This is a genomic window from Streptomyces sp. NPDC025721 (assembly GCF_055558595.1).
On the sequence record NZ_JBVHMF010000039.1, the window covers coordinates 1 to 45,148 of the forward strand.

Annotated in this window: 45 protein-coding genes and 4 pseudogenes; 23 read left to right on the plus strand and 26 right to left on the minus strand. The window is 71.1% G+C overall.

From position 1 onward, the window contains the following. Positions 1-159: acyl-CoA carboxylase biotin carboxyl carrier protein subunit (locus tag ACZ4EF_RS34235; protein WP_467508115.1), on the plus strand; the 159-nt coding region annotated here is incomplete at its 5' end. A gap of 25 nt (positions 160-184) precedes the next feature. On the opposite strand, the gene corA is transcribed toward ACZ4EF_RS34235, so the two are convergent. Beyond that, on the minus strand, positions 185-1,168 hold the full coding sequence (gene corA, locus ACZ4EF_RS34240) for a magnesium/cobalt transporter CorA (protein ID WP_355347640.1): 984 nt from the start codon (positions 1,166-1,168) through the stop codon (positions 185-187). Between the two features lie 193 nt (positions 1,169-1,361). Here corA and ACZ4EF_RS34245 point away from each other — a divergent pair, with 193 nt between their 5' ends. From ACZ4EF_RS34245 to ACZ4EF_RS34255, 3 genes are all read left to right on the plus strand, one after another. Beyond that, positions 1,362-2,576 carry an AAA family ATPase gene (locus tag ACZ4EF_RS34245; RefSeq protein WP_467508069.1) on the plus strand — a complete coding sequence of 405 codons (1,215 nt, stop codon included), beginning with the start codon at positions 1,362-1,364 and terminating at the stop codon, positions 2,574-2,576. Between the two features lie 118 nt (positions 2,577-2,694). Continuing rightward, on the plus strand, positions 2,695-3,336 hold the full coding sequence (locus ACZ4EF_RS34250) for an HAD family hydrolase (protein WP_355347634.1): 642 nt from the start codon (positions 2,695-2,697) through the stop codon (positions 3,334-3,336). Between the two features lie 144 nt (positions 3,337-3,480). Beyond that, positions 3,481-3,822 carry a PH domain-containing protein gene (locus ACZ4EF_RS34255; RefSeq protein ID WP_391164284.1) on the plus strand — a complete coding sequence of 114 codons (342 nt, stop codon included), beginning with the start codon at positions 3,481-3,483 and terminating at the stop codon, positions 3,820-3,822. 66 nt (positions 3,823-3,888) lie between these two features. On the opposite strand, the gene ACZ4EF_RS34260 is transcribed toward ACZ4EF_RS34255, so the two are convergent. Beyond that, positions 3,889-4,515 (minus strand): TetR/AcrR family transcriptional regulator, encoded by a 627-nt coding sequence (locus ACZ4EF_RS34260; RefSeq protein WP_467508071.1) that lies wholly within the window; start codon positions 4,513-4,515, stop codon positions 3,889-3,891. 113 nt (positions 4,516-4,628) lie between these two features. Continuing rightward, entirely contained in the window at positions 4,629-4,880 is a 252-nt protein-coding gene (locus ACZ4EF_RS34265; protein WP_355347625.1) for a hypothetical protein, read from the minus strand. A 213-nt stretch (positions 4,881-5,093) separates the two neighbouring features. On the opposite strand from ACZ4EF_RS34265, the gene ACZ4EF_RS34270 reads away from it, so the two are divergent. Then, positions 5,094-5,687 carry a hypothetical protein gene (locus tag ACZ4EF_RS34270; protein ID WP_467508073.1) on the plus strand — a complete coding sequence of 198 codons (594 nt, stop codon included), beginning with the start codon at positions 5,094-5,096 and terminating at the stop codon, positions 5,685-5,687. A gap of 133 nt (positions 5,688-5,820) precedes the next feature. Here the strand turns inward: ACZ4EF_RS34270 and tkt are convergent, their stop codons facing one another. The 6 genes from tkt to ACZ4EF_RS34300 all read right to left on the minus strand — a co-directional run bounded on the left by tkt (position 5,821) and on the right by ACZ4EF_RS34300 (position 12,420). Next, on the minus strand, positions 5,821-7,935 hold the full coding sequence (gene tkt / locus ACZ4EF_RS34275; protein WP_467508075.1) for a transketolase: 2,115 nt from the start codon (positions 7,933-7,935) through the stop codon (positions 5,821-5,823). Positions 7,936-7,987: 52 nt separating this feature from the next. Continuing rightward, positions 7,988-8,755: an SDR family NAD(P)-dependent oxidoreductase gene (locus tag ACZ4EF_RS34280; protein ID WP_355347616.1), complete on the minus strand. Its 768-nt coding sequence runs from the start codon at positions 8,753-8,755 to the stop codon at positions 7,988-7,990. After that, a complete protein-coding gene (locus ACZ4EF_RS34285; protein WP_355347614.1) occupies positions 8,752-9,462 on the minus strand; it encodes a nucleoside/nucleotide kinase family protein in 711 nt (236 codons plus the stop codon). The genes ACZ4EF_RS34280 and ACZ4EF_RS34285 overlap by 4 nt, the downstream gene beginning before the upstream one ends. Next, the gene (locus tag ACZ4EF_RS34290; protein ID WP_391128062.1) at positions 9,459-10,244 is read right to left on the minus strand and encodes an ATP-binding cassette domain-containing protein; all 786 of its coding nucleotides are present in this window, start codon (positions 10,242-10,244) and stop codon (positions 9,459-9,461) included. Before ACZ4EF_RS34290 ends, ACZ4EF_RS34285 begins: the two co-directional genes overlap by 4 nt. A gap of 137 nt (positions 10,245-10,381) precedes the next feature. Then, entirely contained in the window at positions 10,382-11,395 is a 1,014-nt protein-coding gene (locus ACZ4EF_RS34295) for an ABC transporter permease (protein WP_355347608.1), read from the minus strand. After that, positions 11,392-12,420: a substrate-binding domain-containing protein gene (locus ACZ4EF_RS34300; RefSeq protein WP_355347605.1), complete on the minus strand. Its 1,029-nt coding sequence runs from the start codon at positions 12,418-12,420 to the stop codon at positions 11,392-11,394. The genes ACZ4EF_RS34295 and ACZ4EF_RS34300 overlap by 4 nt, the downstream gene beginning before the upstream one ends. Before the next feature lie 178 nt (positions 12,421-12,598). On the opposite strand from ACZ4EF_RS34300, the gene ACZ4EF_RS34305 reads away from it, so the two are divergent. Further along, positions 12,599-13,831 carry an ROK family transcriptional regulator gene (locus tag ACZ4EF_RS34305; protein ID WP_355347602.1) on the plus strand — a complete coding sequence of 411 codons (1,233 nt, stop codon included), beginning with the start codon at positions 12,599-12,601 and terminating at the stop codon, positions 13,829-13,831. Between the two features lie 16 nt (positions 13,832-13,847). Here the strand turns inward: ACZ4EF_RS34305 and ACZ4EF_RS34310 are convergent, their stop codons facing one another. Then, positions 13,848-14,402 carry a TetR/AcrR family transcriptional regulator gene (locus ACZ4EF_RS34310; RefSeq protein ID WP_355347598.1) on the minus strand — a complete coding sequence of 185 codons (555 nt, stop codon included), beginning with the start codon at positions 14,400-14,402 and terminating at the stop codon, positions 13,848-13,850. 75 nt (positions 14,403-14,477) lie between these two features. Here ACZ4EF_RS34310 and ACZ4EF_RS34315 point away from each other — a divergent pair, with 75 nt between their 5' ends. Further along, on the plus strand, positions 14,478-15,776 hold the full coding sequence (locus ACZ4EF_RS34315) for an MFS transporter (RefSeq protein ID WP_355347595.1): 1,299 nt from the start codon (positions 14,478-14,480) through the stop codon (positions 15,774-15,776). Positions 15,777-15,843: 67 nt separating this feature from the next. Here ACZ4EF_RS34315 and ACZ4EF_RS34320 read toward each other — a convergent pair whose 3' ends face one another. Genes ACZ4EF_RS34320 through ACZ4EF_RS34335 form a run of 4 tightly spaced genes read right to left on the minus strand, consistent with a single transcriptional unit; the run spans position 15,844 to position 20,560 of the window. Beyond that, complete coding sequence (locus ACZ4EF_RS34320; RefSeq protein ID WP_467508079.1) at positions 15,844-17,448, minus strand: glycoside hydrolase family 3 N-terminal domain-containing protein; 1,605 nt, start codon at positions 17,446-17,448, stop codon at positions 15,844-15,846. Between the two features lie 7 nt (positions 17,449-17,455). After that, positions 17,456-18,292, minus strand: a complete 837-nt coding sequence (locus ACZ4EF_RS34325) for a carbohydrate ABC transporter permease (RefSeq protein ID WP_467508080.1) — start codon at positions 18,290-18,292, stop codon at positions 17,456-17,458. After that, positions 18,289-19,269, minus strand: a complete 981-nt coding sequence (locus ACZ4EF_RS34330; RefSeq protein WP_391127999.1) for a carbohydrate ABC transporter permease — start codon at positions 19,267-19,269, stop codon at positions 18,289-18,291. Before ACZ4EF_RS34330 ends, ACZ4EF_RS34325 begins: the two co-directional genes overlap by 4 nt. A gap of 1 nt (position 19,270) precedes the next feature. Beyond that, complete coding sequence (locus tag ACZ4EF_RS34335; protein ID WP_355347582.1) at positions 19,271-20,560, minus strand: sugar ABC transporter substrate-binding protein; 1,290 nt, start codon at positions 20,558-20,560, stop codon at positions 19,271-19,273. 264 nt (positions 20,561-20,824) lie between these two features. Between ACZ4EF_RS34335 and ACZ4EF_RS34340 the strand changes: the two genes are divergently transcribed. After that, positions 20,825-21,847: a MurR/RpiR family transcriptional regulator gene (locus tag ACZ4EF_RS34340; RefSeq protein WP_467508082.1), complete on the plus strand. Its 1,023-nt coding sequence runs from the start codon at positions 20,825-20,827 to the stop codon at positions 21,845-21,847. 186 nt (positions 21,848-22,033) lie between these two features. Here the strand turns inward: ACZ4EF_RS34340 and ACZ4EF_RS34345 are convergent, their stop codons facing one another. Both ACZ4EF_RS34345 and ACZ4EF_RS34350 read right to left on the minus strand, forming a co-directional pair. Next, positions 22,034-22,501, minus strand: coding sequence for a MarR family winged helix-turn-helix transcriptional regulator (locus ACZ4EF_RS34345; protein WP_391052476.1), 468 nt, complete (start codon positions 22,499-22,501; stop codon positions 22,034-22,036). A 142-nt stretch (positions 22,502-22,643) separates the two neighbouring features. Further along, entirely contained in the window at positions 22,644-23,657 is a 1,014-nt protein-coding gene (locus ACZ4EF_RS34350) for an AraC family transcriptional regulator (protein WP_467508085.1), read from the minus strand. Positions 23,658-23,716: 59 nt separating this feature from the next. On the opposite strand from ACZ4EF_RS34350, the gene ACZ4EF_RS34355 reads away from it, so the two are divergent. Beyond that, positions 23,717-24,469 (plus strand): SDR family NAD(P)-dependent oxidoreductase, encoded by a 753-nt coding sequence (locus ACZ4EF_RS34355; protein WP_467508087.1) that lies wholly within the window; start codon positions 23,717-23,719, stop codon positions 24,467-24,469. A 413-nt stretch (positions 24,470-24,882) separates the two neighbouring features. Here the strand turns inward: ACZ4EF_RS34355 and ACZ4EF_RS34360 are convergent, their stop codons facing one another. Next, the gene (locus tag ACZ4EF_RS34360; protein ID WP_391164274.1) at positions 24,883-25,563 is read right to left on the minus strand and encodes a TetR/AcrR family transcriptional regulator; all 681 of its coding nucleotides are present in this window, start codon (positions 25,561-25,563) and stop codon (positions 24,883-24,885) included. Positions 25,564-25,686: 123 nt separating this feature from the next. Here ACZ4EF_RS34360 and ACZ4EF_RS34365 point away from each other — a divergent pair, with 123 nt between their 5' ends. The 5 genes from ACZ4EF_RS34365 (at position 25,687) to ACZ4EF_RS34385 (ending at position 31,013) form a co-directional block, all read left to right on the plus strand. Then, entirely contained in the window at positions 25,687-26,610 is a 924-nt protein-coding gene (locus ACZ4EF_RS34365; protein WP_467508090.1) for a zinc-binding dehydrogenase, read from the plus strand. Between the two features lie 826 nt (positions 26,611-27,436). Further along, complete coding sequence (locus tag ACZ4EF_RS34370) at positions 27,437-28,507, plus strand: LLM class flavin-dependent oxidoreductase (RefSeq protein ID WP_391052521.1); 1,071 nt, start codon at positions 27,437-27,439, stop codon at positions 28,505-28,507. Further along, positions 28,504-29,163 (plus strand): NADPH-dependent F420 reductase, encoded by a 660-nt coding sequence (locus ACZ4EF_RS34375; protein WP_401720612.1) that lies wholly within the window; start codon positions 28,504-28,506, stop codon positions 29,161-29,163. Before ACZ4EF_RS34370 ends, ACZ4EF_RS34375 begins: the two co-directional genes overlap by 4 nt. Before the next feature lie 135 nt (positions 29,164-29,298). Then, positions 29,299-30,084: an STAS domain-containing protein gene (locus ACZ4EF_RS34380; RefSeq protein WP_402712644.1), complete on the plus strand. Its 786-nt coding sequence runs from the start codon at positions 29,299-29,301 to the stop codon at positions 30,082-30,084. An 86-nt stretch (positions 30,085-30,170) separates the two neighbouring features. Beyond that, positions 30,171-31,013: an alpha/beta fold hydrolase gene (locus ACZ4EF_RS34385; protein WP_355347567.1), complete on the plus strand. Its 843-nt coding sequence runs from the start codon at positions 30,171-30,173 to the stop codon at positions 31,011-31,013. Positions 31,014-31,120: 107 nt separating this feature from the next. Here the strand turns inward: ACZ4EF_RS34385 and ACZ4EF_RS34390 are convergent. After that, positions 31,121-31,396 (minus strand): annotated as a pseudogene (locus ACZ4EF_RS34390) (MarR family winged helix-turn-helix transcriptional regulator); the annotation flags it as partial. Here ACZ4EF_RS34390 and ACZ4EF_RS34395 point away from each other — a divergent pair. Then, positions 31,361-31,714 (plus strand): VOC family protein, encoded by a 354-nt coding sequence (locus ACZ4EF_RS34395; RefSeq protein ID WP_467508118.1) that lies wholly within the window; start codon positions 31,361-31,363, stop codon positions 31,712-31,714. The pseudogene ACZ4EF_RS34390 and the gene ACZ4EF_RS34395 sit on opposite strands and share 36 nt — an antisense overlap. A 100-nt stretch (positions 31,715-31,814) precedes the next feature. Here the strand turns inward: ACZ4EF_RS34395 and ACZ4EF_RS34400 are convergent, their stop codons facing one another. Continuing rightward, positions 31,815-33,014 carry an anhydro-N-acetylmuramic acid kinase gene (locus ACZ4EF_RS34400; RefSeq protein WP_355347564.1) on the minus strand — a complete coding sequence of 400 codons (1,200 nt, stop codon included), beginning with the start codon at positions 33,012-33,014 and terminating at the stop codon, positions 31,815-31,817. 239 nt (positions 33,015-33,253) lie between these two features. On the opposite strand from ACZ4EF_RS34400, the pseudogene ACZ4EF_RS34405 reads away from it, so the two are divergent. Further along, positions 33,254-33,460 (plus strand): annotated as a pseudogene (locus ACZ4EF_RS34405) (response regulator); the annotation flags it as partial. 78 nt (positions 33,461-33,538) lie between these two features. On the opposite strand, the gene ACZ4EF_RS34410 reads toward ACZ4EF_RS34405, so the two are convergent. The 3 genes from ACZ4EF_RS34410 to ACZ4EF_RS34420 all read right to left on the minus strand — a co-directional run bounded on the left by ACZ4EF_RS34410 (position 33,539) and on the right by ACZ4EF_RS34420 (position 36,567). Then, on the minus strand, positions 33,539-34,444 hold the full coding sequence (locus ACZ4EF_RS34410; RefSeq protein ID WP_467508120.1) for an aminoglycoside phosphotransferase family protein: 906 nt from the start codon (positions 34,442-34,444) through the stop codon (positions 33,539-33,541). Between the two features lie 145 nt (positions 34,445-34,589). Beyond that, positions 34,590-35,450: a Vgb family protein gene (locus tag ACZ4EF_RS34415; RefSeq protein ID WP_467508122.1), complete on the minus strand. Its 861-nt coding sequence runs from the start codon at positions 35,448-35,450 to the stop codon at positions 34,590-34,592. Positions 35,451-35,700: 250 nt separating this feature from the next. Further along, entirely contained in the window at positions 35,701-36,567 is an 867-nt protein-coding gene (locus ACZ4EF_RS34420; RefSeq protein WP_401720630.1) for a haloalkane dehalogenase, read from the minus strand. Between the two features lie 91 nt (positions 36,568-36,658). Here ACZ4EF_RS34420 and ACZ4EF_RS34425 point away from each other — a divergent pair, with 91 nt between their 5' ends. Then, a complete protein-coding gene (locus ACZ4EF_RS34425; RefSeq protein WP_467508094.1) occupies positions 36,659-37,153 on the plus strand; it encodes a MarR family winged helix-turn-helix transcriptional regulator in 495 nt (164 codons plus the stop codon). A 36-nt stretch (positions 37,154-37,189) separates the two neighbouring features. On the opposite strand, the gene ACZ4EF_RS34430 is transcribed toward ACZ4EF_RS34425, so the two are convergent. Next, the gene (locus ACZ4EF_RS34430; protein WP_355347552.1) at positions 37,190-37,720 is read right to left on the minus strand and encodes a GNAT family N-acetyltransferase; all 531 of its coding nucleotides are present in this window, start codon (positions 37,718-37,720) and stop codon (positions 37,190-37,192) included. A 182-nt stretch (positions 37,721-37,902) separates the two neighbouring features. Here ACZ4EF_RS34430 and ACZ4EF_RS34435 point away from each other — a divergent pair, with 182 nt between their 5' ends. Then, positions 37,903-38,346 (plus strand): glutaredoxin domain-containing protein, encoded by a 444-nt coding sequence (locus ACZ4EF_RS34435; protein ID WP_355347549.1) that lies wholly within the window; start codon positions 37,903-37,905, stop codon positions 38,344-38,346. On the opposite strand, the gene ACZ4EF_RS34440 is transcribed toward ACZ4EF_RS34435, so the two are convergent. Continuing rightward, the gene (locus ACZ4EF_RS34440) at positions 38,336-38,821 is read right to left on the minus strand and encodes a GNAT family N-acetyltransferase (protein ID WP_355347546.1); all 486 of its coding nucleotides are present in this window, start codon (positions 38,819-38,821) and stop codon (positions 38,336-38,338) included. The two genes, ACZ4EF_RS34435 and ACZ4EF_RS34440, sit on opposite strands and share 11 nt — an antisense overlap. 258 nt (positions 38,822-39,079) lie before the next feature. Between ACZ4EF_RS34440 and ACZ4EF_RS34445 the strand changes: the two are divergent. Further along, positions 39,080-39,208, plus strand: a pseudogene (locus tag ACZ4EF_RS34445) (TetR/AcrR family transcriptional regulator); the annotation flags it as partial. Positions 39,209-39,272: 64 nt separating this feature from the next. Here the strand turns inward: ACZ4EF_RS34445 and ACZ4EF_RS34450 are convergent. After that, positions 39,273-40,196 (minus strand): NmrA/HSCARG family protein, encoded by a 924-nt coding sequence (locus ACZ4EF_RS34450; RefSeq protein ID WP_467508097.1) that lies wholly within the window; start codon positions 40,194-40,196, stop codon positions 39,273-39,275. Positions 40,197-40,305: 109 nt separating this feature from the next. On the opposite strand from ACZ4EF_RS34450, the gene ACZ4EF_RS34455 reads away from it, so the two are divergent. Next, positions 40,306-40,872, plus strand: a complete 567-nt coding sequence (locus tag ACZ4EF_RS34455) for a TetR/AcrR family transcriptional regulator (protein ID WP_467508099.1) — start codon at positions 40,306-40,308, stop codon at positions 40,870-40,872. A gap of 34 nt (positions 40,873-40,906) precedes the next feature. On the opposite strand, the gene ACZ4EF_RS34460 is transcribed toward ACZ4EF_RS34455, so the two are convergent. Continuing rightward, the gene (locus tag ACZ4EF_RS34460; RefSeq protein WP_402712651.1) at positions 40,907-41,329 is read right to left on the minus strand and encodes a winged helix-turn-helix transcriptional regulator; all 423 of its coding nucleotides are present in this window, start codon (positions 41,327-41,329) and stop codon (positions 40,907-40,909) included. A 101-nt stretch (positions 41,330-41,430) separates the two neighbouring features. On the opposite strand from ACZ4EF_RS34460, the gene ACZ4EF_RS34465 reads away from it, so the two are divergent. From ACZ4EF_RS34465 to ACZ4EF_RS34475, 3 genes and pseudogenes are all read left to right on the plus strand, one after another. Continuing rightward, on the plus strand, positions 41,431-42,282 hold the full coding sequence (locus ACZ4EF_RS34465) for an alpha/beta fold hydrolase (protein ID WP_391052428.1): 852 nt from the start codon (positions 41,431-41,433) through the stop codon (positions 42,280-42,282). A gap of 352 nt (positions 42,283-42,634) precedes the next feature. After that, positions 42,635-43,003, plus strand: a pseudogene (locus ACZ4EF_RS34470) (hypothetical protein); the annotation flags it as partial. Between the two features lie 135 nt (positions 43,004-43,138). Next, on the plus strand, positions 43,139-45,016 hold the full coding sequence (locus tag ACZ4EF_RS34475) for an FN3 associated domain-containing protein (RefSeq protein WP_467508124.1): 1,878 nt from the start codon (positions 43,139-43,141) through the stop codon (positions 45,014-45,016). The last annotated feature ends 132 nt before the right edge of the window (positions 45,017-45,148 follow it).

A 45,148-nucleotide genomic window follows, 5' to 3' on the forward strand; every position in this document is an offset into this window, starting at 1 on the left:
GGCCAGCAGGTCACCGCGGGTGATCTGATCGTGGTCCTGGAGGCCATGAAGATGGAACAGCCCCTGAACGCCCACCGGTCGGGCACCGTCATCGGTCTCAAGGCCGAAGTCGGCACCTCCGTCTCCTCCGGCGCCGTCATCTGCGAAATCAAGGAGTGAACGGGACCGCCCGACCCGCACCGGCTCAGAGCCAGCCGCGCCGCTTGAACAGGAAGTACAGGAAGGTCACCACCGACGCCATCAGGCCGAGCACCGCCGGATAGCCCCAGACCTGGCGCAGCTCCGGCATGTGGTCGAAGTTCATGCCGTAGATCCCGGCGATCATCGTCGGGGCCGCCGCCATGGCCGCCCACGCGGAGATCTTGCGCATGTCGTCGTTCTGCCGCACACCCACCTGCGTCAGATGCGCCGCCAGGATGTCGGACAGCAGCCGGTCGAGCCCTTCCTCCGCCTCGTTGACGCGCGCCAGGTGGTCGGCGACATCGCGGAAGAACGGCTTGGTGCGCGCGTCCACGAAGGGCGCGTTGCCGCCGGCCAGCCGGGCCATCGGCTCCGAGAGCGGACTGATGGCCCGGCGGAATTCCAGCACCTGGCGCTTGAAGGAGTAGATGACGCCCGCCACCCGCGAGGAGTCGCCGCCGGTGGGGGAGAAGACCTGCTCCTCCAACTCCTCCAGATCCACTTGCAGCTCCGCGGCGATGTCCAGATAGTCGTCCACGACCGCGTCGCAGATCGCGTAGAGCACGGCCACCGGACCGTGCCGCAGCACCTCGGGGGACTTCTCCAAACGGGAACGGGCGTCGGCGGCCGTCTTCGCGTGCCCGTGCCGCACCGTCACCACGAAGGAGTCGCCGATGAAGATCATCAGCTCGTCGGCCGTGACGCGGCTCTTCTCGTCGTCGTAGCGCAACGGCCGCACGACCGTGAACAGCGCCCCGTCGTACGCTTCCATCTTCGGCCGCTGACGGGCCTTGAGTGCGTCCTCGACGGCCAGCGGATGCAGGTCGAACTCGGTGGCGACCCGGTCGAACTCGCTCGTCGTCGGCTCGTGCATGCCGATCCAGACGAAGCAGTTCCCCGACGCGCGGGCCTCGGCGAGCGCGTCGGACAGGTCGTCCGGCGTCTTCTCGCGACGACCGTCCCGGTAGATGGCGCAATCCACGATCACGCGGTGATCCCTTCGGTGAACGTCCGCGGCCGTACCACCCACGCCCGCGCGGCTCCCGGGCCCGTCCGGCCCTGGCCCGCTCCTGCCCGGAACGCGCCGCTTCATGGCCGGATCGCGCCTCCGCCGCGCCACGCCACCGCGCGACCCGCCCGGTCGGCGCGGATCCCGGCGGCGCGGCTGACAGACTGGCCGCATGCAGGACACCTCCTTCTCGCTGACCCGTGTCCGGCTGCGGCAGTACCGCAGCATCCCGGAAGCCGACGTGGCGCTCGGCCCGCTCGTCTTCCTGATCGGGCCCAACGGCTCGGGGAAGAGCAACTTCCTCGACGCCCTGCGCCTGGTCTCCGAGGGACTGCGGACCTCCCTCGACGAAGCGCTCGACCGGCGCGGCGGCGTCGCGCAGGTCCGCCGCAGGTCGGCGGGACACCCGACCCGCTTCAGCGTCGACCTCGACTTCCGCGGCCCGCACGGCCACGGCGGCTACGGAATCCAGGTCGCGGCCGAACGCGGCGGCGGCTTCCGTATCGTGCGCGAGCACTGCACCGTACGGGCCGCCGCCGCCCGCGACGGCGCGGGCACCGCACCGGCCGAGGCCGCCTACCGGGTGGACGACGGGGTGCTGACCTCCAGCACCGAGTCCGGTATGCCCGCGGCCGACCGTCACCGCCTGCTGCTCGCCGACCTCGCCACCCGCAAGCCCTTCAAGCACGTCCACGACGGCCTCGCCGACATCGGCGTGTTCACCCTCAACCCGGAGGCCATGCGCGAGCCGCGGACGCCCGGATCCGGTCAACTCCTCCAGCGCGACGGCTCCGACATCGCCGCGGTACTGCACCGGCTGGGCCGGAGCGCGCGCGGCCGGGAGGACAAGGCGCGGATCGAGAGCTATCTGCGGCAGATCGTGCCGGGCATCCACGGCGTGACCCGGCGCACGCGCGGGGGCCGCGAGATCCTGGAGTTCACCCAGGACGTGCCCGGCGCCAAGGCGCCCTGGCGGTTCGGCGCGCCCTCCGTCTCCGACGGCACCCTGCGCGCACTCGGCGTCCTCACCTCGCTGTTCACCCCCGCGGGCGGCGCCTACAGCACGGTGGCCGTCGAGGAGCCCGAGACCGCCCTGCACCCCACGGCGACCGGCGCGCTGCTGGCCGCGCTGCGGGACGCCAGCGACCGCCGCCAGGTCATCGCGACCAGCCACAGCCCCGACCTCCTCGACACCGACGAGATCGACCCGGCGGAGCTGCTCGCCGTCCGCGCGCCCGGCGGCCGTACCGTCATCGCCCCGCTCGACGCGCCCGCCACCTTCGCGCTCCGCGCCCAGCTCCACACCCCCGGCCAACTGCTGCGCGCCGACCAGCTCCTGCCGCACCCGTCCCCGCCCGCGGGGGAAGAGCGCGCGCGTGTGAGGTGAGATGGGCCGCCGTCCGCCCGCCCCGCGCGTCCACCGGTGAGCCGACGGCCGCCACGACGGAGTGAAGGACCGGTCGTGGCGCGCCGGGCGGCGCGGCGGCTGCCCTAGGGTGACGACGATGACTACCACGATCGTGTTCGACATCGGCGAGACCCTGATTTCCGACGCGCGGCACTGGGCGGGCTGGGCCGACTGGCTCGGCGTCCCGTCACACACCGTCTCGGCCCTGGTGGGAGCGGTCGTCGCCGAAGGGCGCGACGACGGCGACGCGCTGCGGCTGATCACCCCCGGCCTCGACATCCCCGCCGCCTACGCCGCCAGGGAGGCGGCCGGGCGGGGCGAGCACCTGGACGAGACGGATCTGTACCCGGACGTCCGCCCCGCGCTGGCCCGGCTGCGGGAGGCCGGCATCAAGGTGCTCGCCGCCGGCAACCAGACCGCCCGGGTCGGGGAGCTGCTGCGCGGCCTCGACCTGCCGCTCGACCTGGTCGCCACCTCCGCGGAATGGGCCGTCGCCAAACCGAGCCCCGGCTTCTACGCGAAGGTCGTCGAGGTCGCGGGGGCCGAACCCGAAGAGATCCTCTACGTCGGCGACCACCCCGGCAACGACGTCTTCCCCGCGAAGCGCGCGGGACTGCGCGTCGCCCACCTGCGCCGCGGGCCCTGGGGCCACCTGTGGGCCGACGACCCCGACGTGGCCGCCGCCGCGGACTGGCGGATCAACTCCCTGACCGAACTCGTCGCCATCGCGTCCCGCTGACCGGCACCGGCACCGGCACCGGAACCGGCCTGGGCACCGGCATCGGAAGCCGTACCGCGCGCGGACCGCGACGGGATTGATCATCCGTTCTGTGGGGAGGCGGAGGAATGAGGAGGCGGAGGAATGAGGAGAGAGGGCGGGGACATGAGCACGAGCTACCAGGACGGCTGGATCGAGTGCACACCTGACGCGCTCCGGATCCGCGGCTACTACTTCCCCTGGGGCACGAAGACGATTCCGTACGCGTCGATCCGCACGGTCACCCGCGTGAAGATGGGCGTGTTCAGCGGGCAGGGCCGCATCTGGGGCACCGCGAACCCCCGTTACTGGGCGAGCCTCGATCCGCGGCGGCTGTCCAAGACGGAAGGTCTCGTCCTGGACACCGGGAAATTCGTCCGGCCCTTCATCACCCCGGACGATCCGGCGGCCGTCGAGAGCATCCTGCGCGAGCGCTCCGGCGCCGGACCGGACGACCGGGCTTCCTAGGGCCTGTAGGGCCTGACCGATCCCGTACGCCTGTCCCCTGCGGGGGCCCCGGTCGTACGGAGGGCGTCAGCCGAGCGCGCTCGCCACCGTCACGGCGGGCCCGGTCCGGCCGACGTCACCGGTCCCCGCCGCGATCAGCGCCGAGGCGGCGGCCCGGGCGGCGACGGCCGCCGAGGGGTCGCGGTCCATCCGGGCGGAGATCCCGGCGCCGTCGTAGAGCAGATGGAGCTGGCGGCCCAGCGACCGCGGGTCGGCGGCGCCCGCCTCACCGGCGAGGCGGGTGAACAACTCCCGCAGCCAGGCACGGTAGTTGTCCGCGGCCTCCTCCACGAGACTGCCGGGACCGGCCTCCGCGCCGGCCCGGACGAAGGCGCAGCCGTGGAAGTCCGGTTCCTCGAAGAGCGCGCCCTGCGCCTCGAAGACCGCCAGCAGCCGCTCGCGCGGAGTGTCGCGGCTGTCGACCGCGTCGGTGATCCGCTGGGTGATGCCCGCGTGGCGGCTGTCGAGGTAGGCCCGGATGAGCTGTTCCTTGCCGCCGAAGGTGTTGTACAGCGACGCCTTGGCCACGCCCGCGTGCTCGATGACCCGGTCGATGCCGACGCTCCGCACGCCCTCGGCGTAGAACAGCTCGTCCGCGGCGGCGAGCAGTCGCTCACGCGCCGACGGCTTCGTGGTGGTCCGGGAAGTCGCCATGGCCGTCACCTTTCGGACAGATCTGTCTGCATTATGCCCCGGCGGCGGGACAAGCCCGGGGGCGGCGAGCCGGGACGGTCGGGGGGCGGTCGCGCCCGGCCCGGGGTCCGAGGTCACACGGCCGGCCGGGGGGACTGCTCGGAGGCGGCCCAGGTCAGTTGCTTGAGCTCCATCCGGGCGGCCGGAGCCGTTCCGGGCAGCGACGCCCAGTAGGGATGGGTGGAGATCCGGACGGAGAGCCTTTGCAGGCGGCGCCGGAGCACGGTGGTCTGCGTACCGGCGGGAGCGTCGGCGAGCAGGCGGTAGGTGATGTACCAGTCGCGCTGCGCCTCGATGAGATCAGCGGGGAAGTCGTGCTGCTTCATGGGGGCAATCCTGGCACGTGTTCGAATATTTGTGCGAGTCCATCTCGTCATGTTCGTACGACAGCCGCCCCTCCGCCGCCGGTGGCCGGGGACACGGCCGGGTGGAGAGGCGGTGGAGGGGCGGAGAATGGGGGAGAGGGGGACAATCGGGGTGTTCGCCCGCGTGTCGCGGCTCACGCGCCGCGGCTCGCCCTCGGTGGAGGAGGTCCGGACATGAACGAGGCAACGCGACGGCAGGGCGCGACCGTGTGGGACCCGGCGACGGACGGCGGCACCGCGGGCCATGGCATGGGGGACCGGCCCAAGGGTCCGCACAACATCCAGAACCACTCCCAGGAGTTCGACCAGTCGGTCCGGGACGCGGAGACCGAGGCGGCCACCGCCGACCGGGCCCGCTTCCACGGCGTGTCCGTCCGGCTGCTGGAGTCGGGCACGGCGGTGCACGACTTGATCCAGGCGCTGTTCAACAGGGAGACGACCGCCCCGGCCGATCTGCGGCCGGTGGCCGACGCCTTCCGTCGGCACTGCGCCGCCAAGGACGCCACGGCGGGGCGCGCGCTGGAGTCCCACCCGCCGGTCGCCGAGGCGGTCAGGCGCGACCGCGAGGAGGGCGCGTACCTCCTCGCCCTCCTCGACGGCTCCATCGCGTCGCCGGGTCCGGCCGGAACGCGCGCCCAGACCGTCAACGGTGTGCTGGCCGACATCGACCAGTTCCTCGGCCACGAACAGCGCGACTTCATCCCGCTGATCGAGCGCGAACTCCCGGTCTCGCAGAGCAACCGCCTGGCCGCCTCCTTCGACGGCTGACGGCTGACTACTGACGGCTGACTACTGACGGCCGGAGGACGACGCGTACGCCTGACGCCTGCGACGCCTGCGCCTCACACCTGCGCGTACGCCCGAACCCCGCCCTCCGACCGGCGGCCCCGCTGCCGCCTCACTACCTGCCCATCAGCTCCCGCGCCGCCGACGCGACCGCGTCCGCCGTCAGCCCGAAGTGCTCGTAGAGTTCGGCGGCCGACGCCGACGCGCCGAACTCCTGGACGCCGATCGACCGGCCGTCGAGGCCGATCAGGTCGTACCAGCCCTGACCGACGCCCGCCTCGACCGCGATCCGGCGGCGTACAGTCGGCGGGATGACGCTGTCGCGGTACGCCGCGTCCTGCGCGTCGAACCACTCACGGCACGGCATCGACACGACGCGCGCCCGTATCCCGTCCGCGGCCAGCGCCCGCGCCGCGGCGACGGCGAGCTGCACCTCGGACCCGGTGGCGATGACCACGACGTCCGGGTCGGCCGGACCGGCCGACGGGTCCGCGACGGGCGCCTCGTACCGTACGTAACCGCCCCTGACCGCCTCGGCGGCCGAGCCGAACCCGTCCGTGCCGTCGGGGAAGACCGGCAGGTCCTGACGGCTGAGGCTGAAACCGGTCGGCCCGGCGGACCCGGCCGCGCCGAGCACCTTCCACAGGGCGACGGCCGTCTCGTTGGCGTCACCGGGCCGCACGATGTCCAGGCCCGGAATCGCGCGCAGGGACGCCAGGTGCTCGACCGGCTGGTGGGTCGGGCCGTCTTCGCCGAGGCCGATGGAGTCGTGCGTCCACACGTAGAGCGTCGGCAGCTTCATCAGCGCGGCGAGCCGTACCGCCGGGCGCATGTAGTCGCTGAAGACGAGGAAGGTGCCGCCGTAGGGACGGCTGAGGCCCGACAGCGCGATGCCGTTCATCGCGGCGGCCATGAAGTGCTCGCGGATTCCCCAGTGGACGGTGCGTCCCGCCGGGTCGGCGCCGGGCTGCGCGCTCGACGCCGGAAGGAAGGACGAACTGCCCTCCACCGTCGTGTTGTTGGAGTCGCCGAGGTCGGACGAGCCGCCCCACAGCTCGGGCAGTTCCGCCGCCGCCGCGTTCAACGCCCGCCCGAACGCCTTCCGCGTGGCCACCTGGGTGTCCGCCGCGAAGACCGGACGCGCGTCCTCGAAGGCGGCGGGGAGCCCCTTGGCCGTCAGCCGGTCGAGCAGCGCCCGCCCGTCCGGATTCCCGCGCGCCCACGCGTCGAACGCCGCGTCCCACTCCCGGTGGGCCGCCGATCCCGCCGCGCGCGCCGCCGACGTCAGCCGCTCGTGGAGATCGGCCGATACGTCGAAGGCGGTGTCCGGGTTCACGCCGAGGACGGACTTCGCCGCGCGGACCGCGTCCGCCCCGAGAGCGGAGCCGTGCGACTTCGCGGTGTTCTGCGCGCCGGGCACCGGCCAGGAGATGATGCTGCGCATCAAGACGATCGACGGCCGCGTCGTCTCGGCGGCGGCCTCCTCCAGCGCCCGCGACAGGGCGGACACGTCGATGTCGCCGTCGGCCGCGAGGCCGACCCGCTGCACGTGCCATCCGTACGCCTCGTAGCGGGCGCCGACGTCCTCGCTCGTGGCCAGGTCCGTGCTGCCCTCGATGGAGATCCGGTTGTCGTCGTAGACGACGACGAGGTTGCCCAGGCGCTGGTGCCCCGCGAAGGAACCGGCCTCGGCGCTGATGCCCTCCTGGATGTCGCCGTCGGAGCACAGGACGAACACCCGGTGGTCGAAGGGGCTTGTCCCCTCGGGCGCGTCGGGGTCGAGCAGGCCGCGCTCGCGGCGGGCGCCCATCGCCATCCCGACCGCGGTGGCGATGCCCTGGCCGAGCGGCCCGGTCGTGGTCTCCACACCCGGCGTGTGCCCCCACTCGGGGTGCGCAGGGGTGAGGCTGCCGCGCTTCCGGTAGGCGCGCAGGTCGTCCAGCGTGAGCGGATATCCGGCGAGGTAGAGCTGGATGTACAGCGTGAGGCTGGAGTGACCGCAGGACAGGACGAACCGGTCCCGCCCGCGCCACCGGGGGTCGGCGGGGTCGTGGCGCAGGAAGCGCCGGAATATCAGATGGGCGGCGGGCGCCAGGCTGACGGCGGTGCCGGGGTGACCGTGGCCCGCCTCCTGCACGGCGTCCATGGCCAGGACGCGGGCGGTGGTCACGGCCCGCTGGTCGTCCTCGGTCCAGGGTATGTGGGCATGCTGAACGTACGTGCTCGTCACGAGCGCTCCTTCGACACGAAAAGAGGGTGCGGGCGGGGCGGGGCCCGCCGGCTCACCAGAGGGTGTAGCCGCCGTCGATGACGAGGATCTCGCCGGTGACGAAGGACGAGGCGGGGCTGGCCAGGTAGAGCGCGGCCGGGGCGATCTCCGACGCCTGCGCGTACCGCTGCATGGGCACTTCGTCGATCCAGTAGTGCTTGTACTCGGGCAGGTCGATGTCCGAGATCTCGGTCTTCGTGTAACCGGGCGCGATCGCGTTGACCCGTACCGACCTCGGCGCCCACTCGGCGGCCAGGGACTTGGTCAGGTGGTGGACCCCGGCCTTGGACACGGCGTAAGGGGCGTGCCACTGCGGGCGGTTGATGATCATGCCGGACATGGAGCCGACGTTGACGATCGATCCGGTGCCGCGCTCGACCATCGACTCGCCGACGACCTGGCTGACCTTCCAGACCGCGTCGAGGTTGGTGGCCATCACACGGTCCCAACTGTCGTCGTCGATGGTCAGGGACTCGCCGTGGATGCCGATGCCCGCGTTGTTGATCAGGACGTCGACCGGGCCGAGCTCCGCGGTGACCCGCTCGTTCATGGCCACGATGTCCGCGCGGCTGGTGACGTCGGTCCTCGTCGAGATCGCGGTGGCGCCCAGCGCGGTGAGTTCGGCGACGGCCTCGGCGTTGCGCGCCTCGTCCCGGCCCGCGATGGCGACGGACGCGCCCGCTTCCGCCAGCGCGGTGGCGATGGCCTTGCCGATACCGCGGTTTCCGCCGGTGACGACGGCGACCTTGCCGTTCAGCCGGAACTGGTCCAGGACACTCATGCCGATTGCTCCTCGGTTGACGTCGGCGCTGACTGCGCGTCGGGCACCCGGACGATCCGGTCCGCGCGGGTGCGGGTTGCGTGAATGAGTTCTGCGTTGCGCTGGTCGGAGCCGTGCGACCGCTCGTACGCCTCCGCCGCCGACCGGCCGTACCGCATGTGCCGGGCGATCAGCCGTTCCATGCGCACGTCCTCGTCGGGGTCGACGTACCAGCACGCGTCGAGCAGCGGCTGTACGGCTCCCCACCGGGGCCCGTCGACCAGCAGGTAGTTGCCCTCGGTGACGACCAGCGGGACGTCACGGGGGACGGGCACCGCGCAGGCTATGGACTCCTCGATGGCGCGGTCGAAGAACGAGGCGTAGACGACCTCTTCGTCGCGGGCGCGCAGCCGGCGCAGGAGGTTGATGTAACCGGCCGCGTCGAAGGTGTCGGCGGCCCCCTTGGAGGCGTGGCGGCCGAGCCGGTGCAGTTCGGCGTTGGCCAGGTGGAAGCCGTCGAGGCTGACGAGCACCGCCTGGTCACCGAGCGCGTTCACCAGGGCTTCGGCGAGAGTGGACTTCCCGGAACCGGGCGCGCCCGTGATTCCGAGGATCCGGCGCTGCCCGGAAGTGATCAGCGCCCGGGCCGAGTCGATGAGGGCGTCGTAGTCCGCGCCGTCGGCCCCGGGATTGTGCTGGGGGTCGGCGGCCGGTCCTGGGGGGTTCAATTTTCGCCTTTCGAGAGATCCGTCGGTGCCGCGTGCGCGCCCTGCGGGGCGGAGTCCCCGGCGGGTGCTTCCACGCCCACGAGGGTGTCCGGCGCCTTGGCGCCGGTCATGACGGCGACGGCTTCTTCCATGCTGGTGTCGTTCTTGTCGACCAGGGCGATACGCCGCCCCAGCCGGTGGATGTGGATCCGGTCCGCGACCTCGAAGACGTTCGGCATGTTGTGGCTGATGAGCACCACCGGCAGGCCGTTGTCGCGGACGCGCAGGATCAGGTCGAGGACCTGGTTCGTCTCGCGCACGCCGAGCGCGGCGGTCGGTTCGTCCATCACCACGACGCGGGTCGCCCACGCGGCGACGCGCGCCACCGCGACGGCCTGCCGCTGCCCGCCGGACAGCGTCTCGACCTTCTGCCGGATGGACTGGACGCGGATGCCCAGGTCGGCCATCTGCTGGGCCGAGCCGCGGCGCATGGCGCCCTTGTCCAACTGCCGGAAGACCGTGCCGAGTACGCCGCGACGGCGCTGCTCCCGGCCGAGGTAGAGATTCTGCGAGATGTCCAGGGCCGGGGCCACGCCCAGCTCCTGGTACACCGTCTCGATGCCCGCCCTGCGCGCGTCGAGCGGGCTGCGGAACTGCACTTCCTCGCCGTTCAGACGCAGGGTGCCGGAGCCGGGGACGACCGCGCCGGTCAGCGATTTGATCAGCGTCGACTTGCCCGCGCCGTTGTCCCCGATGACGGCCAGGATCTCGCCGGGCCGCAGGTCGAAGTCGGTGTTGTCCATGGCCACGACGTGGCCGTAGTGCTTGGTGAGGCCGCGGCCCTCCAGCACCTTCGTATGGGACCCGGACTCGGCGGGCTGGGACCCGGTGGGGGTGTACCTGCCGGGAGCGGACCCGTCGGGCAGGGATGCGGAGTGCGTCATCGCGACTGCCTCCTTCGTACGAGTTGGTCGACGCCGACCGCGACGACCACCAGGACGCCGGTGGCGACCTGCTGGTAGAGCGAGTCGATACCGGCCTGGGTGAGGCCGTTCTGCAGCACGGTCACGATCAGCGCGCCGATGAACGTTCCGATGACGCCGCCGCGACCGCCGAACAGGCTGGTGCCGCCGATGACGACCGCGGTGATGCTGTCGAGGTTGGCGGTCGAGTAACCGCTCGGGTCGGCGGTCGGGGTACGGCCGAGCGCCTGCCAGGCGGCGAAGACGTAGACGACCGCGGCGACCATGTACACCCCGAGGAGCAGGCGCTTGACCTTGATCCCGGCGAGTTCGGCGGCCTTGTGGTTGTCACCGAGGGCGTAGACCCGCGTGCCCCAGGAGGTCTGTCCGAGGGCGTAGGCCAGGACGGCGGTGAGGCCGATCCAGAGCATCACGCCGTAGGTGATCGTCACCCCGCCGACCGTCACACCGTTGTTGAGGCAGGTCAGCAGGCTGGAGTTGATCGGGTACGTCTGCGACGAGGTGTAGAGCCTGGCCGCCGCGGCCACCACGGACATCACGCCGAGGGTGACGATGAACGGTGGCAGTCTCAGCAGCGAGACCAGCGCGCCGTTGACCGAGCCGACCGCCACGCACACCACCAGGCCGACCAGCAGCGCCAGGGCCGGGTTGTTGTGGACGGCGATCTTGCCGATCACGACAGAACCGAGCACCATGATCGCGCCGTTGGCCAGGTCGATCCCCGACGTCAGGATGATCAGGGTCTGTCCGAGGGCGAGGGTGCCGACCACGACGGACTGCTGGGCGATCAGCGACAGATTCTCCGAGTTGAAGAACGTGCTGGTCGACAGCGTGAAGACGATCACCGCGACGATCAGGGCGGCGAGCGGTCCGGCGATCTGGTTGCCGGCGAAGGCGCGGAGCAGGCTGCCGCGCGAGATCCCCGTCTCCAGCGCCTCCGCGTCCGCGTCATGCGTCGTCGTTCCTGTCACTTCGGACCCCAGCAGTGGTCGAGGCCCCAGGCGGAGGTCTCGGAGGCGATGCCCTTGACCGGCTTGTCGGTGATCAGGACGGTGCCCGAGTCGGTGACGCCGGCCTTCGGCTTGGTGCCGTCCTTGATGTAGGCGGCGGCGGCCTCGACGGCCATCTCACCCATCTTGCTGGGGAACTGCATGGCGGTGGCGCCGATGACGCCGTTCTTCACGTCCTGGACGCCGGAGCACGCGCCGTCGACCGAGACCAGCGTGGTCTTGCCCGCGAGGCCCTTGTTCTTGATGGCGGTGTAAGCGCCGTGCGCGGTCGGCTCGTTGATCGTGTAGACGACGTTGATGTCGGGGTGGGCCGACAGCAGGTTCTCCATCGCGGACTGCCCGGTGTCGATCGTGCCCTGGGTGAGCGCGGTGCCCGCCACCTGCGGCGACTTGGCGGTGATGCCGTAGCCCTCGAGGAAGCCGTCGTGGCGTCCCTTGGCCGGACCGTCGGACAGGTCGAAGTCGAGCATCGCGATGTGCGGGTCCTGCGGCGAGGACGCCTTGGCCCACTGGCCGATGAGCTTTCCCGCGGCGACGTTGTCGGTCGCGTAGGTGGCGTCCGCGGCGCTCTCCGGCGACAGCGGCGAGTTGACGGTCATCACGAGGATGCCCTTGTCCCTCGCCTGCTTCACCACGCCGTTGAGCGCGGTCGCGTTGGCCGGGGTGAGCACGATGGCCTTGACCTTGTTGGCGATCATGTTCTCGATGGCGGTCACCTGGGTGGCGGAGTCACCGGGCACCTTGGCCTCGGCCTTCATGACCTTCCAGCCCTTGGCCTTGGCGGCGGCCTCGGTCGCCTTCTCCAGGGTGCCGAAGAACGGGTTGCTCAGGTTCAGCTCGACGATGCCGATCGTGACCGCTCCGCCGGAACTGCCGGTGGTGCTGCCGCTGCTCGAACTGCACCCCGCGACGGCGAGGGCACAGGTTCCGGCCAGGGCCATGACTCCGAGCTGTGCCGGTCTGCTGGCCCATCGGGTGATCTTCATGGGGTTCCTCCTGGATGCGGGGCCGTTAACTCGGCCAGTCGGCAGAGCACGGGGCGATGACAGAGATATTTCGCAATGTTTCACTGGCTGTCAAGCAGAAATATTTATCTTTTGTCTTTCCACCGACAAAAGAACGTGCTTCACTAAGCTCTGGCCGACGTCCGAGACCGGGAGTGAGATGACTGCGACGACCAGTACGACGACAGGCGGCCCGTCACCGTGGCGGGCCGACGAGGGGCCTGGAAGAATCCTGGAACTCATCACCACGGGCCAGGCCCGCACGCGGTCCGCCCTCACCCAGGTCACGGGCCTGTCCCGGTCCACGGTCGGCCAGCGGCTCGACGCGCTGTTCGCCGCCGACCTGATCCGCGAGGGCGCGGAGAACGTGCCCTCGCGCGGCCGGCCGTCCAAGACGCTCCAGCTCAACCACGCGGCGATGCTGATGATCGGCGTGGACATCGGCGAGGAGCGGACCCGTATCGCGGTCACCGACCTCAACACCAACATCCTGGTCGACCGGGTCGAACGACTCGCCCTCGGCGAGGGCCCCGACGTCCTGCTCGACAAGATCACCGAGACCGTGCGCGACATGATCGTCCAGGCCGGACTGGGCGACATACCGGTGGCGGGCATCGGCCTCGGCCTGCCCGCGCCCGTGGACTACGACGCGGGCAAGGTGCTCGGCTGGTCGATCATGTCCGGCTGGGACGGCTACGACATCCGCGGCCACCTGCGCAGGACCTGGCAGGTCCCGATCCTGATCGACAACGACGTCAATCTGCTCACCCTTGCCGAACACCGGCGGTTCTGGCGCGACGAGCCGCACCTGCTCTACATCAAGGCCGGTACGGGGGTCGGCAGCGGCATGGTGATCGGCGGCCAGATCAACCGCGGCGCCCAGGGCGCGGCGGGCGACATCGGCCACGCGCACATCGGCGGCTTCGGCGACCCCCAGTGCCGCTGCGGGAACCTCGGCTGCCTGGAAGCCCTGATCGGCGGCTGGGCCCTCGCCCGCGACCTGCGCAGCCGCCAGCACAGCGACAGCCACGACGCGCGCTATGTCGTCACCCAGGTCAAGCGCGGCGACACCGAGGCCGTCGCCAGCCTGCGGGCCGCGGGCCGCGTCCTCGGCGAGATGGTCGCCTACGCCACCAGCCTGCTCAACCCCGACGTCATCGTCCTCGGCGGCATGCTCGGCACCACCGGCGACCACCTGCTGGCAGGCGTGCGCGAGGTGATCTACCAGCGCTCACTCCCGCTGGCCACCCGGCAGTTGCGCATCGTGCCCACCCGCTACAAGTCCCGCGCCGGGATCGCGGGCGCGGGCTATCTCGTCCGCGACCACGTCCTGAATCCCGCGACCCTCGACATCACCCTGGCCGCCGGAGGCTCCCCGATCGCGGTGACGTGACCCCCGGCCCCCGCGGCTACGTGGTCGCCAAGAGCGTGGCGACCAGGCCGCGCGCCCATGCGCTGGAAGCGGGCCGGGCACTGAAGATCGCGCGGTAGTACAGCGGGCCGAGCAGCGTGTCGACCGCTCGCTCCAAGGACGGGACCTTGCCGCCGCGCGCCTGCTCGCGCTCGATGATCGCGCGGAGCTGGTCGTGCCGGTCGGCCGTGCACGCGCAGCCGCCCTCCGGGCCCGAGCCGATCGTCGCGCGCATCAGGGCCAGCACGTCGGGGTCGGCGAGGTCGGTGGCGACGTCGCCCATCCACCGCTCCAGGTCACCGGCCAGCGAGCCGGAGTCGGGTACGACGATGTCGCCGCTGAATCTGCTGGTCGCGACGTCGGCCAGGAGCTGCGCCACCGAACCCCAGCGCCGGTAGACGGTGGTGGGGTGCACCCCGGCGCGCGCGGCGACGGCGGGAATGGTGAGCGCGTCGCCCGGTTCCGTGGCGAGCGATTCCTCGACGGCTCGGTGCACTGCGGCCCGTACGCGTGCGGAACGGCCACCGGGACGGGTCTGGACTGCTTCGGTCATGCGGAAATTATCGCACCAATCGCTGCGTTAGCATGAACGTCGCTAACGCAACGATCACTGCAATCGGAGAGTCGTATGACCGGAGCGCTGACGCCCCAAGAGAAGAGCCCCGCGTCCCCGGGTGTCACGTCCCGGGGCGCCGAGCCCGTGGCGATACCGGGCGCGGGGAACGGCTCCCGGCGGCGCGGCCTGAGCCGTCCCGTCGCCTTCGCCGCCATCGCCGCGATCTTCATCCTGTTCATGGCGGCGTCGAGCGCGCCGTCCCCGCTCTACGTCGTCTACCAGCACGAATGGAACTTCTCCGCGTCCATGCTGACCACCGTCTTCGCGGTGTACGTCGTCGGCATGATCGGCGCGCTGCTGGTGCTCGGGGCGCTGTCGGACCACATCGGCCGTCGCCCCGTCCTCGTCTCGGCCATCGCGCTCGAAGCCGTGGCGATGCTGCTGTTCATCGTCGCGGGAGACGTCTCCGTGCTGCTGGTGGCCCGCTTCGTCCAGGGCATCGCCACCGGCGCGGCCATGACGACACTCGGCGCGACCCTGGTCGACCTCAACCCGCCGCACGCACCGCACCGCGCCGGAGTCATCAGCGGCGCGGCCCCCACCTTCGGCCTCGGCGTGGGCGCGCTCGGCTGCGGCTTCCTCGTGCAGTACGGCCCGCACCCGACCCGCCTGGTCTACGTACTCCTGCTCGCCGGTCTGGTGCTCGCGGGCCTGCTCGTCTCCCTGCTGCCCGAGACCTCGCAGCGGCGGCCCGGCGCGGCGCGCTCGCTGCAACCGCGCCTCGGCGTCGCCCCCCGGCTCCGCGCCGACCTCGTCGGACTCGTGCCGATCCTCGTCGCGAGCTGGGCGCTGGGCGGTCTGTACCTCGCGCTCGGCCCCTCGGTCGCGGTGGGACTGTTCGGCCTGTCCAGCCACGTCATCGGCGGACTCGTCGTCACCCTGCTGTGCGGACCGGCCTCGATCACCGCCTTCGCCCTGCGCGGCTGGCCCACCGAACGCACCCTCGCGCTCGGCGCCGCCCTGCTGGTCACCGGCACCGCCGTCGGCCTGGCCGGAGTGCAGGCCGAGTCGGTCACCACGGCCGCCCTCGGCACCGCCGTCGCCGGTGTCGGCTTCGGCGCCGCCGGTCTGGCCAGCTTCGGCACCCTCGCCCGGATCGCCGAACCGGCCGAGCGCGGCGAACTCTTCGCCGTCGCCTTCGTGATCTCCTACCTCGCGTTCAGCATCCCCGCCGTGGTCGCCGGATTCGCCACCACCGACGTCGGCCTCCACCGCACCGCCGTCGTCTACAGCGCGGCCGTCATCGTCTTCGGCGCCCTCGCCCTGATCGCCCAACGCGTCCGTATCAGCCGCACGGCGGCGAACGCGTAGCACCGACGCGCGGCGCCCACCCGCAGCACCCGCGGTCCTCGGCCCCACGGCCGAGGACCGACGGGCGTCAGCGGGTGAGCAGCGCGGCGACCGCCCGGGCGGTGGGGAGGGACTCGCCGTGGGTGAAGACCGCGTTGACCGCCTCGGGCAGGACGTCCTCGGTGCCCGGCCAGCCGAGGCACACGACGACGGCGCCGGGGGAGAGGGCCAACTGCCGTGCGAGCGCGGCGTCCTGGGCGGGATCGCTGCCGGGCGTGCCGACCAGGACCACATCGGCCGGGATACCGGGGGAGGCCGTACCGTCCTGCGCCTCGCCCGGTGTCAGGTCCCCCTGCTGGGCCCGGCCCTCGACGGTGGCCGTCCGCGCGAAGACCGCCTCGACGGTCGAGCCGGGCAGCCGTTCGAGCAAGGCGTCCGCGACCAGGTCGGAGAGCCGCCCGGTCGCCACATTGCGCCGCCTGCGCACGTCCACGACGCGCACCGCCCCGCTCAGCGAGCCGGCGACCTGTCCGCGTACGCGCAGTGCCCGCCGCGCCGCGGCGGCGTTGGCGTCGGTCACGTCCGACGTCACCGAAGCTTCCGAGACGTCGCCGCCTCGGGCCCCTCGGGCCCCTTGAGTCCAGTCCGCGAGGGCGTGGACGCGGGCCGCCGCCTCTTCGAGCCGGGCCACCGGCAGGCGGCCCTCGGCGACCGCCCGCGTCACCGCGGCCAGCACCGCGCGGAATTCCTCCTCGTCGGTGGGCGTGCCACCGGTCAGCGGCAGGCCCGGATTGCCCAGGCACACCAGATCGACGCCCGCGGCCAGCGCCCGCACCGCGCTCTCGGCGAAGCCGATGGTCTCGGCGACCGCCAGCATGCTGATCGCGTCGGAGACGATCACGCCGTCGAAGCCCAGACCGTCGCGGAGCAGGGCGACGACGGCGGGACTGACCGTCGCCATCGCGCTGTCCAGCGCGGGGAAGACGATGTGCGAGGTCATCACGCAGCGCACCCCGGCCTCCACCGCGCCCGCGAACGGCACGAGGTCCCGGCTCCGCAGCGTCTCCAGATCGACCCCCACGACCGGCAGGCCCACATGCGAGTCGACCTTCGTGTCGCCGTGGCCGGGGAAGTGCTTGGCGCAGGCCGCGACCCCCTCCGCCTGCATCGCGGTCACGAACGCGGCCGTGTGCGTGCCGACCAGATCGGGGTCCGCGCCGAAGGAGCGCACCCCGATCACCGGGTTGGCGGGGTCGGAGTTGACGTCCGCCACCGGCGCGAGCGCCAGGTCGATGCCCGCCGCCCGTACGTCACGGGCGATCCCGCGCGCGACCGCCGCGGTCAGCGCGAGGTCGTCGGCGCGGCCGAGCACCGCCGCTCCGACGTGCGGAGAGCCGCCGCGCACATGCAGCCGGGTGACACCGCCGCCCTCCTCGTCCATCGCGATGACCGCCCGCCCGGCCGCGTGGATCCGCTCCGACAGCGCCGCGGTCTGCTCGGGCGACTCCAGATTGTGCCCGAAGTAGCAGACGGAGCCCAGGCCGTCGCGCAGGGTGTCGAGCAGCCACGGCGGCGCCGACGTACCGGTGAAGCCCGGCATGAGAACGGCGTGGACCAGCCGCCGGGTCCGCTCGTCCACGGCGGGCGCCGTGCTCGTGGTGCTCCCGGAGGTCCCGGTGTTCACAGATGACATGGAGTCCTCACTTCACGGCGCCGGCCACCAGGCCCATGGTCAGCCGTCGTTGGGCCAGCACGAAGACGATCACGACCGGAATCGTCACCAGCGTGGAGGCCGCCATCAGGCCGCCCCAGTCGTTGGTGTTCTGGCCGAGGAACTCCGCGAGGCCGACGCCGACGGTCATCCTGTTCTGGTCGGACAGGAAGGTCAGCGCGAAGGTGAACTCCTCCCAGGCCAGGACGAAGGAGAACGCGCTGGTGGCGATGAGTCCCGGCACGACCAGCGGCAGCAGGATCGAGCGGAACATCCGCCACCAGGAGCAGCCGTCCAGGTAGGCGGCCTCCTCCAACTCGACCGGCACCGCGGCCACGAAGCCCCGCAGATTCCAGATCGCGAACGGCAGCGCGAAGGCCGTGTAGACAACCGCCAGGCCCAGCAGCGAGTTGAGCATCCGCAAGTCCTTCATCTGAAGGAACAGCGGGATGACCAGCGCCTCGGCGGGCAGCATCTGCACCACGAGGATCAGCACCAGCACGGTGGTGCGCAGCCGGAACCGGAAGCGCGCCATGGCGACCGCGCCGAGCAGCGCGAGCACACCCGAGGCGACCACCACGATCACGGTGACGATCGCCGAGTTGACCATGTAGCGGCCGAAGCCGCCCGAGGCCCCCGAGGACATCACCTTCGAGAAGTGCCCCATCGTGAAGTGCGTGGGGAACAGGCTGTCCGTGCCCGAACTCGCCCGCCCGTTCAGCGCCGTGGAGAGCATGAAGTACACCGGGAACAGCGTGAACAGCATGACCAGCGCCGTGGCCGCGAACTTGCCGGTCCTGACCCAGTTGGAGGATCTGGCAGTCATCGGATCTCATCCTCTTTGAACAGCACCCGCAGGTACACCGCGGTGATCGCCAGCAGTACGACGGTGAGCAGGACGGCGATGGCCGCGCCCAGCCCGTACTGGTTCTGGTTGATCGCCTTCATGTAGGACCACACACCGAGGTTGAGCACGTCCGGGTTGGAGCCCGCGCCGCCCGGCATCAGGTAGATCTGGGTGAAGACCTTGAAGTCCCAGATCGTCGAGAGCACGGTGACCACGGCGAACACCGGCCGCATCACCGGCACCGTGACGTGCCAGAACCGCTGCCAGGCGCTCGCGCCGTCCAGCCGGGCCGCCTCGTGCAGTTCCTGCGGCACCGTGGTCAGCCCGGCAAAGACGGTGATGGCGACGAACGGGTAGCTGTGGTGGATCACGTTCAGCTCGGCGATCGAGTAGAACGACAACCGGTCGGTGAACCAGTTGTACCCGTCGGGACCGAGCAGCCCGACACTCTGGAAGACCCGCCGGGCCAGGCCCGAGTCCGGATCGAAGATCCACACCCAGACATAGGTGCCGGTGACCGCGGGCAGCGCCCACGCGATGAGCGCGGAGGCGATGACGGCGGCCCGCGACTTGGGACCCAGGGTCTGGAGCAGCAGCGCCACCAGCGTCCCGAAGACGATGGTGCCCGCGACGGCGACCAGCGCGAAGAGCACGGTGTTCGGCAGCACGGTGTGCCACAGATACGAGCCCGCCAGCGCCTCGCGGTAGTTGTCCACACCGATGTACGTCGGGTGGCCGGAGATGATCTCCTTCAGGCCGTAGCGCTGGAACGACAGATAGGTGACGCGCACGATCGGGTAGAGCAGCAGCGCCGCGATCACGGCCAGCGGCGCGGCGAGCAGCAGCCACGGCCGCAGCCGGGCCACGAGCGGCGGCGTGCGCCGGACCGGACGGCGCGCGTCCTCCGCGAGTGCGGGGACGGTGCGCACGCCGTCGGTCACGGTGACGTCCTCCACGTCAGCTCCCCTGGAGCGTCTTGGTGATGGAGTCAGAGGCTGTCGTGGTGGCCTTCTGCACCGAGGTGCCGGTAAGGATCGACTGGAGCATCTGCGTCACGGTCTGGTCGCCCTCGACGGCGCCCCACTGCGGCGCGCTCGGCACGTTCTTGCCCGCTTCGAGCATCGTCTTCGCGAACGGCGCCACCAGCGGGTCGGGGCTGTTGGCGTACTGCTTGAGCTGCGTGGTGGTGCTGGGGAAGTAACCCGCCTGGTCCGCCCACTGCTTGCTCAGGCCGCCGGTGGTCATCATCTTGATGAACTTCCAGGCCAGATCGGGGTTCTTGCTGGTCTTGAGGACCGCGAGGTTGGAGCCGCCGAGGAACGCGGGCGCGATGCCGCCGTCCTTGCCCGGGATCGGGAAGGCGCCGATCTTGTCCTTGAGGGTGGGGTCGGTGGCGACCGCGGTCTTCGGGGTCCAGTTGCCCTGGATCACCATGGCGGCCTTGCCCTTGACGAAGGAGTCGAGCAGGTCGGTCTCCTTCCAGGTCGAGGCGCCGACGCTGGAGGAGTCGTCCTTGAGCGCGAGGTTGGTGTAGAACTCCAGGCCCGCCCGGGCCTGCGGCGAGTCGAGGGTGCCGGTCCACTTGCCGCCGCTGTCCTTGGCGAAGTCACCGCCCGCACCCCAGATGAAGGGCGCCGAGGCGTACGAGCTCGCGCCGGCGATCGGCATGGGCATCATGTCGGGCTTCTTCTGCTTGAGCGTCTTCACGGTCTGCTCGAGCTCGGCCCAGGTGGCCGGGGTCTTCAGGCCCAGTTCGGTGAAGACGTCCTTGCGGTAGACGATCGCCCGCACACCGGCGTACCAGCCGACGCCGTACTGCTTGCCGTCGTAGGTCGCGGAGTCCTTCAGGGCGGGGATCAGGTCCTTGGAGATGCCCGCGGAGTCGATCTGCTGGGTGAGGTCGGTGAGCCCGCCCGCGGCGGCGAACTCCGGGGTCCAGGTGGTGCCGATCTCCGAGACGTCGGGACCGCCGCCGCCCGCGAAGGCGCGGACCAGCTTGTCGTGGGCGTCGGCCCACTGCACTTCCTGGATCTTCAAGGTGGCGCCGGTCTCGGCGGCGAACTCCTTCTTCGCCGCGGCGTAGAAGGCCGTCGCGTCCGGGTTGGTGCCCTTCATGACCCACCAGGTCAGCGACTTGCCGTCGGCGGAGGAGGGGGAAGAGGAGGACGAGCCGTCGTTCCCGCACGCGGTGAGCAGGAAGACGGCCGCGGTGAGCCCGGCAATGCCTGCCTTGCACATAGATCTCATCGAGCTGTGTCTCCTTCGCGGTGCGGTGCCAGAGGTGTCGGACGGGGACCCCGGCGGCGCCGTCCCCGGTACGCGCAGCCCCGCCCGCCGGGCGTACGGCATGGCCGGACGGTCCGGCTGCGGACCGCCCTTGGGCTGCGGTGATTCGGCAAGTATGGAGATGACGGCCTGACGCGTCAATAACTACCGCGAGCGGCGGTCATAGTGTTCGTTTTTAACATCATCTCCGGGCTACGCTGTCGCTGACGTCATCTGGAGGAAGCCATGGCCAAGCGCGCACTGTTGCCCGTGCCCACCGCGCAGGACGCGTCCGCCGCGGTCCCTCCGACCGCGGCGGCCCCTCCCGTCTCCGGCGTCACGGCGCACCGGGCGCCCGACGACGCGCTCGCCGGTGACGTACTGGTCAGGATCCGCGGCGCCGTCCCCTCCCTCCAGCCCGCGGAGAAGCGGGTCGCGGCGGCGATCCTGAGCGATCCGGCCGGGGCGGCGCGGCTGTCGAGCACGGCGCTGGCCGGGCAGGCGGAGACCTCGGTGACGACGGTGATGCGCTTTTGCCGGACGATCGGGCTGCGCAATTACCCGCACCTGCGCGTGGCGCTGGCCGGAGCGGCGGCGCGCGAGGACGCGCAGAGCGCGGACCGGCTACGGGCCAGCGGCGACATCAGCGAGGCGGACACCCTCGCCCAGGTCGTGGACAAAATCGTGTACAACGAGGCGCGGGCGCTGGAGGAGACCGGTGCAAACCTCGACCTCGACACCCTGGAACTGGCCGTACGGGCGATATCCCAGGCCCGCAGGATCGACATCTTCGGCATCGGGGCGAGCGGCTTCGTCGGCCAGGACCTGCACCAGAAGCTGCACCGCATCGGCCTCATGGCGTTCATCTGGACGGACGCGCACGCGGCCCTGACCGCCGCCGCCCTGCTCGGCAAGAACGACGTGGCGGTCGGCATCTCCCACTCCGGCGCCACCGTGGACACCGTCGACCCGCTGGAGGCCGCCGCCGAGCGCGGGGCGACCACCATCGCCCTCACCAACTTCGCGGGCTCGCTGCTCACCCGGTCCGCCGACCTGGTGCTCACCACCGCGGTCCGCGAGATGCCCCTGCGGTCTGGCTCGACCGCCAGCCGGATCGCCCAACTGGCCGTGGTCGACTGCCTGTTCGTCGGCATCGCCCAGCGCTCGTACGACCGCGCGACCGCCGCGCTCGCGCAGACCTACGGCGTGGTGCACCAGCGCCGCTCCCATCCCCACCCCGGCCGACGCGCGTCAGCCGAGGACCACTGACCCCGCCACACCGCTCGACTCGCCCGCCGCCACCGCCCTGCCGCCTTCTGCGCCGACGCCCTCCGTGCGCGGTACTGCCCTCAGCCCAGCGCTCCGGTGCCGGCTCCGCGGCCATCCGAGCCCCCTTCGAAGCACCTGACGAGGCCATGGCGGCCGGGCAGGACGTGAACTGACGGTGACGCCCGGTCAGTCCGGCTGCTTCTCGATGTGGTCCAGGATTCTCTTGGAGATCAGAGCGAGAGTGCTGAGCTGACTCGGGGTCAGGGCATCGACGAACAGGCGTCGTACGCGCTCCACGTGCATCGGCGCGGCGTCTTCGATCGCCTTGTAGCCGGCGGGAGTCGCGACGACGAATGCTCCACGGCCGTCGTCGGGGCATTCCTCCCTGACGGTGAGCCCGCGTTTCGTCATCCGCGAGACCTGGTGGGACATCCGGCTCTTCTCCCACTCCACGGATTTGGCCAGATCCAGGAACCGCATGCGCCCCCCGCCCCTTTCGGTGAGGCTGGAGAGCACGATGTAGTCGGACGCGGACATTCCGGAGTCGGTCTGGACGTGGCGGGACAGCCGTCCGATGAGGGTCTCCTGCATGCGGATGAAGCTGTCCCAGGCAGCCTTCTCTTCCGGCTCGAGCCAGCGTGGCGTCACGTCCATGCGCACAGTCTATCGATGTTGTTGACATCTCACCTGCTCCCGTGGCCAGCAGGACGCGACCCGATGTCCCCACGTCAGGCCCGCGGATCCGCCGTATGAGTCGCGGGCGCGGGCGGGGTCGGCTGAGCGTGGGACGGCTCCTTCAGTTTCCGTTCGCGGCCGAGCGTGATGACCGCCGTTCCTGGTTCCGGAACTGTGCGGGCGATGAGCCGACGACGCGGCGGAACGCGGTGCTGAACGCGCTCTCGGACCGGTAACCCGTGGCGCGCGCCAGCTCGGAGATCGACAGGGTGTCGCGGGCGAGGGCGTCGCGGGCGAGGCTGATGCGCCATTGGATCAGGTACTCCAGCGGCGGGACACCGACGTGGCTCTTGAAGGCGTGGGCGAACGCGGAACGTGACATGTGGCTGATCTCGGCGAGCTCCTTGAGGGTCCAGGAGTGGGCCACGTCCGCGTGCACGGCGCGCAGGGCGGCACCGATGCCGTCCTCGTTCAGGGCGCCCAGCCAGCCGGTGGGCCGGTCGGTCTGACCGGCGTGGGCGCGGAGCATGTGCACGAGCAGGATCTGCGCGAGGTGGTTCTGCACCAGCGGGCCACCGGCGGCGGTGATCCCGACCTCGGTGGCGAGGAGATCGATCAGCTGGGCGAGCCGCCCGCCATGAGGATCGCCGGCGCGGACGATCACGAGCGGCGGCAGAAGATCGGTCAGGAGTGCCGCGTTCCTGTCGTCGAACGCGATGTGCCCGACGCAGAGGTAGAGGTCCTCCTCGGCCTCCGGGCCGATCCGCACGAATCCGTCGTCGGCGCCCGCCCACACCGGCTCCGCGGGGCGCGGGCTTGCGTCGAGCGTGCTGGCCAGCACGTAAGGCGGCGGGTTGCCCAGCATGAAGGTGTCACCCTCCCGCAGGAGCACCGGCTCGTGCCCTTCGAGGATCAACCAGCACGTGCCGCGTACGAGGCCCCCGACCCGCACGTGAGGAAACGTGTCGAAGCGCAGAGCCCACTTTCCCGAGGCCCGGAGATTGGGCCCGATCACCGTGCGGGGCCGGAGCAGGCTGATCGCGTCGGCCACCGGATCCCCGAACCCGAGCATCGACGACACCTCCTGGACGATACGTAAACAATGGAGGACTATCCGTGATTGATCGTACTCCACTGCTCCCGCAGTATCGATGTCGTACAGATGGGCACCGGGACAGTGAGGGAGACATCCACATGGGACAGCTGGAAGGCAAGACGGCGGTGGTCACCGGGGGCAGCACGGGTATCGGTCTGGCCACCGCGGTCCGGCTGGCGGACGAGGGCGCGTACGTCTTCGTCACCGGTCGCCGCGCGTCCGAGCTGGAGGCCGCCGTCAAGACCATCGGAGCGGACCGGGCCACCGCGGTCGTCGGCGACATCGCGAAGCCGGAGGACCTGGACCGGCTCTACGCCGCCGTCCGGGCGCGAGGCAACGGTCTGGACGTGCTCGTGGCGAACGCGGCGATCGGCGCGTTCGTGACACTGGAACAGACCACCGAGGAGCACTTCGACCAGACCTTCGGGGTCAATGTCCGAGGCACGCTGTTCACCGTGCAGAAGGCGTTGCCGCTGCTCAACGACGGAGCGTCGGTCGTCCTGGTCGGCTCGACGGCCGGCGACCGCGGCGTGGAAGCGTTCGGCGCCTACGCGGCGTCGAAGGCGGCCGTCCGGTCCTTCGCGCGGACGTGGTCCAACGAGCTCAAGACCCGCGGCATCCGGGTCAACGTGGTCTCGCCGGCATGGATCGAGACGCCCGGGGGCACCGCCGCCTTCGGCGATGAGGAGACCGCCCGGGCCGTCAAGGAGAACGTCGCCGCGACCGTGGCCAAGGGCCGCATGGGCCAGCCCGAGGAAGCCGCCGCGGTCGTGGCCTTCCTCGCCTCGGAGCAGAGCAGCTACGTCGTCGGCGCGAACATCTACGTCGACGGCGGCGCCAACCAGATCTGACGTGGACGGGACGACCCCGAGGTCGCCTTCGGCGTCGCAGCCGACGAGCCCGTACGGAAGCGCCACCGGGCGTGCGATGTCGGCCCCCAAGGCCGAAGCGGCCGAGACGTGCGGCGGATCGACAGCGCGTCGGGGTCGGTCACCAGGTCGACCGGGAACGGTCCGTCGTGCGAGAGCGCCCGCCTCCGCAGTACCCCGGCATCTGCTCGGAGGTGCTGATCATCTCGCGGTATTCGCCGCACTCGACGAACAGCCGTTCCGGGTGCTTCTCCTGGAAGAAACCGGTGCCGAACTGACGGGACGGGATATGTGAGGCGAGTGCCAGCACGGGTGCGCCGGAGCGGTGCGCGTTCCTGGTGCGAGCCGAGCCACGGGCCGGGCGGTGGGAAGGGTCGGCGTGGACGCGTGAGCGATCAGTCTTGAGGCGCCTTGAGTTCGAGACTCGCCGGGAGCGCGGCGACGGTGCGGTTGAGGAGAAGGACGAGACTCTCCGCGCTGTCGCCGTCCTCCGGGCGCCGCATCCAGACTCGTTGGGCGTCACGCGAGGCGACGAGGAAGAGGTCGAGCAGGAGCCTGGGCCTGGGATCGTCCGCATCCGAAATGCCCAGGACCGGTGCCAGGGTGCTCAGCGCAGCCTGAACGGCCTCGTCGCAGAACCGGAGATTGTGCGCGGTGAACGACGGGTGGACGGCGTCGAGCCCGAGCGCAAGGAGCGTGAGCCGGGTCCAGTTCGCGTCCCGAGCCGCACATTCGCGGATGGAGGCGACCAGGGTGTCGCGCAGGACGGAGAGGACTGTCGCGTCGGCGTCGCGGGACTGCGGCTCCGAATCCAGCCGCCGCAGAAACTCGCGCCACAGATCCTGCAACGGCGTCATCGCCGCGTCTTCCTTGCTGGTGAAGTACCGGAAGAACGTGCGCTTCGAGACGCCCACCTGAAGGCACAAGTCGTCGAGGGTGACAGCATCCGCGCCGTGAAGGGTGAAGGACTCCAGCGCATGGACCACCAGGTCCCGGCGGGTCTGCGCCTTCTTGCGCTCCCTGAGTGTCTCCGGCCGGGCTCCGCCCTGCCCTCCGACCGGTCTGGCGCCATCCACGCGTGCAGCCTACCGTGAAACCCTCGATGTGCCACTTGGTAGCATGTGCCTCTCAGTGGCACATTGAGGAGGGCTTCCGTGAGAGCACTGATGGTCGACCACACACGCGGTACGGCGCTCCGGGTGGGCGAGGCCGAACCACCTCGGCCCGGCCCTTCCCAGGTCCTGGTGAAGGTAGACGCGTTCTCGCTCAACTACGGGGAAATCGTGACCGCGCGCGAACTGCCCGACGGTGCCATTCCGGGGTGGGAAGCGGCCGGACACGTCGTCGAAGCCGCACGCGACGGCTCCGGGCCCCCGGTGGGTACGCCTGTCATCACACTCGACGAGGCGAACGGCTGGGCCGAGTACAGGGTCGCGGACACCGCGATGATCGGTGTGGTTCCCCGGAACGCGGATCTCGGCGGAGTGAGCACCATCCCGGTCGCCGCCAACAGTGCTCTGCGCGCGCTACGGCGCATCGGCCCCATCCTCAGCCGAACCGTCATGGTCACGGGCGCCACCGGGGGAGTCGGACGCTACGCGGTGCAACTCGCGCGCATGGGCGGGGCCACGGTCGTCGCCGTCACCGGCTCGGCCGCGCCGTACGCCGCCGAGCTGCGCTCTCTCGGTGCCGCCGAGGTGGTCTCTCGCCCCAGTGAGTACGCCGGATCCGTGTACGGAGTCGTCGAGTGTGTCGGTGGCGCGCTCCTCGTGGAGGCGTTCGACCTCCTGGAGCGGGACGGGGTGCTCGTCGCCCTGGGGCACGTCGCTCCCGAGCCGGAGTCGTTCCCGCCGGGTGCCCTCATCGCCGGTCCGGCGCGTCACAACCGCAGCATCGTCACCTTCCACCAGCTCGACGGCGCTCCGCTGCCTCCCGACCTCAGCTGGTTGAGCGAGCGGGTCGCCATGGGGGACCTGACTCCGTCAGTGGCGTGGCGCGGCTCCTGGCACCGCGTCGACGAAGCGATCGACCGGCTCCTCACGCGCACGCTCCACGGCAAGGCGGTGGTCGAAGTCGGCCGCACAGAGGCTGACGGAAGCATCCGGCCGACCTCTGGCGCGTGAGGCGGGCGGAGTCGTTCTCGGCGCCGCTGACGATAACTCAGCCGAGCGGTGTCCCCACCGCGCGGGCCGGGGCGCCTGTCGTGTCACTGACCGCAGGGCCCCGCGTGGTCGCAGTACGGCTGGAGGCGGCTCTGACCGCAGCCGCACAACACGGCCCTGTTCTCAGCGCGCACCCCTTGCGGCGTTGTTGGCGGTGGTGATGTGCGGCAGTATCCACGCGCTGCGCGAGCCGGTGCACTGCCGGGCCCCCGGCGCGTGGACGGCTGATCACTGGCCAGCCTGGAAACCGCGATCTCGATCTGGCGACCGTCGGGCCGGCTGTAGCCCAGGGGGACGTGCAGGGTTCCGCACTCCAACCGCGGCGCGGCGGCTTCTTTCGGGCACGGTTCCCACTTCAGGGGTGCCGCGGTGTCCTTGGGCGTGTCCGTCGTCGCCGCGGAAGCGGCCGCGAGCGCGGTCGCCGCGATCGCGACGACGGTGAGGGTGAGAGCGAGTACCTTCCGGCGGGGCCGCAGCGGCCCCTGCCGGTGGGCGGCACGGCCATGCGGGCCCGCGTCAGGCGAGGAATCCTCGTCAGGGGCCGGAGGTCTGTGCCCGGCCTCCCCTCCATCCACTGCTGGCGAGGGTGTCGCACCGGAATCTAGTTGACATCTCAACCATAAGAGTGGCATGGTTTACATGTCAACTAAAGCGACGGTGGTGCGGTCGCTGCACCTGACCGGCGGGGAATCCGCACAGGTCGCCCGGGACGGATGTCCCGCCCGGCGGTCACGAACCACGCATCGCCATGCCCCGACCCAACGAAAGCGTTGAGCGAGTGAGCACGATGGACGTTTCGCAAATCGAGTTCGGCATCGACAGCTTCGGGGACCGGCCCCGGGACGACCAGGGCGTCATCGTCTCGCACGCCCAGGCCATCCGCGCCGCGGTGACCGAAGCGGTCCTCGCCGACCAGGTCGGTATCGACGTCGTCGCGTTGGGCGAGCACCACCGACCCGAGTACGCGATCTCCAGCCCCGAGACGGTGCTGGCGGGCATCGCGACGGCCACGAGGCGCATCCGGCTCGCCTCGGGCGTGACCGTGCTGTCCTCGGACGACCCGGTGCGGGTGTTCCAGCGGTTCGCCACGGTCGACGCGCTCTCCAACGGCCGCGCCGAGGTGATTCTCGGGCGCGGTTCTTTCACCGAGTCGTTCCCGCTGTTCGGGTACGACCTCAAGGACTACGACGTGCTGTTCGAGGAGAAGATCGACCTTTTCCATCGACTCCTGGACGAGAAGCCGGTCACCTGGGACGGCACCACGCGTGCCGCCCTGCGTGATGCCGAGGTGTACCCGAAGACGGAGTCGGGACGTCTCAACACCTGGGTAGGGGTGGGCGGGACACCGCAGTCCGTGCTCCGCACCGCGCGATACGGCTTCCGGCTCATGCTCGCCATCATCGGCGGCGCTCCCGACCGGTTCGCTTCCTACGTGGATCTCTACCGGCGGGCCAGCGACGAGTTCGGCACAACGGCCCAGCCGATCGGGACTCATTCGCCCGGCTTCGTCGCCTCCACCGACGAAGAGGCCAAGGAGCTCTTCTACCCCGGGTACAAGGAGATCCGCGACCGCATCGGGAGGCAGCGCGGCTGGCCGCCGCTCCGCCGGGAGGAATTCGACGCGGAGGTGGACCGCGGGTCGCTGTACGTCGGCTCGGCCGAGACGGTCGCGGCGAGGATCGCCCATGCCGTACGAGTCCTGGACGCGGGCCGGTTCGACATGATCTACTCCGCCGCCGGCACCGTTTCGGCCTCCGCGCGCCTGCGTTCGGTCGAGCTGTACGGCACCCAGGTCATCCCTCGGGTCCGTGAACTTCTGTCCGAGCGGCCCGCCGCCTCGGCGGGAGCCACGCGATGACTGACCCTGTCACCACGGTCGGAATCCTGGGAGCCGGGAAGGTCGGCACTGTCCTGGCACGCCTGGCGGTCGCCGCCGGCTATCGAGTCCTGATCTCCGGGTCTGGCGACCCCTCCAAGGTCGCGCTCACCGCCAGGGTCCTCACGCCCGGAGCGACCGCCGTATGGCCGGCCCGGGCCGCCGATGCCGCCGACGTGGTGGTCCTGGCCCTCCCGCTCGGCAAACACCGTGACCTCCCGGTCACGGAGCTGAAGGGCAAGCTGGTCGTCGACGCGATGAACCACTGGTGGGAGGTCGACGGTCCCCGCGACGAGATCCTCCCGCCCGACACGTCGTCGAGCGAGGCCGTTCAGCGGTTCCTGACGGGCGCACGTGTCGTGAAAGCCCTCAACCACATGGGCTACCACGATCTCGAGGACGGGGCCCGTCCAGTCGGCTCCGTCGGACGCAAGGCCATCGCGATCGCCGGGGACTCGCCCGAGGATCTCGCCGTCGTCGCTGACCTGATCACCGCACTCGGATTCGACCCCCTCGCCATCGGCGGCCTTGCGGCGGGCGTCCGGCTCGAGCCGGGAACCCCCGCCTTCGGAGCCAACGTCGACATCGACCAGCTTCGCGCGCTCACCGCCGCCCCCGAGTCCGGCACGGCTGCTTGAGCACTCGTCGCAGAAGAACAGCGGCGCCTCGACCGGACCGGAGAACCGCGGTCATCTCGTCGCCTTCCGCGCGGATGGACAGTCAGACACACCGTCGTGCGGCGGTGCCCGACGCCGATTGCGCATGGAGGACGAATGCGGCCGATCATTCCCGACTATCCGGCAGAGGCACTGCGCCCTCTCAATCCCATGATCAACGTTGGTGCGATCACCGTGCACGCACTCGCCGGTGCGGAGAACCTGCTTCCGGCAGAGCGCGTGGCCTCACCGAGGACCCCGAGGCCGTCGTGGACGGTTACATCCGGCAGTGTTCCGTACTCGTCACCACGCGGGGTCGGCATTCTGGCGAAGAGCGGGATGGCAGGGGGCCTGATCGGCGCGCTCCCCGGACAGATCGGCATGGCCACGTTCTCACCACGCCTGGATCGTCACGGGAACAGCGTTCGCGGGGTGTCCCTGTTCGAACGATTCTCCGGGGGCATGGGCCTGCGTGTGATGGAGGTCCCCGCCGCCGCGCGTGCGGTGGCGCGGTCCCACCATGACGTGGGCAGCGGACCGAACGCGCTCCGGGTCCTGCGACTGCAAGGCCGCATCGGCTTCGCCATGGCCGAGAGGGTCGTTCAGGAAGCCATGGCCGTTCCGCCTTCGGCCGTAAGGGTGGCCTTGGACCTGACAAGGGTCCATTCGATGGACGGCGCGGCGCGGCGCGTGCTGCTGGAGGTCGTGCGTCGGCTGACGCTGAGTGGTCACGAGGTGTATCTCGCCGACCCGGAATCGATCATGCCCGATCCCGATCCCGGCGACGGCGGCCGCGTCACCGTCGTGGACACCGTGGACCAGGCCGTGCGTCCGCCGAGGGGCGGCCCGGCACGGGAAGCGGTCGGCGGCGGAGCGGGGAATCATCCGACTCGCCGCCGGTGAAACGGAGTTCTCGCACAGAAATCGAGCCATCGGGCTCAAAGACACGGGTCGGCGTTCGGTTCGTCGGCCGGAAAGGGAAAGAGACCATGGGTTACATCACCGTCGGCACGGAGAACAGCACGCCGGTCGAGCTCTACTACGAGGACCAGGGTTCCGGGCAGCCGGTCGTCCTGGTCCACGGCTACCCGCTGGACGGGCACAGTTGGGAACGTCAGACGCGCGAACTGCTGGCCCAGGGTTATCGGGTCATCACCTACGACCGCCGAGGCTTCGGCCAGTCCTCGAAGGTGAACTCCGGTTACGACTACGACACCTTCGCCGCCGATCTGAACACGGTCCTCGAGACCCTCGACCTGCGGGACGTCGTCCTTGTCGGTTTCTCGATGGGCACGGGGGAACTCGCCCGCTACGTGAGCCGGCACGGTCATGAGCGTGTCGCGAAGCTCGCCTTCCTCGCCTCACTGGAGCCGTTCCTCGTCGCCCGCGACGACAACCCCGACGGCGTGCCGCAGGAAGTGTTCGACGGCATCGCGGCGACCGCGAAGGCGGACCGGTACGCCTGGTTCAAGCAGTTCTACGCGGACTTCTACAACCTCGACGAGAACCTCGGCACCCGTATCAGCGAGGAGGCGGTGACCGGTAGCTGGAACGTCGCGGTCCTCAGCGCTCCGGTGGCCGCGTACGCCGCGGTCCCGGCATGGATCGAGGACTTCCGCGCCGATGTCGAGGCGGTCCGTGCGAGCGGCAAGCCCGCGCTGATCCTGCACGGAACGAAGGACAACATCCTCCCGATCGACGCCACTGGCCGCCGATTCCACAAGGCGCTCCCCGAGGCCGACTACGTCGAGGTCGAAGGAGCACCGCACGGCCTGCTCTGGACCCACGCCGACGAGGTCAACACCGCGCTGCGCGACTTCCTCTCGAAGTGACGGTGGCCTGACGGACGCGGCGCGGGAGCCGAGGCGCTGGAAGGCGTGGCCAGGAGCCGCGTCTCCCAGACGATGTTGCGTCAACCAGCGCCGCATGGGCCGTCGGCTTAGGTGTCGCGCAGGGAATGGATCATGCTTTGCAGGATTCGGAACGCGCCTGACTGCTCGGTGTCGGTCAGGCCGGCCAGCATTCTCACCTCTACGGAACGGACGGCCACGGTCGCCTTCTCCAGGCTCCGTCGGCCGCGCGGTGTGAGCCGCGTGGGGAGGACCTTCCCGACGGGCGCCGCCGCGGGCCTGGTCACGTAGCCGTCCCGTTCCAGGGTCTGGAGCAGCACGTTCATCGACTGCCGTGTGACGAACGCGCCGCGCGCGAGGTCGGCGCCTCACAGGCGTTCTACGAGCAGTACCTCGGCCTCGTCCGCTCGCAGGCCGGACCTTCGCACGCCGTCGTCTTCGAGACGAAGCCGATCGCGTTCGCACTGCGCGACATCGTTCCCGGCACCGATCTCGCGTCCGTCGCCCAGCCCGGCATCGGTGCCGCGATCTGGCTGCACGCCACCGACGTCCATGCCGTCCATGACGCTCTCGTCGCCGACGGTCACACCATCGTCTCCGCGCCGGTCGACGGCCCCTTCGGCCGGACGTTCACCTTCGCCGACCCCGACGGCTACCAGATCACGCTCCACGACCGCGCCTGATCGGCGCTCATCGGCGCACGCCTCAACGGCGGTACGCACAAGGTGATGCCGCCCAGCGTGTCCCCCCTGCGGGCCGTCGGCCGTCGCCAGGCGGTACGGGTCAGACCGGCGGCAGGACGGCGAGGCGGCGCGGGCTCGGGGCCGGTTCCGGCAGCCGGAGCGGCGCGTCGCCCGGAGTGATCCGGCCCAGTACCCGCGGGGTCGAGGAGCCGGTCGCGCCGGGGACCACACCGGGAATCCCGTGCCAGGTGAGGAAGCCCAGCAACGCCATCAGATACGCCTCCTTGTCGCCCGCGGGCAGCCCGCGCTCGTCACTGGTGACGAGGACCGCGGGGCTCAGCCGCTCGCGCAGCGCCGCCATCAGCGCCGGATTGCGTACCCCGCCCCCGGAGGCGACGACCTCGGTGAGCCCGTACCGGCGGCAGGCGTCCGCGACGGTCACGGCCGTCAGCTCTGTCAGCGTCGCCATCAGATCCTCGTCCGACACCGGCGGGAGCCCCGCGCACCGCGGCTCGACGTAGTCGGCCCTGAACAGCTCGCGGCCGGTGGACTTCGGCGCCTCCCGCCGGTAGTACGGCTCGTCCAGCAGCCGGGCCAGCAGGTCCGGGCGTACGGTCCCGGCCAGCGCGAGGCGGCCGTCGAGGTCGCTCCCGGCCCGGCCCCCGGTGACGCGGTGGGCGGCGGCGTCGAGCAGGCAGTTGGCCGGACCGGTGTCGAAGGCGACGACCGGCTCGTCCCGGCCGCCGACCACCGTCACATTGGCGATGCCGCCGAGGTTCAGCGCGGCCCGGCGGGTCGGTACGGTCCCGGCACCGGCCGACGTGTCGTCCGCGAGCCACAGCGTGTCCAGCGTGCTGGCGAGCGGCGCGCCCTGGCCGCCCGCCGCGATGTCGCGGGCCCGTACGTCCGAGACGACAGGGAGTCCGGTCGCCTCGGTGATCCACGCGGGCTGGCCGAGTTGCAGGGTGCCGAGGGCGCGGCCGTCGGTGATCCAGTGGAACACCGTCTGGCCGTGCGAGGCCACGAGGTCGGCCCGGCCGCCCGAGAACCGCTCGATCGCCCTGACGACCGCCGCCGCGGACGCCTGCCCCACCAGCGTGTCCACCTCGCACACCTCGGCGAGTCCGACAGCGGACGGCGGCAGCAGCCCGAGCAGCCGCTCCCGCGTCTCGGGCGGCCACGGGTACTCCTCGGCCCCGAGCGGCCGCAGCGTCAGCACCTCCCCGTCGAAACCGAACTCACCGACGGCGACATCCAGGCCGTCCATCGAGGTGCCCGACATGAGACCGACGACGATCACGTGACTTCTCCAGGAGTGCGGGGTCTGCGGTCGCCCCAGTATGAGCGGACGTGTCCTCCCCGCTCACCCGGGGCTCCGCGCCGTCACGCGGCCGACGCGGCGTGGACGAGCGGACGGCGAGCGGGGAGCACGGCGCCTCGGGTCTGCTCGGGCACAGGCCGCCGGGTCGCCGCGCTCGACGGCGAGGTCACCGCGTCCAGTCCGGTCGGCGGACCGACCGTCATCCAGGCGGAGTTGCCGTGCGTGTGGTGATCGCTGAGGACAACGCGCTGCTGCGCCAAGGGCTCGTCCTGCTGCTCACCTCCTCGGGGTACGAGGCGGTCGACGTCGTCGGCACCGGCCCCGAGGCGCTGCCCGCGCTGCTCGAACACCGCCCGGCCATCGCCGTGCTCGACGTCCGGATGCCGCCCGGCTTCCGGGACGAGCGCCCGCGCGCGGCGCTCGAACGCGAAGTCCTCGCACTGATGGCGGAGGGCCACGACAACACCACCCTGCGGTCGTAGCGAGGCGGACCTGTGCGGGACCTAGCCGCTGAGGGCCTGGGTGATCTGGCGGGTGGTCTGTGCGGCGACGCGCGGATCGTCGGCGGCGTAGGACACGTAGGCGTTCAGGCCGGTGGCCAGTGCCCAGCCGCGACCGCGTGTCCAGGTGGCGTCGTCCACGCCGAGCGTGGCGCGGAAGGCGGCCCGGCTCCCGGCCGACATCAAGGTGAAGGCGACCATCAGATCGCAGGCCGGGTCACCGAGGGCGAGGCCGCCGAAGTCGATGACCGCGCTGAGGCGGCCGTCGACGGTCAGCAGATTGCCGGTGTGGAAGTCGCCGTGCACCCAGACCGGCGGCCGGTCCCACGCGGGGGCGCGCAGCGCCGCGTCCCACAGGCCGGTCATCGCCGCCGCGTCGAAGGCGTCGGCGACCCTCGCGACGGCGGCCCGGGTCGCGCGGTCCCGCGCGGCCAACGGGCTCGCCGCAAGGCCCGTTTGGCCGTCCGCGACCGCGTCCGGCGGTGCGAATCGCTGTAGGGCCAGCAGGAACTCCGCCAACTCGACCGCCGCGCCCACCGATTCGCCGAGCAGCTCGACGGTCGCCACCTCGCCGTCCAGCCACCGGGTGACCGCCCACGGCCACGGATAGCCGAGGTCGGGCCGTCCGACAGCTACGGGTACGGGGACGGCCAGCGGAAGGTGCGCGGCGAGCCGGGGCAGCCACCGCGCCTCCTTCGCGGCCTGGCCGATGGCGCCGCGGTGGCGGGGCAGGCGGACCGACAACTCCCGGCCCAGCCGGTGGATCACATGATCGGAACCGGCCGCGCCGAGCGGTTCCAGGGGAAGTCCGGCCCACCGCGGGAACTGTCTGTCGACCAGCCGTCGTACCAGCGCGGTGTCGATCGCGGTGCGGAAGTCCGCGGTGCCCGGGGTGTGCTGCGTGGTCAGGACGGCTCCTTGAGGCGGTGCGATCGATGTGGCTGGCGATCTCGGACGACCGCGACTGTTCCAGCGGGCGAGGCGCGGTCTGTCGAGGGATTTCCGCGCGGGCGCGGTGACGACCCGCCCGGCCCCGCCGAGGCGGCGGTTCACCTCAGGGCGCGAGCCGTGCGACGGCTCCCACCTCCAGGGCCGCCCAGACAGCGCCGTCCGGACCCACGGTGATGCCGTGCGGCTCCGATGAGGCGGTCGGCAGGTCGTACGCGGTGATCTCGCCGCTCGCCGCGCGGTGACCGATGCGGTTGGCTCCCCATTCGGTGAACCAGCAGTCCCCGACGCCGGCCGCGACGACGGCGTGCGGTTTGGCCGTACGGTCGGGGAGCGGGAACTCCTCGATCCGCCCGTCCGTCGTGATCCTGCCGATCTGCCCCGCCGCGATCTCGACGAACCACAAGGCGGCGCCGTCACTGGCGATGCCGACCGGCGCGGCACCCGGAGTCGGCAGGGGGTACAGGTCGACCGCGCCCTCGACGGTGACGCGGCCGATCGCGTTCGCCTGGTTGAGCGTGAACCACAGCGCCCCGTCCGGGCCTTCGGTGATCGCCGAGGGACAGCCGCCCTGTACGGGAAGGGCGTACTCGGTGATCTCTCCCTCGACGGTGATCCGGCCGATCCGGTCGGTGTTCATCTGCGTGAACCACAGCGCGCCGTCGGGGCCGGTGGCGATGCCGAAGGGGCCGCTGTCGGGCGTCGGCAGCCGGTAGGAGCGCAGCGCGCCGTCGGTGCCGACGCGGCCGATCGCGCTCGCCAGATGGAGGGTGAACCACAGCGCGCGGTCCGGGCCCGCAGTGATGACCGTGGGGCGGCTCCCGCGCGAGTCCAGCGGGAATTCGCTGAATTCGCCGTCGAGGGTGAGGCGCGCCACGCTGCCGCTCTGCGCGAGGGTGAGCCACAGGGCGCCGTCAGGTCCTGCCGCGATGCCGTAGGGGCCGGCCTCCTTGTCCGCCACGGGCATCTCCGTGACGGCCGGGCCTTCAGAACGCTGCACGGCGAATCCTCCTGCGGAAGCGAATGCGGGTAGCGCATACGGATGGCGGATACGGACGGCGGATACGGAGGGGGACGCCGATACGGTCGCGGCTCGACCGACGTCCGTGGCCGGTGCGGTCCCCGTCCCGATCACCCCCGCACCCTGCTGACACGGGGCCACCGGGCGCAACTGATTTCCTGTACGGGCCCGGCGCGGGAACGGCCGGGCAGCGCGCTCAGCGGCCGGTGACCACCGCGTGCCGCCGCGCCCACGCGGTGATCGCGTCCGCGATCGCCTGCGGCTGGTCCTCCGGGGCGTGGTGCCCGGCGGGACCGCAGTGCCGGGTCTCCAGGGCCGCGATGTTCGCCGCGCACCAGTCCGCCGTCTCCGGGCCGATCAGCAAGGTGGGCGAGGAGTCGAAGGTGAGCAGCAGTTTGGGGACCTGATCGCTGCTCGCGAGCCACTTGTCGTACTGCTCGACGCGCTCGGTGACATCGGCCGGCTCGCCGTCCAGCGGCAGTGAGCGGGCCCACGCGAGGATCGGGCGGCGGCTCTCGGGTGTCGGGTACGGCGCCCGGTAGGCCCGCAGGTCGTCCTCGCCCACCGGGTGCAGCACCCCGCCGGTGAAGGCCGACTCCAGGAAGACGTTCCGGTCGAGCACCAGGGCTTCGCCCTGCGGCCCGCGCATGGTCTCGGCGCGCGAGCGCGGTCCCTCGCCCAGTTCGCTCCAGGACATCGGCCGCACGATGGTCTCGAAGAAGGCCACACCCAGGACCCGGTCGGGGTGGCGGGCCGCCCAGTCGAAGGCGAGGGCCCCGCCCCAGTCGTGGCCGACGAGCACCACCTTGTCCAGGTCCAGCCGGTCGAACCACGCGTCCACGTAGCGCGCGTGGTCGGCGAACCGGTACGGCACGTCGGGCTTGCCCGAGCGGCCCATGCCGATCAGGTCGGGCGCGAGCAGGCGGGCGGGCAGGTCGATCGCGGGCAGCACCTTGCGCCACAGGTGGGACGAGCCGGGATTGCCGTGCAGGAAGACGACGGGAGTGCCGCTGCCCGTCTCCTCGTGGAACATCGTCGAATCGAGCACCTTCGTCACGGGCATGACGCTTCTCCACATCGCTAGTCACACTAACGGTTATCTCGTGTCGAAGATAATCCGTTAGTGGCACTAACGCAAAGGGTATGATCGCGGCATGAGCAACGGCGCACGTGACACGGCACCCCCGACCGCACCGCAGGCCACCGTCGCGGCCACTCCGGCGCGGCTGCGGAATCTGCGGACCCGGCTCCTGTCGCTCGCCGCGATCCGCTCGGACCGCCTGGTGAACGAGGAGCTGAGGCGGGAGGGCGCCCGCAAATGGCACTACGCGGTGCTCGCCACCCTGGAGGAGTTCGGGCCCGCCAGCCAGGCCGAACTGAGCGGCCGTACGGGCATCTACCGCAGCGACATGGTCGCGGTCGTCAACGAACTGGCCGAGAGCGGGCTGCTCGAACGCTCGGCCAACCCCGCCGACCGTCGGCAGAACATCATCGCGCTCACCGGGCCGGGCCGCCGCCGGCTCCTGAAGCTCGACGGACTGCTGACCGAGGTGGAGGACCAGGTGCTCGCCCCGCTGTCCCAACCGGAACGCGCCGAGCTGGCCCGGCTCCTCACCGCCGTCGTGGACCACCACGGGCAGCACATGTGAAACCGGCCCGTGCCCGCGCCCTCAAGCGGCCCCTGGCTACGGCTTCCAGTCCTCGGCCAGGAGCCCGAGCAGGACCTCGTCAAGGAACTCGCCCATCACCCACGCCGACGAGCGCAGCACGCCCTCGCGGACGAAGCCGTTCCGCTCGGCGGAGCGCAGCATCGCGTCATTGTCCGCCAGCGTCTCGATCTGCAACCGGTGCAGGCCGCGCACGACGAAGCCGTACTGGCACAGGGCCGCGACCACGTCCGTCCCGTAGCCCTTCCCGCGAGCGGACGGCAACAGGCCCAATCCGATGTGCGCCGACCGGTTGTGGGTGTCGATACCCCAGAGCGTCGCGGTGCCGACCAGGGCGCCGCCGTCCAACTCCACGACGGAGAAGGCGACGTGCCCCTCCTCCTTGTCGTCCACGAACAGCCGCGGATCCTTCGACTCGGGCGAGACCGGCCGCCACGGGCCGCCCTCCGCTCGCGCGGCGTTGACCACGTCGTTGTAGAGCTCGGTCCGCAGGACCGGGATGTCATCCGCGTGCCGAGCCCTCAGCCCGACCTTGTTCCCCTTGAGCATGCACGTTTCCTATCCGAGCCCGTCGGCCGACGGCAAACCGAATACCGGCGTCATCGACCGAAGGCGACGCGTCGCGCGCGAGGCCGACTCCGGTTGCCCGGTTGCCCGGTTGTACGGGGGTACGCGGGCGAGCCGCGGCCTGGACCGCGAGGCGGTTCACCGCACCGATAAGCTGCCTGATCATGATGCGTGCGTGGTTCCTGCCGATGCTGCTGGTCCTCTGCGGCGTGGCCGCCGCGACCGGGCTGATCCTCGGCGGGAGCCCCGGCCGGGCCGCGACCTTCCTGCTGGCCTTCGTGCTGCTCGCGGGGCTGAACTCGCCTCTGGTCTTCCCCCGGTCGATCGGCGCGTCCGAGGCGCAGCGCCTCAGCGCCGCCGACGGCCGGCCGATCGTCTACTGGCGGCCGGGCTGCAAATTCTGCCTGCGCCTGCGCTTCCGACTCGGCCGCAGGGCCCGCCGGTTGCACTGGGTCAACATCTGGCGTGACCCGGCCGCGGCGGAGGCGGTGAGGGCGGTCAACGAGGGCAATGAGACCGTCCCGACCGTCGTCGTCGCGGGCCGGCCGTACACCAACCCCGATCCCGCGTGGGTGCGCGAACAGCTCTCCCCGTCCGCTACGGCGTGAGGGCGCGGCGGTACGTCAGGCCGGGGCGGCCGGAGAACTGGTGCTCGCCGACGACGGTGAAGCCCGTACGGGCCAGTACGGCTCGGGAGGCCGCGTTGTCGAGGGTGGTTCCGGCGCGCAGGACGGTCAGCCCGTACTCGGTGGCGGCCGTGCGGCACAGTTCCCGTACCGCCCAGGTGGCCAGGCCCCGGCCCGCGGCGCGTTCGGCGATCCGGTAGCCGAGGTCGGCGCCGCCGTCGGCGACGTCGACGAGATTGATCCGGCCGAGGACGTCGCCCTCGGTACCGGTCACGACGTGGAAGTAGCAGGCGCCGGTCTCCTGCTCGGCCAGCCGGTCACGGAGGTGGTCGTCGAAGCGGGCGAAGAAGTCGTCGCCCCGGTCGGGGATCGTCGCGGCGAAGTAGGCCCGGTTCTCCCGCTCGAAGGCGAGCAGCGCGGGGGAGTGGTCCGGGTGGAGCAGTTCGATCTGGGGCATGGCCAGGAATATAGGCAGTTGGGCCGCCGCGCGGCCTGTGGTTTTCCGCCGGCCGAGGCGCGCGGGGCCATCGGGGTCGGTCACGGCTCACGCCGCGGGCCCCGCAGACAGGTCGCCACGAGGCGGCGGCAGGTGCCGTCCCAGCCCGGCTCGGACGGCCGGAGCATGTGCGCTCCGGCTGGGCGAGACGAGTTCTTCGCCCTCGTCGGTGGGCCGGTCGCGACCAGGACGCAGCCGCCGCAGCCGCTCGACGCGGCGGCCGAGGCCGCTCTCCTCGCCCCGACCCTGATCGGCGCCGGCCATCTGCTGTTCGCCGACCGCGACGGACCGCCGCCGACACCCGCCGCGATCCGCAAGGTCGTCGCGGCCGTCCTCCCCGGCGCCTGAGGGGACGGCTCACCGCGGGCTCCGGCCGGTCGCGGTGCGGGCTCGCTCGCCTCGCGGGCGCGGTTCAGGCCGCGGCCACCATGTGCTGCCGCGCCCACTCCTCGAAGCCGGTGAGCGGGATGCCGAGCTCCCGCGCGTACTGCGGGCGGCCCGGCTGGTCGACCGCGTTGAGCCATTCATGCGAAGCGCCCATGGCCGGCATTCCGGCGGCGAGCGCCTCCTGCTCTGTCATGTCCGGCGCGGGCAGGTGAGTGCCCAGGGCCCGCGAGAGGACGTCGGCGATCTGAGTCATCGACAGATAGTCGCCCGCCAGCTCCAGTTCGACCCGGTCGAACCGCTCCGGATCGGCGAAGGCCGCCGCAGCGGTGCGGCCGATGTCGTCCACCGCGATCAGCGACAGATGGGTGTCCGGCCTGAGGACGCTCACCAGGCCGCCCTCGATGCCGCGCGGGAACAGGAACGCCATGGACGGAAGGAAGTTCTCCATGAAGAAGCCGGGCTTGAGCAGCGTCCAGTGGGGGAAACCCGCCGCGCGGACCGCGTCCTGGATCGCGCTCTTGGCGCCCAGGACGGGTTCCATGTAATGCCAGCGGCCCTCGGCCCAGCCTGGCGCCTCGGTGTGCTGACCGGCGCCGGTCACGGAGGTGTGCACGAACTGCGGCACTCCTGCGGCCTTCGCGCCCTCGACGAGGTTGACGCCTTGCGTCACCTCTCCCTCGAAGTCGAAGCTCTCCGCCGTCATCTCGGGCATCTGTACGGAGAAGACGGCGCGGACTCCCTCGGCGGCCCGGACCACGGAGCCGCGGTCGCGCAGGTCGCCGGTGACCAGTTCGGCGCCGAGCGCCTCGACGGCCTTGGCCCGGTCGGCGGCCGGATCGCGGACCAGGGCGCGGACGGGGACGCCGGACGCGAGCAGGGCGCGGGCGGTGGCGCCGCCCTGCCGGCCGGTGGCACCGGTGACCAGGACCGGTGCGGGGCGTGCGGACATGATGCTCCTCGGGTGCTCGTGCTGGGAGACGCTAAACGGCGGGGCCCGCCGTTTCTCTTCCGTGTACGATATGGCGGACCCCGCCACTTGGCAACCATGGAGGTAGGCCATGCCGGATGGCCAGCGCGCCGACGCCCGGCGCAACTACACGCGCATCCTCGCCATGGCCCAGCAGGAGGTCGCCGCCCACGGCGCCGACGCCTCGCTGGAACAGATCGCCCGCACGGCGGGAGTCGGCTCCGCGACCGTGCGACGGCACTTCCCCACCCGCCAAGCGCTGCTGGAGGCGGTCTCCCGGGAGCGGATCGAGGCCCTGCGCGTCCGCGCGCACGAGCTGACCGGCGAAGGCGAGAGCCGCGGCGCGCTGCTGGAGTGGCTCGGCGACGTCCTCACCTACTGCGTCTCCGCCCGCGGCCTGGCCACCGCGCTGTCCTACAACGCCGCCGGAGTCGACCCGGTGCACAACAACAGTTGCTCGGCCACGCTCGAAGAAGCGGCGGGCCCGCTGCTCCGCCGCGCCGCGCGGGACGGCGCGGTGGCCAAGGACGTCACCGCCCTCGACCTGATCACCCTGCTGGTCGGCATCGCCCTGGCCACGGAGCACGCCCCCGACCCGGCCGCCCGCGCCCGCCAACTCTTCGACCTGTCGGTGGCTGGCCTGAGCCCCCAGCGCTGAGCAACGGCGCCTGTCGCCGTCGGCCGCGCGGGCCCTAGTCGGGAGACGGCCCGTCGGCGAGCCGGTTGTTGCGGTCGATCTCCGGCATGTGGGTCTCGGCCCAGTCGCGCAGGGCGGCGAGGGGGTGTTCGAGGGACAGGCCGAGGTCGGTGAGGCGGTAGTGGACGGCGGGCGGCACCGTCGGTTCCACGCGGCGTGTGACCAGGCCGTCGCGGACCAGACTCTGCAAGGTGGCGGACAGCATCTTCTGCGAGATGCCGGGGATGCGGCGCCGCAGTTCGGCGAAGCGGACCTCGCCCGGAGCCTGCTCGGCCAGCGTCTTGACCGCCATCGACGTCCACTTGGTGCCGATGCGGTCGAGCAGCTGGCGGGTCGGGCAGCGCGGATCCAGCAGGTCACCGCGGTCGCCGGGCCGCGGCCCGTACGTGCCCGGTGCGTCGGGCCCGGACGTGGTCACCTGGGGCTCACCACCTGAGGGGAAAGTGCCGTCTTGGGCGGACCAGGTTAGTTCCCTAGCGTGATCTTGTCACCATTGGTTACCACTCCTGGAGTCCCGTCATGCCCGAACTGCGCCGCGTGCCCGTCAACGGTGTCGAACTGAACGTCGCCCTCGCCGGATCGGGTCCCGCCGTCCTGCTGCTGCACGGCTTCCCGCACACCTGGGAGGTGTGGACGGACGTCATGGCCGATCTGACCGGCCGCTACCGCGTCATCGCGCCCGACCTGCGCGGCTTTGGCGCGAGTGGTCCTGCCCCGTCCGGATATGACGCGGGCACCCTGGCCGAGGACGCCGCCGCGCTCCTCGCCGCGCTCGGCGTGTCGTCCGCCGCGGTGGTGGGCATCGACGCGGGCGCCCCCGCGGCCTTCCTCCTCGCCCTGCGCCACCCCGGCCTCGTCCGCCGCCTGGTCGTCATGGAATCCCTGCTGGGCGCACTGCCCGGCGCCGAGGACTTCCTCGCCGCCGGACCGCCGTGGTGGTTCGGCTTCCACCGCGCGGCGCCCGGCCTCGCCGAGACCGTGCTGGAGGGTCACGAAGCCGAGTATGTCGATTGGTTCCTGCGCTCCGGCACGCTCGGTGAGGGAGTGCGCCCCGCACTTCGGGACGCGTTCGTGCGCGCGTACACCGGCCGCGAGGCGTTGAGCCGCGCGTTCTCGTACTACCGCGCCCTGCCCGAGAGCGCGGCGCGGATCGGTGAGGCGGTCGCCGCCCACCGCCTGACGGTGCCGACGATGGCCCTGGGCGCCCAGCCGGTCGGCGACGTGCTCGCGCGCCAACTGCGCCCCCTGGCCGACGATCTCACCGCACACCTCATCGAGGACTGCGGCCACATCATCCCGCTGCACCGGCCGCGCGCCCTGCTCGCGCTCCTGCGCCCGTTCCTGGCCCGCGACGACGCGGGCAGGGCGTGAACGGGGGGAGGGCGTGAGCGGGGCGGGCGTGAACGGGGGGCAGGGATGACCGCGGACGAGGCGTGACCTGGGCGGCGAACCACGGATCCCACGTCTCCCGCACGCCCCACTCGAATCGTTCACTGTGTGAATCCGGTGCATGTGCTTGACGGCTCGCCATGGCCACTTGACACTGCCTTACGGATTCGGGATTACCGCCATCCGCAGATTGAGAGCGTTTTCAAGAGACTGAATCAAAGGGCCAAGGCGGGACCTTGGCTCTGAATGTGCAGTGCCGAGCGCGATCCACCCCCACATCTCCGCGCTGACCCTGGTGTTCACTTCGCGAACCCAGGCGAAAGGACCCCCACACATGCGCAGATCCATCCTCCCGGCCCGTACCGAGGGCACGCCGCGTCGGCAGCGACGCGTGGTCGCCCTGCTCGGGGCCCTCGTCCTCGTTCTGGCCGGGATCATCGGCCTCACCCAGACCGTCGGAACCGCCTCGGCGGACGCGTCCGACTACACGCAGAGCGTCGCCCAACTGAACTCCACGCAGGCGCAGATCACGTTCAAGCCCACCACGGCCGCCGCCTACGTCGACGTCCACTACCTGGTCAACGGCGCGAATCAGCAGAACGTCCGGATGACCAACAACGCGGGCGTCTGGACCCAGACCGTCAGCTCGCTGACCACCGGCACCGTGCTCGACTACTGGTTCACGTACGAGAAGAGCGGCCCGCAGTACGACACGCCGCACTTCTCGTACACCCAGGGCAGCGGGAGTACGACCGGAGGCGGCACCGGCGGCACCGGAACGACCGTCGCCACGCCGACCTTCAGCCCGGCGGGCGGCACCTTCAGTTCGGCGCAGAGCGTGACGATATCCGACGCCACCTCGGGCGCGAACATCCGCTACACGCTGGACGGCTCCACGCCGACCGCCTCCTCCACGCTCTACAGCGCGCCGCTGAACATCTCGGCGAGCACCACGGTCAAGGCGATCGGCATCAAGTCCGGGTCCACCAACTCGGCCGTGGCCACCGCCAGTTACACCATCGGCTCGACCTCGGCGAGCTGCCCGACGCAGTCGGACACTCCCAACTTCGGGTCGAACGTCCACATTTACGACCCGTCGATGTCCAGCGCCACCATCCAGGCGCAGCTCGACGCGCAGTTCGCGCAGCAGAAGGACACCCAGACCGCGCAGTTCAGCAACAACCGGGTCGCGCAGCTCTTCAAGCCGGGCACGTACAACGTGTCCGACAACGTCGGCTTCTACACCTCGGTGGCCGGTCTCGGCCAGAACCCCGACGACGTCACGATCAACGGTGACGTCACCGTGGACGCCTTCAACGCCTCCGACGCGGGCAACGCGACCCAGAACTTCTGGCGGTCCGCGGAGAATCTGGCGATCAACCCCTCCAGCGGCACCGACCGTTGGGCCGTCGCGCAGGCCGCGCCCTTCCGCCGGATCGACGTGCACGGCGGGCTCGCGCTCTACCCGGCCAGCTACGGCTACGCCAGCGGCGGCTACATCGCCGACACCAAGGTCAGCGGCCAGGCCGCGTCCGGCTCGCAGCAGCAGTGGTACACCCGCGACAGCAACCTCGGGAGCTGGGCGGGCGGCGTGTGGAACATGGTCTTCTCCGGCGTCAACGGCGCCCCGGCCAACACTTTCCCGAACCCGCCGGAGACCACGCTGGCCACCACCCCGGTCTCCCGTGACGTGCCGTACCTGTACGTCGACAGCGCGGGCAAGTACCGCGTCTTCCTGCCGTCGCTGCGCACCAACGCGTCCGGACCGAGCTGGGCCAACGGCAGCACCCCCGGCACCTCGCTGCCGATGAGCCAGTTCTACGTGGTCAAGGCCGGGGACACGGCCGCGACCATCAACACCGCCCTGTCCCAGGGCTGCAACCTCTTCGTCACCCCCGGCGTCTACCACCTCAACCAGACGCTCAACGTGACCAAGGCCAACACCACCATCCTCGGCATCGGCTACCCGACGTTCGTGCCCGACAACGGCGTCAACGCCATGCAGGTCGCCGACGTGGACGGCGTACGCCTCAAGGGTCTGCTCTTCGACGCGGGCACCACCAACTCCGCCGCGCTGCTGACCGTCGGCCCCTCCGGCTCCACCGCGAGCCACGCCGCCAACCCGACCACCATCCAGGACGTCTTCTTCCGGATCGGCGGCCAGGTCGCGGGCAAGGCCACCACCAGCCTCATCGTGAACAGCGCCAACACGATCATCGACCACATCTGGGCCTGGCGCGCCGACCACGGCAGCGGCGTCGGCTGGACGTCCAACACCGCCGACACCGGTCTGATCGTCAACGGCGCCAATGTGCTCGCGACCGGACTGTTCGTCGAGCACTACCAGAAGTACGAGGTCGTCTGGAACGGCCAGGGCGGCAAGACGATCTTCTTCCAGAACGAGATGCCGTACGACCCGCCGAACCAGGCCGCCTGGGTCAACCCCAACGGGCAGAACGGATACGCCGCCTACAAGGTCGGCGCGAACGTCACCACCCATGAGGCGTGGGGGCTCGGCAGCTACTGCTACTTCAACGTCAACCCGGCGGTGAACAGCTACCACGCGTTCGAGGTGCCCAACACCTCCGGCGTGAAATTCCACAGCGCGCTGACCGTCTCGCTCGGCGGCGTGGGCACCATCACCCACGTCATCAACGACACCGGAGCGGTCACCGCGTCCAACACCACCCCCAGCAATGTCGTGTCCTATCCGTGACCCGCTGATCCCCTCACCGTGAACCCACGGTGACGGCGGGGCGGGGGGGGGGGGGGGGGGGGGGGGGGGGGGGGGGGGCAAAAAAAGGGGGGGAAGGGGGGGGGGAAGGGCCCACACTGTGGTGTTGGGGGT

Bases quoted from the DNA above. Each gene is read 5' to 3' on its own strand.
- ACZ4EF_RS34245 (WP_467508069.1), top strand. From the start codon at position 1,362: ATGCAGGACACCTCCTTCTCGCTGACCCGTGTCCGGCTGCGGCAGTAC.
- ACZ4EF_RS34250 (WP_355347634.1), top strand. From the start codon at position 2,695: ATGACTACCACGATCGTGTTCGACATCGGCGAGACCCTGATTTCCGAC.
- ACZ4EF_RS34255 (WP_391164284.1), top strand. From the start codon at position 3,481: ATGAGCACGAGCTACCAGGACGGCTGGATCGAGTGCACACCTGACGCG.
- ACZ4EF_RS34260 (WP_467508071.1), bottom strand. From the start codon at position 4,515: ATGGCGACTTCCCGGACCACCACGAAGCCGTCGGCGCGTGAGCGACTG.
- ACZ4EF_RS34265 (WP_355347625.1), bottom strand. From the start codon at position 4,880: ATGAAGCAGCACGACTTCCCCGCTGATCTCATCGAGGCGCAGCGCGAC.
- ACZ4EF_RS34270 (WP_467508073.1), top strand. From the start codon at position 5,094: ATGAACGAGGCAACGCGACGGCAGGGCGCGACCGTGTGGGACCCGGCG.
- ACZ4EF_RS34280 (WP_355347616.1), bottom strand. From the start codon at position 8,755: ATGAGTGTCCTGGACCAGTTCCGGCTGAACGGCAAGGTCGCCGTCGTC.
- ACZ4EF_RS34290 (WP_391128062.1), bottom strand. From the start codon at position 10,244: ATGGACAACACCGACTTCGACCTGCGGCCCGGCGAGATCCTGGCCGTC.
- ACZ4EF_RS34300 (WP_355347605.1), bottom strand. From the start codon at position 12,420: ATGAAGATCACCCGATGGGCCAGCAGACCGGCACAGCTCGGAGTCATG.
- ACZ4EF_RS34305 (WP_355347602.1), top strand. From the start codon at position 12,599: ATGACTGCGACGACCAGTACGACGACAGGCGGCCCGTCACCGTGGCGG.
- ACZ4EF_RS34310 (WP_355347598.1), bottom strand. From the start codon at position 14,402: ATGACCGAAGCAGTCCAGACCCGTCCCGGTGGCCGTTCCGCACGCGTA.
- ACZ4EF_RS34315 (WP_355347595.1), top strand. From the start codon at position 14,478: ATGACCGGAGCGCTGACGCCCCAAGAGAAGAGCCCCGCGTCCCCGGGT.
- ACZ4EF_RS34320 (WP_467508079.1), bottom strand. From the start codon at position 17,448: ATGTCATCTGTGAACACCGGGACCTCCGGGAGCACCACGAGCACGGCG.
- ACZ4EF_RS34325 (WP_467508080.1), bottom strand. From the start codon at position 18,292: ATGACTGCCAGATCCTCCAACTGGGTCAGGACCGGCAAGTTCGCGGCC.
- ACZ4EF_RS34335 (WP_355347582.1), bottom strand. From the start codon at position 20,560: ATGAGATCTATGTGCAAGGCAGGCATTGCCGGGCTCACCGCGGCCGTC.
- ACZ4EF_RS34340 (WP_467508082.1), top strand. From the start codon at position 20,825: ATGGCCAAGCGCGCACTGTTGCCCGTGCCCACCGCGCAGGACGCGTCC.
- ACZ4EF_RS34345 (WP_391052476.1), bottom strand. From the start codon at position 22,501: ATGGACGTGACGCCACGCTGGCTCGAGCCGGAAGAGAAGGCTGCCTGG.
- ACZ4EF_RS34355 (WP_467508087.1), top strand. From the start codon at position 23,717: ATGGGACAGCTGGAAGGCAAGACGGCGGTGGTCACCGGGGGCAGCACG.
- ACZ4EF_RS34370 (WP_391052521.1), top strand. From the start codon at position 27,437: ATGGACGTTTCGCAAATCGAGTTCGGCATCGACAGCTTCGGGGACCGG.
- ACZ4EF_RS34375 (WP_401720612.1), top strand. From the start codon at position 28,504: ATGACTGACCCTGTCACCACGGTCGGAATCCTGGGAGCCGGGAAGGTC.
- ACZ4EF_RS34380 (WP_402712644.1), top strand. From the start codon at position 29,299: ATGCGGCCGATCATTCCCGACTATCCGGCAGAGGCACTGCGCCCTCTC.
- ACZ4EF_RS34385 (WP_355347567.1), top strand. From the start codon at position 30,171: ATGGGTTACATCACCGTCGGCACGGAGAACAGCACGCCGGTCGAGCTC.
- ACZ4EF_RS34415 (WP_467508122.1), bottom strand. From the start codon at position 35,450: ATGCCCGTGGCGGACAAGGAGGCCGGCCCCTACGGCATCGCGGCAGGA.
- ACZ4EF_RS34420 (WP_401720630.1), bottom strand. From the start codon at position 36,567: ATGCCCGTGACGAAGGTGCTCGATTCGACGATGTTCCACGAGGAGACG.
- ACZ4EF_RS34425 (WP_467508094.1), top strand. From the start codon at position 36,659: ATGAGCAACGGCGCACGTGACACGGCACCCCCGACCGCACCGCAGGCC.
- ACZ4EF_RS34430 (WP_355347552.1), bottom strand. From the start codon at position 37,720: ATGCTCAAGGGGAACAAGGTCGGGCTGAGGGCTCGGCACGCGGATGAC.
- ACZ4EF_RS34435 (WP_355347549.1), top strand. From the start codon at position 37,903: ATGATGCGTGCGTGGTTCCTGCCGATGCTGCTGGTCCTCTGCGGCGTG.
- ACZ4EF_RS34440 (WP_355347546.1), bottom strand. From the start codon at position 38,821: ATGCCCCAGATCGAACTGCTCCACCCGGACCACTCCCCCGCGCTGCTC.
- ACZ4EF_RS34450 (WP_467508097.1), bottom strand. From the start codon at position 40,196: ATGTCCGCACGCCCCGCACCGGTCCTGGTCACCGGTGCCACCGGCCGG.
- ACZ4EF_RS34455 (WP_467508099.1), top strand. From the start codon at position 40,306: ATGCCGGATGGCCAGCGCGCCGACGCCCGGCGCAACTACACGCGCATC.
- ACZ4EF_RS34465 (WP_391052428.1), top strand. From the start codon at position 41,431: ATGCCCGAACTGCGCCGCGTGCCCGTCAACGGTGTCGAACTGAACGTC.